The 55,704-nt window shown below is 63.9% G+C and carries 54 protein-coding genes, 1 tRNA gene and 2 pseudogenes (2 of these 57 running past the window's edge); 38 read left to right on the top strand and 19 right to left on the bottom strand.

All coding sequences use genetic code 11. The features are described 5' to 3' along the window. The 6 genes from ACFLEY_RS26290 to ACFLEY_RS26265 all read right to left on the bottom strand — a co-directional run. Positions 1–1,542: the 5' portion of an efflux RND transporter permease subunit gene (locus tag ACFLEY_RS26290; protein ID WP_060912433.1), read on the bottom strand. 1,617 nt of this gene lie to the left of the window's left edge; only the first 1,542 of its 3,159 coding nucleotides appear in the window; it begins with the start codon at positions 1,540–1,542; its stop codon lies off the left edge, out of view. Then, positions 1,539–2,975 carry an efflux RND transporter periplasmic adaptor subunit gene (locus ACFLEY_RS26285; protein WP_060912432.1) on the bottom strand — a complete coding sequence of 479 codons (1,437 nt, stop codon included), beginning with the start codon at positions 2,973–2,975 and terminating at the stop codon, positions 1,539–1,541. The genes ACFLEY_RS26290 and ACFLEY_RS26285 overlap by 4 nt, the downstream gene beginning before the upstream one ends. Further along, positions 2,972–3,370 (bottom strand): FixH family protein, encoded by a 399-nt coding sequence (locus tag ACFLEY_RS26280; protein WP_028171697.1) that lies wholly within the window; start codon positions 3,368–3,370, stop codon positions 2,972–2,974. Before ACFLEY_RS26280 ends, ACFLEY_RS26285 begins: the two co-directional genes overlap by 4 nt. Positions 3,371–3,491: 121 nt before the next feature. Continuing rightward, positions 3,492–3,851 carry a hypothetical protein gene (locus ACFLEY_RS26275; RefSeq protein WP_028171698.1) on the bottom strand — a complete coding sequence of 120 codons (360 nt, stop codon included), beginning with the start codon at positions 3,849–3,851 and terminating at the stop codon, positions 3,492–3,494. 485 nt (positions 3,852–4,336) lie between these two features. Next, on the bottom strand, positions 4,337–4,978 hold the full coding sequence (locus ACFLEY_RS26270) for an NrsF family protein (RefSeq protein ID WP_011087694.1): 642 nt from the start codon (positions 4,976–4,978) through the stop codon (positions 4,337–4,339). Next, positions 4,975–5,532, bottom strand: a complete 558-nt coding sequence (locus ACFLEY_RS26265) for a sigma-70 family RNA polymerase sigma factor (protein ID WP_171901289.1) — start codon at positions 5,530–5,532, stop codon at positions 4,975–4,977. The genes ACFLEY_RS26270 and ACFLEY_RS26265 overlap by 4 nt, the downstream gene beginning before the upstream one ends. A 233-nt stretch (positions 5,533–5,765) precedes the next feature. Between ACFLEY_RS26265 and ACFLEY_RS26260 the strand changes: the two genes are divergently transcribed. Continuing rightward, positions 5,766–6,482 carry a cation transporter gene (locus ACFLEY_RS26260; protein ID WP_039184614.1) on the top strand — a complete coding sequence of 239 codons (717 nt, stop codon included), beginning with the start codon at positions 5,766–5,768 and terminating at the stop codon, positions 6,480–6,482. Between the two features lie 181 nt (positions 6,483–6,663). Here the strand turns inward: ACFLEY_RS26260 and pepT are convergent, their stop codons facing one another. After that, positions 6,664–7,914: a peptidase T gene (gene pepT, locus ACFLEY_RS26255; protein WP_060912430.1), complete on the bottom strand. Its 1,251-nt coding sequence runs from the start codon at positions 7,912–7,914 to the stop codon at positions 6,664–6,666. A 104-nt stretch (positions 7,915–8,018) separates the two neighbouring features. Then, positions 8,019–8,318, bottom strand: coding sequence for an HU family DNA-binding protein (locus ACFLEY_RS26250; RefSeq protein WP_011087690.1), 300 nt, complete (start codon positions 8,316–8,318; stop codon positions 8,019–8,021). A gap of 233 nt (positions 8,319–8,551) precedes the next feature. Here ACFLEY_RS26250 and ACFLEY_RS26245 point away from each other — a divergent pair. Both ACFLEY_RS26245 and ACFLEY_RS26240 read left to right on the top strand, forming a co-directional pair. After that, a tRNA-Asp gene (locus ACFLEY_RS26245) sits at positions 8,552–8,628 on the top strand. Positions 8,629–8,847: 219 nt separating this feature from the next. Continuing rightward, a complete protein-coding gene (locus tag ACFLEY_RS26240; protein ID WP_249162793.1) occupies positions 8,848–9,393 on the top strand; it encodes an FkbM family methyltransferase in 546 nt (181 codons plus the stop codon). Here the strand turns inward: ACFLEY_RS26240 and ACFLEY_RS26235 are convergent. After that, a pseudogene (locus ACFLEY_RS26235) lies at positions 9,332–9,769 on the bottom strand (Rieske 2Fe-2S domain-containing protein); the annotation flags it as partial. The gene ACFLEY_RS26240 and the pseudogene ACFLEY_RS26235 overlap by 62 nt on opposite strands. Before the next feature lie 216 nt (positions 9,770–9,985). On the opposite strand from ACFLEY_RS26235, the gene ACFLEY_RS26230 reads away from it, so the two are divergent. After that, complete coding sequence (locus ACFLEY_RS26230; protein WP_060912428.1) at positions 9,986–10,495, top strand: MarR family winged helix-turn-helix transcriptional regulator; 510 nt, start codon at positions 9,986–9,988, stop codon at positions 10,493–10,495. A 177-nt stretch (positions 10,496–10,672) separates the two neighbouring features. Beyond that, positions 10,673–12,928, top strand: coding sequence for a TonB-dependent siderophore receptor (locus ACFLEY_RS26225; protein ID WP_211433449.1), 2,256 nt, complete (start codon positions 10,673–10,675; stop codon positions 12,926–12,928). Positions 12,929–13,272: 344 nt separating this feature from the next. On the opposite strand, the gene ACFLEY_RS26220 is transcribed toward ACFLEY_RS26225, so the two are convergent. After that, positions 13,273–13,467 carry a hypothetical protein gene (locus ACFLEY_RS26220; protein WP_038966298.1) on the bottom strand — a complete coding sequence of 65 codons (195 nt, stop codon included), beginning with the start codon at positions 13,465–13,467 and terminating at the stop codon, positions 13,273–13,275. Between the two features lie 164 nt (positions 13,468–13,631). On the opposite strand from ACFLEY_RS26220, the gene ACFLEY_RS26215 reads away from it, so the two are divergent. The 23 genes and pseudogenes from ACFLEY_RS26215 to ACFLEY_RS26105 form a co-directional block, all read left to right on the top strand. Continuing rightward, positions 13,632–13,997: an NADH-quinone oxidoreductase subunit A gene (locus ACFLEY_RS26215; RefSeq protein WP_008136158.1), complete on the top strand. Its 366-nt coding sequence runs from the start codon at positions 13,632–13,634 to the stop codon at positions 13,995–13,997. Continuing rightward, positions 13,994–14,575, top strand: coding sequence for an NADH-quinone oxidoreductase subunit B family protein (locus tag ACFLEY_RS26210; RefSeq protein WP_370140497.1), 582 nt, complete (start codon positions 13,994–13,996; stop codon positions 14,573–14,575). The genes ACFLEY_RS26215 and ACFLEY_RS26210 overlap by 4 nt, the downstream gene beginning before the upstream one ends. 11 nt (positions 14,576–14,586) lie before the next feature. Next, positions 14,587–15,198, top strand: a complete 612-nt coding sequence (locus tag ACFLEY_RS26205) for an NADH-quinone oxidoreductase subunit C (RefSeq protein WP_060912426.1) — start codon at positions 14,587–14,589, stop codon at positions 15,196–15,198. 2 nt (positions 15,199–15,200) lie between these two features. Then, on the top strand, positions 15,201–16,397 hold the full coding sequence (locus ACFLEY_RS26200) for an NADH-quinone oxidoreductase subunit D (RefSeq protein ID WP_011087682.1): 1,197 nt from the start codon (positions 15,201–15,203) through the stop codon (positions 16,395–16,397). Beyond that, the gene (locus ACFLEY_RS26195) at positions 16,397–17,389 is read left to right on the top strand and encodes an FkbM family methyltransferase (protein WP_060912425.1); all 993 of its coding nucleotides are present in this window, start codon (positions 16,397–16,399) and stop codon (positions 17,387–17,389) included. Before ACFLEY_RS26200 ends, ACFLEY_RS26195 begins: the two co-directional genes overlap by 1 nt. A 10-nt stretch (positions 17,390–17,399) precedes the next feature. Further along, entirely contained in the window at positions 17,400–18,011 is a 612-nt protein-coding gene (gene nuoE, locus ACFLEY_RS26190) for an NADH-quinone oxidoreductase subunit NuoE (RefSeq protein ID WP_011087680.1), read from the top strand. Beyond that, positions 18,011–18,217: a hypothetical protein gene (locus ACFLEY_RS26185; RefSeq protein WP_011087679.1), complete on the top strand. Its 207-nt coding sequence runs from the start codon at positions 18,011–18,013 to the stop codon at positions 18,215–18,217. The genes nuoE and ACFLEY_RS26185 overlap by 1 nt, the downstream gene beginning before the upstream one ends. Positions 18,218–18,232: 15 nt before the next feature. After that, complete coding sequence (gene nuoF / locus ACFLEY_RS26180) at positions 18,233–19,558, top strand: NADH-quinone oxidoreductase subunit NuoF (RefSeq protein ID WP_011087678.1); 1,326 nt, start codon at positions 18,233–18,235, stop codon at positions 19,556–19,558. Between the two features lie 5 nt (positions 19,559–19,563). Beyond that, positions 19,564–21,639 carry an NADH-quinone oxidoreductase subunit NuoG gene (nuoG, locus tag ACFLEY_RS26175; RefSeq protein ID WP_060912424.1) on the top strand — a complete coding sequence of 692 codons (2,076 nt, stop codon included), beginning with the start codon at positions 19,564–19,566 and terminating at the stop codon, positions 21,637–21,639. Positions 21,640–21,649: 10 nt separating this feature from the next. Further along, positions 21,650–22,717, top strand: a complete 1,068-nt coding sequence (nuoH, locus tag ACFLEY_RS26170) for an NADH-quinone oxidoreductase subunit NuoH (RefSeq protein WP_074076914.1) — start codon at positions 21,650–21,652, stop codon at positions 22,715–22,717. 14 nt (positions 22,718–22,731) lie between these two features. Continuing rightward, on the top strand, positions 22,732–23,220 hold the full coding sequence (gene nuoI / locus ACFLEY_RS26165; RefSeq protein ID WP_396604982.1) for an NADH-quinone oxidoreductase subunit NuoI: 489 nt from the start codon (positions 22,732–22,734) through the stop codon (positions 23,218–23,220). 137 nt (positions 23,221–23,357) lie between these two features. After that, complete coding sequence (locus tag ACFLEY_RS26160; protein WP_060912423.1) at positions 23,358–23,996, top strand: NADH-quinone oxidoreductase subunit J; 639 nt, start codon at positions 23,358–23,360, stop codon at positions 23,994–23,996. Beyond that, positions 23,993–24,301: an NADH-quinone oxidoreductase subunit NuoK gene (gene nuoK / locus ACFLEY_RS26155; protein ID WP_008547737.1), complete on the top strand. Its 309-nt coding sequence runs from the start codon at positions 23,993–23,995 to the stop codon at positions 24,299–24,301. The genes ACFLEY_RS26160 and nuoK overlap by 4 nt, the downstream gene beginning before the upstream one ends. Positions 24,302–24,309: 8 nt before the next feature. Beyond that, positions 24,310–26,382, top strand: coding sequence for an NADH-quinone oxidoreductase subunit L (gene nuoL / locus ACFLEY_RS26150; protein WP_060912422.1), 2,073 nt, complete (start codon positions 24,310–24,312; stop codon positions 26,380–26,382). Further along, positions 26,383–27,891, top strand: a complete 1,509-nt coding sequence (locus ACFLEY_RS26145) for an NADH-quinone oxidoreductase subunit M (protein WP_028171717.1) — start codon at positions 26,383–26,385, stop codon at positions 27,889–27,891. It begins immediately after the preceding gene. Between the two features lie 22 nt (positions 27,892–27,913). Next, positions 27,914–29,350, top strand: coding sequence for an NADH-quinone oxidoreductase subunit NuoN (gene nuoN / locus ACFLEY_RS26140; protein WP_060912421.1), 1,437 nt, complete (start codon positions 27,914–27,916; stop codon positions 29,348–29,350). Between the two features lies 1 nt (position 29,351). After that, positions 29,352–30,158 carry a biotin--[acetyl-CoA-carboxylase] ligase gene (locus ACFLEY_RS26135; RefSeq protein WP_011087670.1) on the top strand — a complete coding sequence of 269 codons (807 nt, stop codon included), beginning with the start codon at positions 29,352–29,354 and terminating at the stop codon, positions 30,156–30,158. After that, the gene (locus ACFLEY_RS26130; protein WP_028171719.1) at positions 30,158–31,828 is read left to right on the top strand and encodes a ribonuclease J; all 1,671 of its coding nucleotides are present in this window, start codon (positions 30,158–30,160) and stop codon (positions 31,826–31,828) included. The genes ACFLEY_RS26135 and ACFLEY_RS26130 overlap by 1 nt, the downstream gene beginning before the upstream one ends. Positions 31,829–31,894: 66 nt before the next feature. Further along, on the top strand, positions 31,895–32,299 hold the full coding sequence (gene mce / locus ACFLEY_RS26125) for a methylmalonyl-CoA epimerase (protein ID WP_011087668.1): 405 nt from the start codon (positions 31,895–31,897) through the stop codon (positions 32,297–32,299). A gap of 9 nt (positions 32,300–32,308) precedes the next feature. Continuing rightward, positions 32,309–32,584: a DUF1467 family protein gene (locus tag ACFLEY_RS26120; RefSeq protein ID WP_011087667.1), complete on the top strand. Its 276-nt coding sequence runs from the start codon at positions 32,309–32,311 to the stop codon at positions 32,582–32,584. A gap of 36 nt (positions 32,585–32,620) precedes the next feature. Beyond that, positions 32,621–32,968, top strand: a complete 348-nt coding sequence (locus tag ACFLEY_RS26115) for a hypothetical protein (protein WP_011087666.1) — start codon at positions 32,621–32,623, stop codon at positions 32,966–32,968. Positions 32,969–33,001: 33 nt separating this feature from the next. Continuing rightward, the gene (mtnK, locus tag ACFLEY_RS26110) at positions 33,002–34,294 is read left to right on the top strand and encodes an S-methyl-5-thioribose kinase (protein ID WP_060912420.1); all 1,293 of its coding nucleotides are present in this window, start codon (positions 33,002–33,004) and stop codon (positions 34,292–34,294) included. 6 nt (positions 34,295–34,300) lie between these two features. Further along, a pseudogene (locus ACFLEY_RS26105) lies at positions 34,301–35,575 on the top strand (ABC transporter substrate-binding protein); the annotation flags it as partial. Positions 35,576–35,649: 74 nt separating this feature from the next. Here the strand turns inward: ACFLEY_RS26105 and istB are convergent. Then, positions 35,650–36,417: an IS21-like element IS1631 family helper ATPase IstB gene (istB, locus tag ACFLEY_RS26100; RefSeq protein WP_038952109.1), complete on the bottom strand. Its 768-nt coding sequence runs from the start codon at positions 36,415–36,417 to the stop codon at positions 35,650–35,652. 4 nt (positions 36,418–36,421) lie between these two features. Continuing rightward, positions 36,422–38,179: an IS21-like element IS1631 family transposase gene (gene istA / locus ACFLEY_RS26095; protein WP_100214066.1), complete on the bottom strand. Its 1,758-nt coding sequence runs from the start codon at positions 38,177–38,179 to the stop codon at positions 36,422–36,424. Positions 38,180–38,393: 214 nt separating this feature from the next. Between istA and ACFLEY_RS26090 the strand changes: the two genes are divergently transcribed. Genes ACFLEY_RS26090 through ACFLEY_RS26070 form a run of 5 tightly spaced genes read left to right on the top strand, consistent with a single transcriptional unit; the run spans position 38,394 to position 42,467 of the window. Further along, a complete protein-coding gene (locus tag ACFLEY_RS26090) occupies positions 38,394–38,648 on the top strand; it encodes a hypothetical protein (RefSeq protein ID WP_060912417.1) in 255 nt (84 codons plus the stop codon). 52 nt (positions 38,649–38,700) lie between these two features. Next, on the top strand, positions 38,701–39,624 hold the full coding sequence (locus ACFLEY_RS26085) for an ABC transporter permease (RefSeq protein ID WP_060912416.1): 924 nt from the start codon (positions 38,701–38,703) through the stop codon (positions 39,622–39,624). Next, positions 39,621–40,442, top strand: a complete 822-nt coding sequence (locus ACFLEY_RS26080; protein ID WP_011087661.1) for an ABC transporter permease — start codon at positions 39,621–39,623, stop codon at positions 40,440–40,442. The genes ACFLEY_RS26085 and ACFLEY_RS26080 overlap by 4 nt, the downstream gene beginning before the upstream one ends. Continuing rightward, complete coding sequence (locus ACFLEY_RS26075) at positions 40,439–41,419, top strand: ABC transporter ATP-binding protein (protein WP_011087660.1); 981 nt, start codon at positions 40,439–40,441, stop codon at positions 41,417–41,419. Before ACFLEY_RS26080 ends, ACFLEY_RS26075 begins: the two co-directional genes overlap by 4 nt. Beyond that, positions 41,412–42,467, top strand: coding sequence for an ABC transporter ATP-binding protein (locus ACFLEY_RS26070; protein WP_060912415.1), 1,056 nt, complete (start codon positions 41,412–41,414; stop codon positions 42,465–42,467). The genes ACFLEY_RS26075 and ACFLEY_RS26070 overlap by 8 nt, the downstream gene beginning before the upstream one ends. Before the next feature lie 87 nt (positions 42,468–42,554). On the opposite strand, the gene ACFLEY_RS26065 is transcribed toward ACFLEY_RS26070, so the two are convergent. Next, positions 42,555–43,388: a hypothetical protein gene (locus ACFLEY_RS26065; RefSeq protein WP_060912414.1), complete on the bottom strand. Its 834-nt coding sequence runs from the start codon at positions 43,386–43,388 to the stop codon at positions 42,555–42,557. A gap of 258 nt (positions 43,389–43,646) precedes the next feature. Beyond that, positions 43,647–45,101: a DUF1254 domain-containing protein gene (locus ACFLEY_RS26060; RefSeq protein ID WP_060912413.1), complete on the bottom strand. Its 1,455-nt coding sequence runs from the start codon at positions 45,099–45,101 to the stop codon at positions 43,647–43,649. Between the two features lie 679 nt (positions 45,102–45,780). Between ACFLEY_RS26060 and ACFLEY_RS26055 the strand changes: the two genes are divergently transcribed. Next, positions 45,781–46,056: a hypothetical protein gene (locus ACFLEY_RS26055; RefSeq protein ID WP_028171727.1), complete on the top strand. Its 276-nt coding sequence runs from the start codon at positions 45,781–45,783 to the stop codon at positions 46,054–46,056. Positions 46,057–46,163: 107 nt separating this feature from the next. Here the strand turns inward: ACFLEY_RS26055 and ACFLEY_RS26050 are convergent, their stop codons facing one another. Further along, positions 46,164–46,790 carry a LysR family transcriptional regulator gene (locus ACFLEY_RS26050; RefSeq protein WP_011087656.1) on the bottom strand — a complete coding sequence of 209 codons (627 nt, stop codon included), beginning with the start codon at positions 46,788–46,790 and terminating at the stop codon, positions 46,164–46,166. 128 nt (positions 46,791–46,918) lie between these two features. On the opposite strand from ACFLEY_RS26050, the gene ACFLEY_RS26045 reads away from it, so the two are divergent. Both ACFLEY_RS26045 and ACFLEY_RS26040 read left to right on the top strand, forming a co-directional pair. Then, positions 46,919–47,311, top strand: coding sequence for a RidA family protein (locus tag ACFLEY_RS26045; protein ID WP_161534779.1), 393 nt, complete (start codon positions 46,919–46,921; stop codon positions 47,309–47,311). A 47-nt stretch (positions 47,312–47,358) separates the two neighbouring features. Then, a complete protein-coding gene (locus ACFLEY_RS26040) occupies positions 47,359–48,048 on the top strand; it encodes an L-2-amino-thiazoline-4-carboxylic acid hydrolase (protein ID WP_060912411.1) in 690 nt (229 codons plus the stop codon). A 357-nt stretch (positions 48,049–48,405) separates the two neighbouring features. Here ACFLEY_RS26040 and ACFLEY_RS26035 read toward each other — a convergent pair whose 3' ends face one another. The 4 genes from ACFLEY_RS26035 to ACFLEY_RS26020 form a co-directional block, all read right to left on the bottom strand. Then, entirely contained in the window at positions 48,406–49,434 is a 1,029-nt protein-coding gene (locus ACFLEY_RS26035) for an ABC transporter permease (RefSeq protein ID WP_060912410.1), read from the bottom strand. A gap of 12 nt (positions 49,435–49,446) precedes the next feature. After that, on the bottom strand, positions 49,447–50,949 hold the full coding sequence (locus tag ACFLEY_RS26030) for a sugar ABC transporter ATP-binding protein (RefSeq protein ID WP_060912409.1): 1,503 nt from the start codon (positions 50,947–50,949) through the stop codon (positions 49,447–49,449). A gap of 21 nt (positions 50,950–50,970) precedes the next feature. Then, entirely contained in the window at positions 50,971–51,993 is a 1,023-nt protein-coding gene (locus ACFLEY_RS26025) for a sugar ABC transporter substrate-binding protein (RefSeq protein ID WP_007610940.1), read from the bottom strand. Between the two features lie 144 nt (positions 51,994–52,137). Beyond that, on the bottom strand, positions 52,138–52,542 hold the full coding sequence (locus ACFLEY_RS26020; protein WP_060913119.1) for a globin: 405 nt from the start codon (positions 52,540–52,542) through the stop codon (positions 52,138–52,140). A gap of 480 nt (positions 52,543–53,022) precedes the next feature. Here ACFLEY_RS26020 and ACFLEY_RS26015 point away from each other — a divergent pair, with 480 nt between their 5' ends. Continuing rightward, positions 53,023–53,397, top strand: coding sequence for a DUF2946 domain-containing protein (locus tag ACFLEY_RS26015; RefSeq protein ID WP_028171733.1), 375 nt, complete (start codon positions 53,023–53,025; stop codon positions 53,395–53,397). A gap of 39 nt (positions 53,398–53,436) precedes the next feature. After that, on the top strand, positions 53,437–55,704 hold the 5' portion of the coding sequence (locus ACFLEY_RS26010; protein WP_396604244.1) for a TonB-dependent receptor domain-containing protein. It continues 246 nt past the right edge of the window; 2,268 of the gene's 2,514 nt are visible here — the first part of the coding sequence; its start codon is at positions 53,437–53,439; the stop codon falls past the right edge of the window.

The raw sequence follows: 55,704 nt of genomic DNA, 5'->3' as shown, positions 1-55,704 counted from the left end.
GTAGATCCAGATCAGGAAGCGGTTGATCGGGTTCTTGTGCTCCGGGATGATCCTGCCGCGGACGAAGATCACCATCAGCGCCGGCACCAGCGTGACCGACAGCAGCGCCGCCGCCGCCATCGCGAAGGTCTTGGTGAAGGCGAGCGGGCTGAACAGCCGGCCCTCCTGCGATTCCAGGGTGAAGATCGGCATGAACGAGACGGTGATGATCAGCAGGCTGAAGAACAGCGCCGGGCCGACCTCGGCGGCGGCCTCGATCAGGATCGCCACCCGCGAATGGCCGGGCGCGGCGCGCTCGAGATGCTTGTGCGCGTTCTCGATCATGACGATCGCCGCGTCGATCATGGCGCCGATCGCGATCGCGATGCCGCCGAGGCTCATGATGTTGGAGCCGATCCCGAGCAGCTTCATCGCCCCGAACGTCATCAGCACCCCGACGGGGAGCATCAGGATGGCAACCAGCGCGCTGCGGACATGCAGCAGGAACACGATGCAGACCAGCGCCACCACGATGCTCTCCTCGAGCAGCGTATGCCGGAGCGTCTCGATCGCGGCCTTGATCAGGTTGGAGCGGTCGTAGACCGGAACGATCTCGACCGATTTCGGCAGGCTGGTTGCGATCTCCCTGAATCGCTTCTTGACGCCCTCGATTACGTCGAGTGCGTTCATGCCGAAGCGCTGCAGCACGATGCCGCTCGCCACCTCGCCCTCGCCGTTGAGCTCGGCGATGCCGCGCCGCTCGTCCGGTCCGAGCTCGACGCGGGCGACGTCGCGCAGCTTGACCGGCGTTCCGTTGTCGGTCTTCAGCACGATGTTGCCGATGTCGTCGACGCTTTTCAGATAGCCCTTGCCGCGAATGACATATTCGAACTCGGAAAGCTCGACGGTGCGGCCGCCGACGTCGGCATTGCTGGCGCGGATGGCATCGCGCATCTTCTGCATGGTGATGCCGAGGTCGCGCATGCGCTGCGGATCGAGGATGACGTTGTATTGCCGCACGAAGCCGCCGATGCTCGCGATCTCCGCCACGCCTTCCGCCTTGGCGAGCGCAAACTTCAGATTCCAGTCCTGGATCGTCCGCGTCTCAGCAAGGTTCAATTCCTTGGACATCACCGCATATTGGTAGACCCAGCCGACGCCGGTGGCGTCGGGCCCGATCGTGGGCGTGACGCCGGCGGGCAGCCGCGACGCGGCGCCGTTGAGGAATTCGAGCACGCGCGAACGGGCCCAGTAGATGTCGGTACCGTCCTCGAAGATGACGTAGACGAAGGAGACGCCGAAGAAGGAGAAGCCGCGCACCACCTTCGACCTCGGCACCGTCAGCATCGCAGTGGTGAGGGGATAGGTGACCTGATCCTCGATCACTTGGGGCGCCTGGCCCTGATATTCGGTGTAGACGATGACCTGGGTGTCGGAGAGGTCTGGAATGGCGTCCAGCGGCAGATGGAGCAAGGCATAGAGGCCGGCCGCGGCGGCAAACCCGGTGCCGAACAGGACCAGCAGCAGGTTGCGTGCCGACCAGGCGATGATGCGCGCGATCATGGCTTGCCTCCCATCGCGTGGCCGCCGTGCGCATCAGTGCCTTGCGCGTTAGTACCTTGGACGTTGCCGCCTTCGGCGAGTCCTTTGAGGGCCGCCTTGAGGTTGCTCTCGGCATCGATCAGGAAGTTGGCGGAGGTGACGATGACGTCGCCCTCGGCAAGCCCGTCGCGGATCTCGACATACCCATCGCCCCGCCGCCCGAGCTTGACCTCGCGCGGCTCGAAGCGGCCCTGTCCCTTGTCGACCAGGACGGCCTGCCGGCTGCCGGTGTCGAGCACCGCGCTTTCGGCCACGCTGAGCACCGGCGCCGGATTGCCGGTATCGATCGCGGCATCGACATACATGTCGGGAAGCAGCGCGAGATCGTCGTTGGCGAGTTCGATCCGTATCCGCGCCGTGCGCGTCTCCTTGTTCAGCTGCGGATAGATGACGCTGATCCGGCCGCCAAAATCCCGACCGGGATAGCTGCGCGCCCGCACCGTCACGGGCTGGCCGACGGCAATGCCGCCGAGGTCGCGCTCGGCGACGTCGACATTGGCCCACACCAGCGAGATATCGGCGATGCGAAACAGGATGTCGCCGGGCTGGGCGCGCATGCCGTCGATGGCGTTGCGCTGGAGCACGATGCCGTCACGCGGCGACGACCATTGGATGGTGATCGGCACCGCATGGCTCTTCTCCATCTCGGCGATGACGGGGTCGGGGACATCGAGATTGACCAGCCGCTGCCGCGAGCCCCGGCCGTAGGGTTCGATGCCCGCGGTCGTCTTCGAGGTGATGGTCGCGAGGTATTCGGCCGCTGCGGACGATACGGCCGGACTGTAGATCTCCATCAGCGACTGCCCCTTGGTCACGCGGCTTCCGGTGGTGACGTCGGCAACCTTCTGCACAAAACTCTCGGCGCGCATGGCGATGACCGAGATCCGGCGTTCGTCGAGCTGGATAGTGCCGGGCGCGCGCACCAGCGTCCGCAGCCGCCGTAGTTCGGCAGGCTCCGATTTGACGCCGCTGCGCTGGATTTTGCCGGGCGACAGCCTGACCGAACCGTCGTCGCTGTCGTCGCCGTCATAGACGGCGATGTAATCCATCCCCATCGAATCCTTCTTCGGCACTGGTGAGGTGTCGGGCAGGCCCATCGGGTTGCGGTAATATTTGATCTTGCGATCGGCCTTGTGCTCGCCTTTAGGCTCGTCGGCATCGGACGGCGCCGGTACGGCGACGTAGTCGCGGCCGTCCTCGGTCTTCTTCGGCGTCGGCGAATAGAGCGGCTTGCCGTCCGGATCCTGATAATAGAGCGGGGCGGCCGTATCCGCCGCATTCGCTGCGGACAAAATCGGATCGCCATTCGCCGGCAAAAAGCTGCCGGCAAACAGCGCGGCGCCTACCGCTGCGACAAGCGCAGCGGTAGTGCCGATGAGGCGGCTCTTGCTCATTGCTCGGCCGTGACGACGAGCTTGTTTTCGACCGTGCCGCTTTCGCCCTGCACCTTGGCGCCAAGCGAGAGCTGCCAGCGCCCGGCCATGCCGAAGGTGGCCTTGAAACGGTAGGTGCCGGGCTCGGTGCCCGGCATCGGCGTGACCTTGGTGGCCATCTCCTGCATGCCGTCGGGCGCCATGTCGAGCCGGCTGGCGAAGACCACGGCATCCGGCACGGTCTTGCCGGAGGTCTTGTTGACCAGCCGTACCGTCACGATGCGATCGGCGCCGGCCTTGACGGTCGGCTGCATGAGCTGGAATTCATAGTTCTTGATTTCGGCGCGTGCGGAGGTCGCAAACGCGGTTGCGATCAGCGCGGCCATGGCGGCGCGCGCGACGTGGGACGTTGTCATGATTTCAATTTCCTCGATGGGTCTGATGGAGTCGCACGCAACGACGTGACGCGTCGCAAGACGGTATGCAGCCATGCGCGCCGATTGCGGCACGCATGTTCACCAGGCGGCGGAGCGCCTGTCAGACGATCGATCGAGGGGGATGATCCGGAGGTGGGCGGGTGAGGCCGTCGCCGATGGCATCATCGAGCGGCCGAAGCAGCGCGAGAGGACGCGCATAGCGGATGGCGGTCGCGACGACAGGTCCTGCCTGCAACGCCTTCAGCATGCAGATCGCGAGGAGCGGGCAGTCCTGGCATTGCTTGCTATTCTGCTCGTCGGGGCAGCACGGCATGTCCGCCGACATGTCCTGTGCGCCGGTCATCTGCATGTCGCTCGCCATCAGGGGCTCCGCCGCTGCTGGTGTCACCAGCGGCGCAACCATCAGCCCCGCGGTCACGAGGACCGCGAGCACGAGCCTGAGGATGCGACAAGCCATCATTGCGCGACACTCTCACACGGTGGCAACACTGGAAAGTCCCCCGGTTCACAAGTGTGAGAGCAGGGAGCGCTGGTGGTTAACCGTTTCGAGCGATCGCGGAGTACCATGTTATTGCGCAATCCTAATGGGATTTGGGGCCTCCCTGATAACGCCATCCGGATGCGCCGCCCGCCGGTGCGGTGGCGGGCAGCGTAAGAGCTTGTCGATCATAGGCCAACGCGGAATACGGGCCTTGAGGTAGGACAAACGTTGTGGATTGCGAGGTTTGCCTGGCCTCATTCGGCCAATAGCTCCTGTCGGAAATGGTCGAGCCCGCATGGGCGCTGGCCGAGACGGCCAAGAGAAGCGTGAGTGCGAGAAGGCTCTTCGTCAACATAGTTCCGGCTCCATGATTTTCGCGGAAGCGCCTCTGTTGCGCTTCTTCTGAGGAGTTCGGAGCCATCCGCGAGTCGGTTACAGGCTCACGCCGACGTGAGTGCAGCCTCTCACCAGCGCAACAGCCGGGGTCCCAACAATGCGCCTGCGAGGGTGCACAGCACGATCGTACCGCCATACCAGAGCGCGACGAAGGGCAGCGAGTCGTCGGTGCAGTGAAGCGCATAGGCCATCGCGCTCATGCCACCTGCGACGAGCCCGCTGAAGGCGCCGGTACGGACCAGATTGGTCGGAGCCGCCTGTCGCACAGCCCAGATGACGACGGCAAACGGGACAATCGCGATGATCGGAATCGAGATGAGGCATTCGAGCCATTGATCGCCCATCACCATCCTGTCCCAGTGCGAGCTCGGCGCCTGCCCAAGGCTGATGCCGGCAAGCAGGAGGATCGCCACAAAGGGCAGTGCGGCGAGGCCCGGGGATACCCTTCGTTCCCCGCCAGGCCGCGCCAGCCGTGCCAGATAGACCGCCGCCGCGCCTGTGGTGCCGAACGCGAATGCGATCTTCAGGAACAGAAAAATCAGGGTGCGTGGCGTGGTCAGGTCGGTGCGGACACCGAGTGCCAAGAACGTGACTCCGATTGCAACGGCCATTCCAACCACAAGCGCAGTGCCGACGCTGCGGTTGACCTGTCGCCGGTTGACCGGTTCGACACCCGCGCTGAGCGCGCTGATCAGCTCGTCCGTCTTCATGTTTGCGTCCTCTGTGCGATCAACGCCGCCAGGGTCTTCAGCCCGCGGTGAATATTGACCTTCACGCCCGATTCCGAGATGTGGCAGCGCTGTGCCGCTTCAGCGACGCTCAGCCCGTCGAGTTTCACGGCCTCGATCGCGCATTGCATCTTTTCCGGCAGGTGTTTGAGCAACCGCCTGAGATCGAAGCTGCTCTCGGTGCTGAGGTAATCGTCATTGGCAATGACGTCGCCCGCCTCGTCGATCGGCACGTCGGTAACCGAGGCCCGGTTTCGGCGGAGAAAATCGATCAGCTTGTAGCGCGCGATCGCGTGCACCCAGGGCGTTAACAGCTCCTGCGGATCGTAGGTGTGTCGCTGGAGGTGGATCGCCAGCACGGCCTCCTGAACCAGATCCTCGGCTTCCGTGGCACTCCGGCCCATCCTGGCGAGCTTGCCCTTGTAATAGGCGCGCAAATGGCGGCTCAGCCGCTCAAGCAGCATGCGATGCGCCGCAGCATCGCCATCCTGGCTGGCAAGCATGAGTGCCTTGAGCTCGGTTTCCGTGGTCGTCATACCCACATGGCTATAGTTCGGTCGTATTGCCGACTTGGTTACAGTCAGTTCGCAAGATTCTCATTTTCCTCCTCCAAGGCAAACGGTGCGAGGGGTCGATCGAGTGGTCCGCAACGCGGATTGGGATGACTTCGTACGTAGGGACTAGAGGTCGAGGCAATTGTGGAACCGCGCCTGGAAGATCGCCATCGTTACAGGCGCATGGTAAAATGGGACGCCGGAGGGAGCCTGGAATGCCTGAAGAGTCCTGCTGCTCACACGACGCGTGCTGCGAGAAGGCCGCCAAACCCCGGATGGAGGAGGTCGCCACGTCGGGCTGCGCCGACTGCTGCTCGGCAGGCGTTCCGGTCTTCGACGGGCTTGATCCACGATACAAGCGCATATTGTGGACCGTCATCGCCATCAACGCGGCGATGTTCGTGAGCGAAATGGTGGCGGGCCACTTGGCCGGCTCGCAGGCTCTCAAGGCCGATGCTCTCGACTTCCTGGCCGATACAGTCACCTACGGCTTGAGCCTTTCGGTCATCGGCGCGAGCCTCAAGACACGGGCCACCGCCGCACTGTTCAAGGGGTTGTCGCTCAGTGCGATGGCAGCCTGGGTGTTCGGATCAACGGTCTATCAGACCCTGATCCTGGGGCTTCCTCGCGCGGAGCTGATGGGAGCGATGAGCCTGGCCGCGCTGGCGGCGAATCTGACCTCGGTTCTCCTGCTCGCGCGCTACAAGGACGGCGACGCCAACGTGCGGTCGGTATGGCTCTGCTCGCGCAATGACGCGGTCGGCAACGTCATTGTGATGATTGCTGCCGTTGGCGTATTCGGTACCGGAACGGCATGGCCTGATCTCGCTGTTGCCGCCGTGATGGCGGGAATTTTCCTCACCTCATCTTTGCAGATCCTGCGGCAAGCGTGGGCGGAGTATCGCGGCGGCCAAGCTGCTGCGACCGCCTGAGGGGCAGGCTGGTCCCGGGCGCAATCGAGACGCGAAAAGGCCCCAGCCCGGGGCTGACCGGCTGAGGCCTTTGTGCTCACAATCTTCGTCCTTGGGACTTGGATCGCCAGCGCGCCCCGCGCCGGCTCGTTCCCTAGGGCTTGGAATTATTTTGCGCCCGTTGCCGAGATTAGCCGCGCGCCTACGCCTTCTCCTCCCAGATCATGGCGAGGTGCACGATCGTCTGCACCGCCTTTTCCATGTCCTGCCGGCTGACCCATTCCAGGCGCGAGTGGAACGCGTGCTCGCCCGCGAAGATGTTGGGGCAGGGCAGGCCCATGAAGGACAGGCGCGAGCCGTCGGTGCCGCCGCGGATCGCGGTGCGCATCGGGCGCAGGCCGGCGCGGCGGATCGCCTCGATGGCGTATTCGAGGATGTGCGGGTGACGGTCGATCACCTGCTTCATGTTGCGGTACTGCTCCTTGACCTCGAACTTGTAGGTCGAGCGCGGATAGTCCTTCATCACGTCCTTGACGATGTTCTCGAGCAGGACCTCCTTCTCCTTCAGCCCTTCCTCGGTGAAGTCGCGCACGATGAAGGAGAGCGTCGCCTGCTCCAGCGCACCGTCGATGCCGATCGGATGCAGGAAGCCCTGCTTGCCTGACGTCGTCTCGGGCGAGCAGCCTTCCTTCGGGAGTCGCTCGACGATGGCGGCTGCGATCTTGATCGCGTGCTCCATCTTGCCCTTGGCATAGCCCGGATGGGCGCTGACGCCGTTGATGGTGATGGTGGCGCCGTCGGCCGAGAAGGTCTCGTCCTCGACGGAGCCCGCGGTCTCGCCATCCATGGTGTAGCCGAAATCGGCGCCGAGCTTCTTGATGTCGACATTGTCGACGCCGCGGCCGATTTCCTCGTCCGGCGTGAACAGGATCTTGAGGGTGCCGTGCTTCGCATCGGGGTTGTTGATGAAGAAATGCGCGGCATCCATGATCTCGGCGACGCCGGCCTTGTTGTCGGCGCCCAGCAGCGTGGTGCCGTCGGTGGTGATGATGTCGTTGCCGATCTGGTTCTTCAGCGCGGGATGCTCGGCGAAGCGGATCACCTGGCTGGTATCGCCCGGCAGGGTGATGTCGCCGCCGCGATAGTTCTTCACGACCTGCGGTTTCACGTCCTTGCCGGTGACGTCGGGCGAGGTGTCCATGTGCGAGCAGAAGCAGATCACCGGCACCTTCTTGTCGGTGTTGGCCGGGATCGTTGCGTAAACGTAGCCGTATTCGTCGAGATGGGCGTCGGCGACGCCCATGGCCTTCAGCTCGGTGACGAGGACGCGGCCGAGGTCTTTCTGCTTCTCGGTCGAGGGCGAGCTGGGGGATTCCGGATCGGACTGGGTGTCGATGGTGACGTAGCGCAGGAAGCGCTCGGTCACGGTATGCGTGAAGATGAGTGAGGACATTTCTGGTCAAACCGCCGGGGGTCAGGGGGAGCAGGCGGTATATCAGAAAAGCGGGCCACGTTGCGGCCGGAACGAGCTTCGATCAGGCTTAACGAACAGTCACCTCAGATCGCCTCTTTCAGTTCCTTGACCGGGCGGAAGGCGACCTTCTTGCTGGCCTTGATGTGGATGGGCTCGCCGGTGGCGGGATTGCGGCCGGTGCGGGCCGCGCGCTTGCGGACCTGGAGGATGCCCAGCCCCACGATCCGGACGCGGTCGCCCTTCTTCAGGTGCTTGGCGATCAGCTCGACCATGTCGGTGAGGACGGCCTCGGCGTGCTTCTTCGACAGGTCCTGGCTTTCCGCGATGTCGGCGGCGAGGTGCTTGAGGGTGATGGTGGCGGGAGCGGCTGCCTTCTTCGCCATGTCTGGCCTCCTCGGTTCTTGCCGGTGGCTGGGAGACCGCCCCCGGACCCCGCAGGTTCCCGGAGGCGTAGACGATTCGGGACCGGACTGACTACGCCGCCCGGCGCGGCCGGGTCACGTTCCTGCGCGCCACCGGCGGATATCCGCTCCTTCAGGCTGTGGATGCAACGTCCTTGACTTCACCAAGCCCGGCCTTTAAGTCCCCCCTCGTTCCGCGGACATCTGTGCGCCACGCGGGAGTAGCTCAGTTGGTTAGAGCGCCGGCCTGTCACGCCGGAGGTCGCGGGTTCGAGCCCCGTCTCTCGCGCCATTTTATGGCGGAAATCAATAACTTAATCGCTGAATAGAAACCCTCCCTGGCAAACCGCCAGCGGAGCAAAGCGCGTATGCGACGATCGGCGAGCGGGTGGTCGTTATTTTCGATTTTTTCGTGTTTCCGATCTTGCCCGCAACAAGCGGTGTGCAACACATTGTGCAACCCGCCAGACCGCCGACGACCGGTCAAACCGCTCTCATTCGGATCAATCCAATGCAGGCAGCCGATTTCAGCGCAACGCTGCAAAATTTGTTCGCCAAGGGCGTGCGGTACGGGGCCGTGATCGACCTTGGCTGTGCCGATGGGCATTTCGTTCTTAACCACCTGTCACGGCTCGGTGGTGCGGTGCCGCTCAACATTGATGCCAACCGGATCTATGAGAACTCCCTGAAGGCCATCAAGGAGGTGCTTGGCGGGCACTATCGGATCTGCGCCATCACCGACCATGAGGGTGAGATTGAGATCACCGAGTCGGTGCATCCCTACTGGTCGTCCGTGCGCCCGGCGGGCGATCTCTACTGGGCGCGGCTCAACGACCTGATCAAGAGCAAGGTCAAGGTGCCGGCGACGACACTCGATGCGCTGGTCAAGGAACTGTCGCTCGAGCCGCCGTTCCTGCTCAAGCTCGACGTGCAGGGCGCCGAAAAGGCCGCGCTGAAGGGCGCGCGTTACGTGCTCGAAGATTGCAGCGTCGTCGTGCGAAGATCAGTCCGTAGCGCTCTTCGACCGGGTACCAGGGCTGGCGCACCTTGTCCTTGAACTGGCCGCCGTCGGGCTCGCAGGGCTGCTCCAGGCAGTGGCCCTCGGTGTCGAACTTCCAGCCGTGATAGCAGCAGCGGATTCCGTCCTCCTCGACCTTGCCATAATAGAGCGTGGTGCCGCGATGGCAGCATCGCGCGTGCAAGAGGCCGGCGCGGCCATGCTTGTCGCGGAATAGCACCAGATCCTCGCCCAGCGCCCGCACCTTCTTCGGGGTGTCGGTGGCATCACCGATCAGCCCGACCGGGTGCCAGTAGCGGCGGAGCAGTTCGCCCATTGGCGTGCCGCGCACGACCGAGGTTAGCTCGGTGCGCGTCTGCGCCGGTTTCATCGCATAGGCCGTGCCGAGATCGCGATCCCGCTGGGTGATCGTCATGCTGGTCCTCCCGCTGTGGGCCGTGCTGGCCAGGCCTTTTTTGTGCCTTTGTCGCAGCGAAAAATAATTCGATGACAATGTCAACGATCTTCCAAGTGCCGCTTGGTCGCATTCGGATGAGGTAGGAGGCGGCCTGCCTCAAGCTTGGGACTTGAGCCCGGCACTTGCTTCGGACTTGGACTTGGCAGGTCACCGCTTTCTTGGCACAGGTGAACGATGAACCAGACACCGAGGGATGGGTGGACGACGCCCGAGGCGGGCGAGAGCGAGGCGGCGCCGATCACCGTGATGCTGTCGTCGCGGCTGATGGTGCTGGCCAATCTGCTCAAGCGCGGCGCCATCCTGCGCTACAAGCGCCTCGCTGGATTGTCCTCGGTCGAGTTCGGTCTGGTCGCCTCGCTCGGCCGGCGGCCGCCGATGAGCGTCGCGCGGCTCGCCGAAGCGGTCGGCCAGGACAAGGGACAGATCAGCCGCGCGCTTGCGGAACTCGTCGCGCGCAAGCTGATCGCGAAATCGGCCAACCCGAAGGACAGTCGCGAGGTGCTGGTCTCGCTCACCGCGGCGGGTCTCGCCGCGCATGACGTGATCGTCGAAGGCGCGCAGGACCGCAATCGGCGCCTGCTTGAATCGCTGAGCGAAGCCGAGTTCGACACGCTGCTGCGCCAGGTCGATCAGCTCACGGCGATTGCCGCCGAGATGCTCGAGGCCGAAAAAAATTCGCGCTGATGTCTCGGCAATCCCTGGAAATGTTGGATCGCTTCTAAGAGTCTCTCTAAGAAGTTTTCAATTAGGGAAATCGCGCACCCTCACATAAGCGTCACTGCAAACGCATGCCGTGTCGGGACACGACGGCATGACGCATCGAACATGCAGCTTTGGGGTGGCGCGTTGAACAGTCTTGGAATGCTGCGGTCGGCCGTGTTGGCGACCGCATCCGCTTGGGTCTTGGTGCCGCAGGCATCGCTTGCACAATCGTCTATGCAGAGTGGCGCTCAGAACCTGCCGTCGGTGACCGTCACGGCGCCGGAGGCGCGCCGCCGCGCACCCGCGTCGGCCGTGCGTAGCGCACCGCGGCGGTCAGTGCAGGCAGCGAATAGAAGCAAACCGCAGCCGCAGCGCAACGCCGGCTTCGTCGAGACGCCGCGCGGCCCCGTGCGCGGCTACGTCGCCGGCCGCAGTGCGTCAGGCACCAAAACCGACACGCCGATCATGGAGACGCCGCAGTCGGTGTCCGTCATCAGTGCGGAGCAGATCCGCGACCAGAAGGCGAACAAGCTCGACGAGGTGCTGCGCTACACCGCCGGCGTGCGGGCAGGGACCTTCGGCGCGGATACGCGCAACGATTGGTGGCTGATCCGCGGCTTCAAGTCCGACGACGTCGGGCTGTTCCTCGACGGCATGCAGCTGTTCTACACGTCCTATGCGAGCTGGAAGCTCCAGACGCCGAACATGGAGCGCGTCGAGGTGCTGCGCGGCCCGTCAGCGGTGCTCTACGGCGGATCGAGCCCGAGCGGCATCGTCAACGTCATCAGCAAGCTGCCGCCGGCCGAGCCGATCCGCTATGTCGAGACCGGCGTCAACAATTTCGGCAACGCCTATGTCGGCTTCGATGTCGGCGGGCCGGTCGCGACGCAAGCGCAGAACGGCAAGCTGTTCTACCGCGTCGTCGGCCAGGTCCAGAACGGCCCGACGCAGGTCAATTTCATGCCCGACAACAACTACTTCATCGCACCGTCCGTGACCTGGAAGCCGGATGCCGACACGACGTTTACGGTGCTGGCATCCGCTTCCCGGCAGGAAACCCGCGGCATCAACTTCCTGCCCTATGTCGGGACGGTCACCAATGCCTCGTTCGGCAAGATCCCGACCAGCTTCTTTGCCGGCGATCCCAGCGTCGACAAGTTCACGCGCGAGCAGGAGATGCTCGGCTACCAGTTCGAGCGCAATCTCACCGACGATCTGACATTCCGGCAGAATGCGCGGTTTGCCCATGTCGACGTGACCTATCGTGGCTATGTCGGCAACGACTACGGCAATCAGGCAACCGCCACGCTCAACCGCTACAATTGGTATGCGAAGAACACCGCCAACCAGGGCGATCTCGACAACCAGCTCGAATATCGCTTCGACACCGGTCCGGTGAAGCACACGATGCTGTTCGGGGTCGACCTGAAGGGTTATCAGATCGATGACTATCAGGCCTTCGGGTTCGGCGTGTCCTCGATCAACATCTTCAATCCGGTCTACGGTCAGGCGGAAACCCCGTTGCCGACCACGCCGTTCCGCAACTTCCAGATCACGCAGAAGCAGGCCGGCACCTACATCCAGGACCAGATGAAGCTCGGCAATTTTACGCTGGTCTTGAGCGGCCGCAATGATTGGGTCGCGACGACGCAAGACGCCCGCGACACGGGGGCTACGGTCAGCAGCCGCGATGACAGCAGGTTCAGCGGGCGCGCCGGCCTGATCTACAATTTCGACAACGGCATCGCGCCCTACGTCTCCTATTCGACGAGCTACAATCCGATCATCGGCCTCAACGCACAGAACCAGCTGTTCCTGCCGGAGACCGGCAAGCAGGCCGAAATCGGTGTGAAGATCGCGCCGAAGGGCTTTGACGGCTATTTCACCGTATCTGCCTTCGATCTGGTCCGTCAAAATGTGGCGACGACACTGCCGGGCAGTGTTCCGGTCTTGCAGAACCAGACCGGCGAGGTGACCTCGCGTGGCATCGAGCTCGAAGCGGTAGCGAACGCCACCAAGGAGCTGAAGCTGATCGGCGCCTTCACGGCTTATCACCTGTTCAACAGCAAGGATCTCGATCCGTCGTTGGTCGGCAAGACGCCGACCAACACGCCGGAGCTGCTGGTGTCGGGCTGGGCGGACTACACCTTTAGGGACGGACCGCTCGAGGGCTTCGGCTTCGGCGGCGGCGTGCGCTACATCGGCTCCTCCTGGGCCGACACCGCCAACACGCTTGAAGTTCCCGCGGTCGTGCTCGGCGACCTCGCGCTCCACTACGAATGGCAGAACTGGCGCACGGCACTCAACGTGATCAACCTGACCGACAAGATCTATGTCGCGAGCTGTGCCTCGGCCACGTCGTGCTTCTACGGCGATCGCCGGCGCGTGACCGCCAGCGTCTCCTACAAGTGGTGAGGGCGGGCGAGCGCACGGCATGTTGACGCTGCACATATCGAGGTTCCGACCGGCCTGAGCTCGACCATGCCCTTGTTCTGCTGACCGGACGACCGCTGATCTTCCAGCGGGAGATCGATGAGCTCCCGGGCTATGCCCCCCGGCCCGGAGCTCATGCGAGCGCGGCGCGTGCGACGGTCCTGCAAGTCGCCGACGCCGCGCTCGCGGTCGATCCGAGGCGGGGTCTGCGCCGACGCATTCGCCAGACGAGCCCCGGTCCCGTCGCGATGCATGGCTCGTCCGACCATCCGCGCCTGATACGTGTCCTTGCTGCACCTGTCCTCTTGCCGCCGCGGCCGCCAACACTATGTCGCCTGGGTGACGGTAAGGGCCTCCGCGACGGTCATTGCCTGGGTCCGGGTGCGCTGCCGCACGGAAAACCCGGGCATTTTGACCGGATGCCATGCGGCCCGCGCTGCCTTGGTCTGTGCACCGCAATCTCGGTACGGCCGCTGCACAAAACTGCGGTCGCCCTTGCTGGGCTTGGCGATCTGCTCCATACCAGCCGCGGGGTGATTCCGGGATTTTCTCCGTTCTGGGGGCGGCAAAGGGCCTAAAAAGAGCGTGTCTTGCGCCCATTGGTGCACTGCGCTAAGGCTCAGAATAATTCCAAATCGGGACGAATCCGCGGCTCCCCCGACGTCGCGGGAAAAAGGGCTCGCCAATGAGCGGCATTCTACAGAACTATCTTCCACTCGTCGTCTTCATAGGGGTAGCGGGCCTCATCGGCCTCGTGCTGCTGATCGCGCCTTTCATCGTGGCGTTCCAGCAGCCGGACCCCGAAAAGCTGTCGGCGTATGAGTGCGGTTTCAACGCCTTCGACGACGCCCGCATGAAATTCGACGTCCGCTTCTACCTGGTCGCCATCCTCTTCATCATCTTCGATCTCGAGGTGGCGTTCCTGTTTCCTTGGGCGGTGGCGTTCGGCAAGCTTGGCGCGACCGGCTTCTGGTCCATGGTGGTGTTCCTCGCCGTGCTGACGGTCGGGTTCGCCTATGAATGGAAGAAAGGGGCACTGGAATGGGATTGAACCCAGCACCGTCCACAGGTCCGGTTCTCGCGCCGGCCCCCAAGGGCATTCTGGATCCGTCGACCGGCAAGCCGGTCGGGGCCAACGATCCGTTCTTCCTTGAGGTCAATTCGGAGCTGTCCGACAAGGGTTTCTTCGTCGCCGCGACCGACGACCTCATCACCTGGGCGCGCACCGGCTCGCTGATGTGGATGACCTTCGGTCTCGCCTGCTGCGCGGTCGAGATGATGCAGGTGTCGATGCCGCGCTACGACGTCGAGCGTTTCGGCTTCGCGCCGCGTGCCTCGCCGCGGCAGTCCGACGTGATGATCGTCGCGGGCACGCTCACCAACAAGATGGCGCCGGCGCTGCGCAAGGTCTACGACCAGATGCCCGAGCCGCGCTACGTCATCTCGATGGGGTCGTGCGCCAATGGCGGCGGCTACTATCACTATTCCTATTCGGTCGTGCGCGGCTGTGACCGCATCGTGCCGATCGACATCTATGTGCCGGGCTGCCCGCCCACGGCGGAAGCGCTGCTCTACGGCGTGCTGCTGCTTCAGAAGAAGATCCGGCGCACCGGCACCATCGAACGCTAAGGTTTTACGTCATGGACGATGGCAAGCTCGACGCCCTTGGGCAAACGATCGTTAGCGCGCTTCCGGGCGCGGCTACTGGTCATTCGGTGGCCTTCAACCAGCTCACGGTGGATGTCGAGGCCGCCAGGATCGTCGAGGTGGTCAAGTACCTCCGCGACGACCCGAACTGCCGCTTCGTCAACTTCACCGACATCACGGCGGTGGACTACCCGTCGCGCGAGAAGCGTTTCGACGTCGTCTACCATCTGATGTCGCCGACCCTGAACGCGCGGATCCGGCTCAAGGCCCAGGCCGACGAGACCACGCAGGTGCCGTCGCTGATCGACGTGTTCCCCGGCGCCGACTGGTTCGAGCGCGAGGCCTACGACCTCTATGGCGTGTTCTTCGTCGGCCATCCCGACATGCGCCGCATCCTCACCGACTACGGTTTCGAGGGCCATCCGCTGCGCAAGGACTTTCCGACCACCGGCTTCGTTGAGGTCCGCTACGACGACCAGGAGAAGCGGGTGGTGTACGAGCCTGTCAGGCTCAACCAGGAATTCCGCAAGTTCGATTTCCTCTCGCCGTGGGAAGGGGCGGACTATCCGCTTCCCGGTGACGAGAAGGCGGGACCGAAGGCCTGATCATGAACGAGCAACCTGAAAATCTCCGCAACTTCACCATCAACTTTGGGCCGCAGCATCCGGCGGCCCACGGTGTGTTGCGACTCGTGCTCGAATTGGACGGCGAAATCGTCGCCCGCGTCGACCCGCATATCGGCCTGCTTCACCGCGGCACCGAGAAGCTGATCGAGCAGAAGACCTATCTCCAGGCGATCCCTTATTTCGACCGCCTCGATTACGTCGCGCCGATGAACCAGGAGCACGCCTTCTGCCTCGCCGCGGAAAAGCTGCTCGGCATCGAGGTGCCGCGCCGCGGCCAGCTGATCCGCGTGCTCTATTGCGAGATCGGCCGCATCCTGTCGCATCTGCTCAATGTCACCACGCAGGCGATGGACGTCGGCGCGCTGACCCCGCCGCTGTGGGGGTTCGAAGAGCGCGAGAAGCTGATGGTGTTCTACGAGCGCGCCTCGGGCAGCCGCATGCATGCGGCCTTCTTCCGCGTCGGCGGCGTGCATCAGGACCTGCCGCAGAAGCTGGTCGACGACATCGAGGCCTGGTGCGATCCGTTCCTCAAGGTAGTGGACGACCTCGACCGCCTGCTCACCGCCAACCGCATCTTCAAGCAGCGCAATGTCGATATCGGCGTGGTGCCGCTCAAGGAAGCCTGGGAGTGGGGTTTCTCGGGCGTGATGGTGCGCGGCTCCGGCGCGGCCTGGGACCTGCGCAAGTCGCAGCCCTATGAGTGCTACGCCGAGATGGATTTCGACATTCCGATCGGCAAGAACGGCGACTGCTACGACCGCTACCTGATCCGCATGGAAGAGATGCGCCAGTCCGTGCGCATCATGAGGCAGTGCATCCAGAAGCTGAACGCGCCTGAGGGCAAGGGCCCCGTCGTCGTCGAGGACAACAAGGTCGCGCCGCCGCGCCGTGGCGAGATGAAGCGCTCGATGGAAGCGCTGATCCATCACTTCAAGCTCTACACCGAAGGCGTTCACGTGCCGGCCGGCGAGGTCTATGCCGCGGTCGAGGCGCCCAAGGGCGAGTTCGGCGTCTATCTCGTCGCCGACGGCACCAACAAGCCCTACAAGTGCAAGATCCGCGCGCCGGGCTTCGCCCATCTCCAGGCGATGGATCACATCTGCCGCGGCCATCTGCTCGCCGACGTCTCGGCGATCCTGGGTTCGCTCGACATCGTGTTCGGAGAGGTCGATCGGTGATGGCGCAGGCGCCAATCCAGTTTGACCGCGCCTCGGGGGCCCTTGAAGGGGCCAACCTGTGGGAGCGGGCGGCTGCCTTGGCGCTGGTGACGGGCTCGAAGATCTCGTCGCACTTCTCGCATAAGGGCTATATCGCCTGCGCGAACCTGCTGCGGAAAACGCTGCCCGAGCGCAATATCGCGATCAAGCTCAATCCCGACGCCGTGTTCGAGTTCCCGTATGGCGACGGCTATTGGAGCAAGCTGCTCAACCGTTCCTATATCTATGAGGACGAGCTGGAGCTCCTGTTCGGCGACTCCATCGACGTCGACTACACGCTGCTCGATTGCGGCGCCAATTACGGCTACTGGTCGGTGCTGGTCTCGAGCAGGCCGTTCGGCTCGCACAAGGCGATCGCGATCGAGCCGTCGGGCCAGAACTATCCGAAGCTTGCCAACAACGCCCGCATCAACGGTGGCCGCTTCGAAACCATGAAATGCGCGATCGGCGCTGCCCGCGGTACCGCGCGGCTGTCCGGCACGAAGCACGAAGCCTTCAGCATCGCCGGCGATCCGTCGGCGGGTGGCGAGGACGTGCCCGTGATTGCGCTCGACAATCTGATCGACGACGGCAAGGTCGAGGCCAGCGGCAAGTACCTGATCAAGCTCGACGTCGAGGGTGTCGAGATCGAGGCGATCAAGGGCGGCGCCCGGCTGCTTGAGACCGACAGCGTCATCATGTGCGAGGAGCACGGCAGCGACCGCAGCCACGCGGTGTCGCGCTTTATCCTCGAACAGACCCCGCTGACGCTGATCGTGTTCGATCCGCGCAGCAACCGGATGGAGACCGTGAAGGAGCTGTCGATCCTCGACCGCATCAAGGTCTCGACCCACGTCGGCTACAACGTTTTCGGCACCGCAAGCGCATTCTGGCAGGACAGGATCGATGCCCTGAATGCCAAGCCCCTGAATGCCAAGACCCTGAGTGCCAACACCGCGCGCCGCATGCAGTGAGAGATAAGAGATGTCCGTCCGCCGATTAGCACCGAAGGAAGTCCAGCCCGCGAGCTTTGCGTTCACGGAGGAGAACCTTGCTTTCGCCAAGCAGCAGATCGCGAAATATCCGGCCGGGCGCCAGGCCTCCGCGGTCATCGCGATCCTCTGGCGCGCGCAGGAGCAGCACGACGGCTGGGTGTCGGAAGCCGCCATCCGCGTCATCGCCGACATGCTCGACATGCCCTATATTCGCGTGCTCGAGGTCGCGACCTTCTACACGATGTTCCAGCTCGCCCCCGTCGGCAAGAAGGCCCACGTCCAGGTCTGCGGCACCACGCCATGCCGCCTGCGCGGCGCCGAGGACCTGATCCACGTCTGTGAGCACCGCATCCATCACGAGCCCTTCCATCTCTCCAAGGACGGCAATTTCAGCTGGGAAGAGGTCGAGTGTCTCGGCGCCTGCGTGAATGCACCGATGGTGCTGATCGGCAAGGACACCTATGAGGACCTGACCAAGGAGAGCTTTGGCAAGGTGCTCGACGGCTTTGCCTCCGGCAATCCGCCGAAGCCCGGTCCGCAGAACGGCCGCCAGTTCTCGGCGCCGATCACCGGGCCGACCACGCTGAAGGAGATCACCTGATGCGTGATCTCTCGTCGCCGGCAGTGGAGGGGAGCGGTGCCATGAAGAAGTGGGGCTTCATCGCGATGCATGCCGCCGTCGCGGCCATTTTCATCTTCCTGCTGCAGCGTTTCAGCCTGAACGCGTCGCTGGAATCCAGCCTGCTCTGGGCGCTGACCTTCGCCGTCTGCGCCGCCGGACTTGCCTACAAGCAGTCCAATCGTTGATCGGAAAGCACTGATATGCTCGAGGACAAGGACCGCATCTTCAAGAACCTCTACGGCCTCCATGACTGGGGGCTCGAGGGTGCGCGGCGCCGCGGCGCCTGGGATGGTACGAAGAACATCATCGACAAGGGCCGCGACTGGATCATCAACGAGATGAAGGCCTCGGGCCTGCGCGGCCGCGGCGGCGCCGGCTTCCCGACCGGCCTGAAATGGTCCTTCATGCCGAAGGAATCGACCGACGGCCGGCCGAGCTATCTCGTCGTCAACGCCGACGAATCCGAGCCCGGCACCTGCAAGGATCGCGAGATCATGCGGCACGACCCGCATCTCCTGATCGAGGGCTGCCTGATCGCCAGCTGCGCAATGAACGCGCATGCCTGCTACATCTATGTCCGCGGCGAGTTCATCCGCGAACGCGAGCACCTCCAGGCCGCGATCGACCAGGCCTATGAGGCCAAGCTGGTCGGCAAGGACAACGTCAACGGCTGGCCGTTCGACATCTACGTCGCGCACGGCGCCGGCGCCTATATCTGCGGCGAGGAGACCGCGCTGCTCGAAAGCCTCGAGGGCAAGAAGGGCCAGCCGCGGCTGAAGCCGCCGTTCCCGGCGAATGTCGGCCTGTTCGGCTGCCCGACCACCGTCAACAACGTCGAGTCGATCGCGGTGGCGCCGGATATCCTGCGCCGTGGCGCGGCGTGGTTCGCCGGCATCGGCCGTCCGAACAATGTCGGCACCAAGCTGTTCTGCATCTCCGGCCATGTCGAGCGGCCCTGCAACGTCGAAGAAGCCATGGGCATTCCGTTCCGCGAGCTGATCGAGAAGCATTGCGGCGGTATCCGCGGCGGCTGGGACAATCTCAAGGCCGTGATCCCCGGCGGCTCGTCGGTGCGCATGGTGCCGGCCGAGCAGATCATCGACACGCCGATGGATTTCGACAGCCTGAGCAAGCTGCGCTCGGGTCTCGGCACCGCGGCCGTGATCGTTATGGACAAGTCCACCGATTTGATCCGCGCCATCGCCCGCATCTCGTACTTTTACAAGCACGAGAGCTGCGGCCAGTGCACGCCGTGCCGCGAGGGCACGGGGTGGATGTGGCGCGTCCTGACCCGCATGGCCGAAGGCCGCGCCCACAAGCGCGAGATCGACATGCTGCTGGAGGTCACCAAGCAGGTGGAAGGCCACACCATCTGCGCGCTCGGCGACGCAGCCGCCTGGCCGATCCAGGGCCTGATCGCGCATTTCCGTCATGAGATCGAAGCGCGCATCGATCAGTATTCGCATAAGTCCGACATCGACGATATCGGCGTCCGCGATCCCGTGAACATGGTCGCGGCGGAGTAAGAGACATGACCAAGCTCATCATCGACGGCAAAGAGATCGATGTTCCGGCCGAGTACACGCTGCTTCAGGCGTGCGAGGCGGCTGGCGCCGAGATTCCGCGCTTCTGCTATCACGAGCGGCTGTCGATCGCCGGCAATTGCCGGATGTGCTTCGTCGAAGTGAAGGGCGGCCCGAAGCCGGTCGCGAGCTGCGCCTGGGGCGTGCGCGATTGCCGTCCGGGCCCCAAGGGCGAGCCGCCGGAAATCTCCACCCGTTCGCCGATGGTGAAGAAGGCGCGCGAAGGCGTGATGGAATTCCTTCTCATCAACCATCCGCTGGACTGCCCGATCTGCGACCAGGGCGGCGAGTGCGACCTGCAGGACCAGGCGATGGGCTATGGTGTCGACACCAGCCGCTTCGCCGAGAACAAGCGCGCCGTCGAGGACAAATATCTCGGCGCGCTGGTCAAGACCTCGATGAACCGCTGCATCCAGTGCACGCGCTGCGTCCGCTTCTCGGCGGAAGTCGCCGGCGCGCCTGAGATGGGCGCCACCGGCCGCGGCGAGGACATGGAGATCACGACTTATCTCCAGCACGCGCTGACGTCCGAATTGCAGGGTAACCTCGTCGACATCTGCCCGGTCGGCGCGCTGACCTCGAAGCCCTATGCCTTTGCGGCCCGTCCGTGGGAGCTCGGCAAGACGCAGTCGATCGACGTCATGGACGGTGTCGGATCGGCGATCCGCGTCGACACCCGCGGCCGCGAGGTGATGCGCGTGCTGCCGCGCATCAACGAGGCCGTGAACGAGGAGTGGATCTCCGACAAGACCCGGCACGTCGTCGACGGCCTGCGCACCCAGCGCCTCGACCGGCCCTATATCCGCGAAGCCGGCAAGCTGCGCGCGGCGAGCTGGCCCGAGGCCTTTGCCGCGATCGCTGCGAAAGCGGCGCGCAGCGACGGCAAGCGCATCGGCGCGATCGCCGGCGACCTCGCCGGCGTCGAGGAGATGTTCGCGCTGAAGGACCTGCTCGCCAAATACGGCTCGCGCAACCTCGCGGTGCAGGGCGGCGACGCCTTCGATCCCGCGCTCGGCCGCGGCTCCTACATTTTCAATCCGACGCTTGTCGGTGTCGAGCAGGCGGATGCGCTGCTCATCATCGGCGCCAATCCGCGCAAGGAGGCGGCCGTGTTCAACGCCCGCATCCGCAAGCGCTGGCGCTCCGGCGGCTTCAAGGTCGGCGTGATCGGCGCCAAGGCCGACCTGACCTATGACTACGACCATCTCGGCGCAGGCACCGAGACGCTCGGCGAGCTCGCGGCCGGCAAGCACTCCTTCATGGATGTGCTGAAGAACGCCAAGAACCCGATCATCCTGGTCGGCGCGGGCGCAGCCTCGCGTCACGACGGTGCCGCCATTCTGTCCGCCGCCGCCAAGCTCGCGATGGATGTCGGCGCGGTCAAGGACGGCTGGAACGGTTTCGGCGTCCTGCACGAGACCGCCTCGCGCGTCGGCGCGCTCGACATCGGCTTCTCCGCCACCGCCGGTGGCCTGAACGCCGCGCAGATGACGACCTTCGGCACGCTCGACCTGCTGTTCCTGCTCGGCGCCGACGAGATCAAGGCGCCGGACGGCACCTTCGTCGTCTATATCGGCACCCATGGCGACCGCGGCGCGCACCGCGCCGACGTGATCCTGCCGGCAGCCGCCTACACCGAGAAGTCCGCGATCTACGTCAACACCGAAGGCCGTGTGCAGATGACCGGCCGCGCCGCGTTCCCGCCGGGCGAAGCCCGCGAGGACTGGGCGATCGTCCGCGCGCTGTCGGAAGCGCTCGGCAAGAAGCTGGGCTACGACTCGCTTGCCGCGCTGCGCCAGGCGATCTTCAAGGCGGTGCCGCATCTGATCCGGCTCGACCAGATCGAGGCGGGCAGCGCCGACCAGATCAAGAAGCTGGCGGGCAAGGGCGGTTCGCCCGAGAAGGCGCCGTTCAAGCCCCTGGTCGACGACTTCTATTTGACCAACCCAATCGCGCGTGCGTCCGCCGTGATGGCGGAGTGCTCGCGGCTTGCCTCCGGGCAGATGCTGACCGCAGCGGAGTGAGCGTGATCTGATGGAATTCTTCGAAAGCGCATTCTGGACCGGTTTCCTCTGGCCGCTGATCATCATGGTCGCGGAGAGCGTCTTGGTGCTCGTCGTCCTGCTGGTCGCGATCGCCTATATCCTGCTTGCCGACCGCAAGATCTGGGCGGCGGTGCAGATCCGCCGCGGCCCGAACGTGGTCGGCCCCTGGGGCCTGCTGCAGTCCTTCGCCGACCTTCTGAAGTTCGTGCTGAAGGAGCCGATCATCCCGGCAGGCGCCAACAAGGGCGTGTTTCTCCTTGCTCCCTTGGTCTCATGCGTGCTCGCGCTTGCCGCCTGGGCGGTGATCCCGACCAATCTCGGCTGGGTGATCTCCGACATCAATGTCGGCATCCTCTTCATCTTCGCGATCTCGTCGCTGTCGATCTACGGCATCATCATGGCCGGCTGGTCGTCGAACTCGAAGTATCCGTTTCTGGCCGCGCTGCGCTCGGCCGCGCAGATGGTGTCCTACGAGGTCTCGATCGGCTTCGTCATCATCACGGTGCTGCTCTGCGCCGGCACGCTGAACCTGTCGGCCGTGGTCGAGGCCCAGCATGTCCGCGGCCTCGCCAGCCTGATCGGGCTGCCGCAGCTCACCATCCTGAACTGGTACGTCTGGCCGCTGTTCCCGATGTTCGTGGTGTTCTACGTCTCGGCGCTGGCGGAAACCAACCGTCCGCCGTTCGACCTCGTCGAAGCCGAATCCGAGCTCGTCGCCGGCTTCATGGTCGAGTACGGCTCGACGCCGTATTTGCTGTTCATGCTCGGCGAGTACGTCGCGATCGTCACGATGTGCGCGATGGCGACGATCCTGTTCCTCGGAGGCTGGCTGCCGCCGGTGGACCTGCCGCCCTTCAACTGGGTGCCGGGGATCATCTGGTTCTCGCTCAAAGTCTTCTTCATGTTCTTCCTGTTCGCGATGGCGAAGGCGATCGTGCCCCGCTACCGCTACGATCAACTGATGCGCCTCGGCTGGAAGGTGTTCCTGCCGCTGTCGCTGGCGATGGTGATCGTGGTGGCCGGTGTGCTGCACTTCGCCGGCATCGCGCCGAAGTGAGGGCCGTCATGGGTATCAACATCAACGCCACTGCACGCTCGCTTCTGCTGTCGGAATTCGTCTCGGCGTTCTTCCTCGCCATGCGTTATTTCTTCCAGCCGAAGCCGACGCTGAACTATCCGTTCGAGAAGGGCCCGATCTCGCCGCGCTTCCGCGGCGAGCACGCGCTGCGCCGCTATCCCAACGGCGAGGAACGCTGCATCGCCTGCAAGCTGTGCGAGGCCGTGTGCCCGGCCCAGGCCATCACCATCGAGGCCGGTCCGCGCCGCAACGACGGCACCCGCCGCACCGTGCGCTACGACATCGACATGGTGAAGTGCATCTATTGCGGCCTCTGCCAGGAGGCCTGTCCGGTCGACGCCATCGTCGAATGTCCGAACTTCGAGTTCGCGACCGAGACCCGCGAGGAACTGTTCTATGACAAGGCCAAGCTGCTCGCCAACGGCGACCGCTGGGAACGCGAGATCGCGAAAGCGATCGAGCTCGATGCGCCGTATCGGTGAGATGAGAGCATGATCCTTCCCGCCACCTCCTCGTCATTCCGGGGCGCGCAAAGCGCGAACCCGGAATCTCGCGCCACAACCTCTAGATTCCGGGTTCGCGGGCTTTGCCCGCGCCCCGGAATGACGGGGAATGTCCAATGATCCTTCCCGCGCTGTTCTTCTATCTCTTCGCCGGCGTCTGCGTCGCCTCGGCGGTGATGGTGATTGTCTCGCGCAATCCCGTGCACTCCGTGCTGTACCTGATCCTGGCCTTCGTCAACGCCTCCGGCCTGTTCGTGCTGATGGGCGCCGAGTTCCTCGGCATGATGCTGATCGTCGTCTATGTCGGCGCGGTCGCGGTGCTGTTCCTGTTCGTGATCATGATGCTCGACGTCGACTTCCTCGAGCTGCGCGAGGGCTTCATCGAGTACCTGCCGGTCGGCCTCGTCATCGGCGGCATCTTCCTGTTCGAGCTGCTGCTCACCGTCGGCTTCTGGGTCATCAACCCCGGCGTCTCCAAGACGATCACGGCGGCGATCCCGACCAACGTGTCCAACACCGAGGCGCTCGGCCTCGTGCTCTATACGAAGTACGTCTACTACTTCCAGCTCGCGGGCATGGTGCTGTTGGTCGCCATGATCGGTGCCATCGTGCTGACGCTGCGCCACAAGGCGAGCGTGAAGCGGCAGGACATCAACGTTCAGAACGCGCGCACGCCCGACATGGCGATGGCGATGCGCAAGGTGGCGCCGGGGCAGGGGCTCTCGGATGCCGATGCGGCGGAGTGGGTGAAATGACGATCGGGCTCGGACACTACCTGGCGGTCGGCGCGATCCTGTTCACGCTCGGGATCCTCGGCATCTTCCTGAACCGCAAGAACATCATCGTCATCCTGATGTCGATCGAGCTGATCCTGCTCTCGGTCAACATCAATCTCGTCGCGTTCTCGACCTTCCTCGGCGATATCGTCGGCCAGGTCTTCGCGCTTCTGGTGCTGACGGTCGCTGCTGCTGAAGCTGCGATCGGTCTCGCCATCCTGGTGGTCTATTTCCGCAACCGCGGCTCAATCGCGGTTGAGGACGTCAATCTGATGAAGGGCTGAGCTCAGTCATGGTTCAGGCAATCGTATTCCTGCCGCTCCTGGGCGCCATCTTGGCCGGCCTGATTGCGCTGTTCGGCGCTCATGCCCGCAACCCCTCAGGCGACGAGGTCGAGCATCACGGCGACCACGGTCACGGCGATGCGCATGCGTCCGCGGCCCATGACGACCATGGCCACGACGATCACGCTCACGATGACCACGGACCGGTCGAGCCTGCAGCGGCGGGCTCGCGCGCGGCGGAGCTGATCACGACGGGACTGCTGTTCGTGTCGGCGGCGCTGTCCTGGATGACGCTGGTCGATGTCGGCTTCATGCACCACGACATGCGGATCCCGCTGTTGCCGTGGATCCTCTCCGGCGACCTCCAGGTCTACTGGACGCTGCGGGTCGACACGCTCACCGCCGTGATGCTGGTGGTGGTGACGACCGTGTCCTCGCTCGTGCACCTCTATTCCATCGGCTATATGGACGAGGATCCGTACCGGCCGCGCTTCTTCGGCTATCTCTCGCTGTTCACCTTCGCCATGCTGATGCTGGTGACGGCGGACAACCTCGTGCAGCTGTTCTTCGGCTGGGAGGGCGTGGGTCTCGCCAGCTACCTGCTGATCGGGTTCTGGTACCAGAAGCCGTCGGCGAACGCCGCCGCCATCAAGGCCTTCGTGGTCAACCGCGTCGGCGACTTCGGCTTCGCACTCGGCATCTTCGCGATCTTCATGCTGGTCGGCTCGACCGATTTCGAGACGATCTTCCACGCCGCGCCCGGCCTCACCGGCAAGACCATCAACTTCCTCGGCTGGCACGCCGATGCGCTGACCCTGACGTGCCTCCTGCTGTTCATGGGCGCGATGGGCAAGTCGGCGCAGTTCCTGCTGCACACCTGGTTGCCGGACGCGATGGAAGGCCCGACCCCGGTCTCCGCGCTGATCCACGCCGCGACTATGGTCACCGCCGGCGTGTTCATGGTGGCACGCCTGTCGCCGCTGTTCGAGCTCGCCCCGAACGCGCAGGCCGTCGTGATGTTCTTCGGCGCCACCACGGCGTTCTTCGCCGCGACCATCGGCCTCGTCCAGAACGACATCAAGCGCATCGTTGCCTACTCGACCTGTTCGCAGCTCGGCTACATGTTCGTGGCGATGGGAGCAGGGGCCTATTCGGTCGGCATGTTCCACCTGTTCACGCACGCCTTCTTCAAGGCACTGCTGTTCTTGGGCTCCGGCTCGGTGATCTACGCGATGCACCACGAGCAGGACATCCGCAATATGGGCGGCCTCTGGAAGAAGATCCCCTACACCTACGCGGTGATGGTGGTCGGCACGCTGGCCCTGACCGGCTTCCCGCTCACTGCCGGCTACTTCTCCAAGGATGCGATCATCGAATCGGCCTACGCCTCGCACAATCCGTTCGCGATCTACGGCTTCCTGATGACGGTCGTCGCCGCCGGCCTGACCTCGTTCTACTCCTGGCGCCTGATCTTCAAGACCTTCCATGGCGAGCCGCATGACGAGCATCACTATGAAGCCGCGCATGAGGCCCCGCTCTGGATCCTGATCCCGATCGGCGTGCTCGCGGTCGGCTCGATCGTCGCGGGCTTCCCGTTCAAGGAGCTGTTCGCCGGTCACGGCGTCGAGGAGTTCTTCCGCGAGTCCGTGAAGATGAACCCGCACATCATCGAGGAGATGCACCACATCCCCGAGACCATCGCCTTGCTGCCGACGGTGATGATGGTGCTGGGCTTCCTGGTCTCGTACCTGTTCTACATCCGCCGGCCGTATCTGCCGGTCGAGCTCGCGAACACGCAGCCGATGCTGTACCAGTTTCTGCTCAACAAATGGTACTTCGACGAGCTGTACGAGGTCATCTTCGTCCGTCCGGCGAAGTGGATCGGCTACCAGCTCTGGAAGAAGGGCGACGGCTTCATCATCGACGGCCTCGGTCCCGACGGCGTCTCGGCCCGCGTGCTGGACGTCACCCGCAACGTCGTGAAGATCCAGACCGGCTATCTCTATCACTATGCATTTGCCATGCTGATCGGCGTCGCCGGCCTGATCACTTGGTTCATGTTCGGCTTTGGAGGCCAGTAAATGACGACCTGGCCCATTCTATCGGTCACCACGTTCCTGCCGCTGGTCGGCGCGCTGATCGTCTATCTCACCCGCGGCGACGACGAGGCGGCGCGGCGCAACTCGCGCTGGATCGCCCTGTGGACCACGCTGATCACCTTCGCTGTGTCGGTGATCCTGGTCATGCGCTTCGATCCTTCGAATGCGGACTTCCAGTTCGTCGAGAAGGCGAACTGGCTCGCCACCGGCATCACCTACCACATGGGCGTGGACGGCATTTCGCTGCCCTTCGTGATCCTGACCACCGCGTTGATGCCGATCTGCATCATCGCGAGCTGGAAATCGGTCACGAGCCGCGTGCGTGAATACATGATGGCGTTCCTGATCCTGGAAACGTTTTTGGTCGGCACCTTCGCCGCGCTCGATCTCGTGCTGTTCTACCTGTTCTTCGAAGGCGGCCTGATCCCGATGTTCCTGATCATCGGCATCTGGGGCGGCCCGCGCCGGGTCTACGCGTCGTTCAAGTTCTTCCTCTACACGCTGCTCGGCTCGGTCCTGATGCTGCTCGCCATCATGGCGCTGTACTGGAACGGCGCCACCACCGACATCCCGACCCTGATGCACACAGCCGTGCCGCGGTCGCTGCAGACCTGGGCGTGGCTCGCCTTCTTCGCATCCTTCGCGGTGAAGATGCCGATGTGGCCGGTGCACACGTGGTTGCCCGATGCGCATGTCGAGGCGCCGACCGCCGGCTCGGTGGTCCTGGCCGCGATCCTCTTGAAGTTGGGCGGCTACGGCTTCCTGCGATTCTCGCTGCCGATGTTCCCCCTCGCGTCGCACGACTTCGCGCCGCTGATCTTCACGCTCTCGGTCATCGCCATCATATACACCTCGCTGGTGGCGCTGATGCAGGAGGACATGAAGAAGCTGATCGCGTACTCTTCAGTGGCGCATATGGGCTTCGTCACCATGGGCATCTTCGCCGGCACCTTGCAGGGCGTCGCCGGTGGCGTGTTCCAGATGATCTCGCACGGCATCGTCTCCGGCGCGCTGTTCCTCTGCGTCGGCATCGTCTACGACCGCATGCACACCCGCGAGATCGCGGCCTATGGCGGCCTCGTCAACCGGATGCCGCTCTACGCGCTGACCTTCATGGTCTTCACCATGGCCAATGTCGGTCTGCCCGGCACGTCCGGCTTCGTCGGCGAGTTCATGACGCTGCTCGGCACCTTCAAGACCTCAATCCCGACCGCGTTCTTCGCTTCGACCGGCGTGATCCTGTCGGCGTGCTACGCGCTCTGGCTCTACCGCAAGGTCGTGTTCGGGACGCTGGTCAAGCCGTCGCTGATGACGATCAAGGATCTCACCTTCCGGGAGTGCCTGACGCTGTTCCCGCTGATCGCGCTGACGATCCTGTTCGGCGTCTATCCGAAGCCGGTGCTCGACATGTCGGAGGCCTCGGTCCAGCAACTCGTCAACAATTACAACACCGCTGTGACGGCCGTGAAGGCCGCCGCACTGCTCCATTGATCGGGCAGGTCAGGATATCGCCATGAGCTTTGAGACTGCAGGTTATCAACTGGCGCCGGTGCTGCCCGAGCTCGTGCTCGCGGTCGGCGCCATGGCGCTTCTGATGCTCGGCGCGTATCGCGGGCAGGAGACCACCAAGACGGTCACGACGTTGGCGATCCTGCTCCTGATCGTGGTCGGCGTGCTCGAATACATGCTGCCCTCGGGCAAGCAGGTGACCTTCGGCGGCAGCTTCATCGTCGACGACTTCGCCCGCTTCATGAAGATCCTGGCCCTGATCGGCTCGGCGGTGACGCTGGTGCTGTCGACCGAGTTCCTGTCCGACCCGTCGCGCCGCATCTTCGAATACGCCATCCTGGTGCTGCTCTCGACCCTCGGCATGATGGTGCTGATCTCGGCCGGCGATCTGATCTCGCTCTATCTCGGCCTCGAATTGATGTCGCTGGCGCTCTACGTCGTGGCGAGCTCGAACCGCGACAACGCCAAGTCGACCGAAGCCGGCCTGAAGTACTTCGTGCTCGGCGCGCTGTCCTCGGGCATGCTGCTCTACGGCTCCTCGCTGGTCTATGGCTTCACCGGCACGGTCAGCTTCACCGGCATCGCGGCAACCGCGACGACCGCGAATGTCGGCCTCGTCTTCGGTCTCGTCTTCCTGCTCGCCGGGCTCTGCTTCAAGGTCTCGGCCGTGCCGTTCCACATGTGGACGCCCGACGTCTACGAGGGCGCCCCGACGCCGGTCACCGCCTTCTTCGCCTCGGCGCCGAAGGTGGCCGCGCTCGCCGTCTTCACCCGTGTCACGCTCACCGCTTTCCCGGGCATCGTCTCGCAGTGGCAGCAGATCCTGGTGTTCGTGGCGATCGCCTCGATGGCGCTCGGCTCCTTCGCCGCGATCGGTCAGAGCAACATCAAGCGCCTGATGGCCTATTCCTCGATCGGCCACATGGGCTTTGCGCTGGTCGGCCTTGCCTCCGGCACCGTCGAGGGTGCGCAGGGCGTCCTGATGTACATCGTGATCTATGTCGCGATGACGCTCGGCTCGTTCTCGATCATCCTCGCCATGAAGCGCAACGGCCAGGCCGTGGAGCAGATCAGCGATTTCGCCGGTCTCTCGCGTACCAATCCGCTGCTCGCCTTCATGTTCGCGATGCTGCTGTTCTCGCTCGCCGGCATTCCGCCGCTCGCCGGCTTCTTCGCCAAATGGTACGTCTTCGTCGCGGCCATCAAGGCGAACCTGTTCACGCTCGCCGTGATCGGCGTGCTCTCCAGCGTGGTGGGCGCCTACTACTATCTCGCCATCGTCAAGACGATGTATTTCGACGAGCCGGCCGGCCAGGTCGACCCGGTGCGCGTCGAGGTGAAGACGGTGCTGGCGGTCGCGGGCCTGTTCAACATCCTGTTCGCGCTGTTCGCGGGCCCGGTGGTGAGCGTCGCCTCCGCCGCCGCAAAGTCGCTGTTCTAGGATGGGGTTCGCGCTCGGTCCTCGCGCACTCTCGGCGGGCTACAAGCTCGCGGCTTTCGAGCGGACCGGCTCGACCAATACCGAAGCGATCGAGCACGCCAGGGGCGGCGAACCCGGCCCGATGTGGTTCGTCACATCGGAGCAGACCGCCGGCCGCGGCCGGCGCCAGCGCGCCTGGATCGCGCCGCGCGGCAATCTTGCCGCCAGCATCCTCGAAGTCATGACTGTTCCGCCAGCCGTCGCGGCCACGCTCGGCTTTGCGGCTGGGCTCGCGGAGGAGGCGGCCCTCGAGAAGGTGAGCCTGGAGGCCGCGCTGCGCCTCGGCGAGGGCCGTCCCCGCTACGCCCTAAAATGGCCGAACGACGTGCTTGCCGACGGCAAGAAGCTCGTCGGGATCGGGCTCGAGGCCGAAGTCATCGGAGACCGCCTCGCCGTCGTCGTCGGCATCGGCACCAACGTCGTCGCCGCGCCGGAGGGCACGCCGACGCCCGCGGTGTCGCTGGCCGCGCTTGGCGTCCAGATCAGCGCGGAGGAGCTGTTTTCCGCTCTGTCTGATGCCTGGGTCGAGTTCCGCGGCATCTGGGACAATGGCCGCGGCTTTGCCGAGATCCGCAGGCTCTGGTTGGAGCGGGCCGCAGGTCTCGGCGAAAGGGTTGCGATCAACACGGGAACGACGACGCTCGAAGGCATTTTCGACACGATCGACGACGCCGGTTGCCTGATCGTCCGCACTGCTGACGGCCGACGCCTGCCGGTGGCGGCCGGCGAGGTGTTCTTCGGCTCGGCCGCCTCAGTGGGAGCTGCGTGATGGCGAAGCCTGACGAACTGGTCTTTGCGCCGCTCGGCGGCGTCGGCGAGATCGGCATGAACCTGTCGATCTACGGCCTCGGCAACCGCCAGCAGCGCGCCTGGCTCGCGGTCGATCTCGGTGTCTCCTTCGGCGACGAGGAGCATCTGCCGGGCATCGACCTGATCATGCCCGACATCAGCTTCCTGGAGAAGGAACGCAAAAACCTGATGGGCCTGGTGCTGACCCACGCCCATGAGGACCATTTCGGCGCCATCATCGACCTCTGGCCGAAGCTGAAATGCCCGATCTATGCGACCCAGTTCAGCGCCGCGCTGTTCGAGGCCAAATGTGCCGCCGAGCGCAACGCGCCGAAGATCCCGGTGACGGTGGTGCCGTCGGGAGGGCGCGTCGATATCGGCCCGTTCAACGTCGAGTTCATCCCGGTCGCGCATTCGATACCGGAGTCGCACGCGCTGGCCATCCATACCGAAGCCGGCATCGTGCTGCACACCGGCGACTGGAAGATCGACCCGACCCCGATCATCGGCCGCCCGACCGACGAAAAGCGGCTGCGCGAACTGGGCGACGAGGGCGTGCTCGCCCTGATCGGCGATTCCACCAACGCGGTGCGCGACGGCCGCTCGCCTTCCGAAGCCGAGGTTGCCAGGACCATCGCCGGGCTGGTCAAGGCCGCCAAGGGCAGGGTTGCCGTGACGACCTTCGCCTCCAACGTCGCGCGCATCAAGGCGGTGGCGGATGCGGCGCGGGCCGCCGATCGCGAGGTCGTCGTGGTCGGACGCGCCATGGACCGCGTGTCGCAGGTCGCGCGCGAGACCGGCTATCTCGACGGGGTCCAGAACTTCCGCTCGATCGACGTCTACGGCCATCTGCCGCAGGACAAGGTGCTGGCGCTCTGCACCGGTAGCCAGGGCGAGGCCCGCGCGGCGCTGGCGCGCATCGCCAATGACGACCATCCGGAGATCACGCTCAACCGCGGCGACTGCGTGATCTTCTCCTCGCGCACCATTCCCGGCAACGAGAAGGCGGTCGGGTCGATCATCAACAACCTGGTGCTCCAGGGCGTCGAGGTCATCACCGATCGCGACGCCCTGGTCCACGTCTCCGGCCATCCCCGCCGCGACGAGCTACGCGATATGATCGCCTGGGTGCGCCCGCAACTCCTGATCCCCGTCCATGGCGAGGCCCTGCACCTGCACGAGCACGCCAAGCTCGCGCGCGCCGCCGGCGTGCCGCGCGTCCTGGTCTGCCGCAACGGCGACCTCGTCAAGCTCGGCCCCGGCGATCCCGGCATCGTCGGCGAGGTGCCCTCGGGCCGTCTCTACAAGGACGGCACGATCCTGGAGGATTCCAAGTCCCGCGCGGTGGTCGAGCGCCGCCGCATGGCCTTTTCCGGCTGCGCTTTCGTCGCCATCGCTATGACCGCGCAGGGCGAGCTTGTCGACGAACCCGAGGTCGATCTCGTCGGCGTTCCCGAGAAGAACAGGGCGGGCGAGGCCTTTGACGACCTGGTCTTCGAGGCCGTGATGTCCACGATCGAGGGGCTGCCGAAAGCGCGCCGCCGCGATCCGGACGCGCTCGCCGAGTCGGTGCGACGCGCGGTCCGGGCCGTGATCAACGAACATTGGGGCAAAAAGCCCGCCTGTCTGGTACATGTGCTGACAGTCTGATTGAGGCATGGTCTTTTCGGAAAGGCGCTTCACGCTTTTCCGGATCGTGCTCTGAGGGAGAGAAACATGCTGGGTCGGCTCAACCATGTCGCGATCGCGACCAAGGATGCCGTCAAGGCTGCAAAAATCTACGGCGCCGCGTTCGGGGCGCAGATCTCGGAGGCGGTCGCGCTGCCCGAGCATGGCGTCACCACCGTGTTCGCGACGCTGCCCAACACCAAGATCGAGTTCATCGAGCCGCTCGGCGAAGCTTCTCCGATCGCAAAGTTCCTGGAGCGCAACGCGGACGGCGGCATCCACCATGTCTGCTACGAGGTCGTGGACATCATCGCCTCGCGCGACACCTTGGTGAAGGAGGGCGCCCGGGTGCTCGGCGACGGCGTGCCGAAGATCGGCGCCCACGGCAAGCCGGTGCTGTTCCTGCACCCGAAGGACTTTTCCGGCGCGCTGGTCGAAATCGAGCAGGCGTAAGGCCGTCCCATGGCCATCCAGATATCGACCGCGATCGCGATCTACTTCGTCATCTGGTGGGTCGCGCTGTTCCTGACGCTGCCGTTCGGCGTGCGCAGCCAGCACGAGGACGGCGTGGGCGCGCCCGGCACCGATCCCGGCGCGCCGATCCTGACGCGGATGGGACGCAAGCTGATCTGGACCACGATCATCTCGGCGATCATCTACGGCGCGGGCCTTGCCGCCTATCACGCCGGCTATCTCTCGATCGAACGCCTGTCGAAATTGATGGGCATGCCGTTCTAGACGTTCTTTGCTGACGATATTGTTTTGGGGGAACGAATGACTTTTCAGAGGATCGTCGTCGCGCTTCTGGTGCTGATCGTCGCCGGTCTTGGTGCCATCGGCTATTTCGAGTGGAAGATGGCCGTCCAGGTGCGAACGCTGAAGGCGTTCGTCGAGGGCTATGTCTTCAACGAGGCCGTGATGGCCTGCGAGCAGGCCAAGAGCTCGACGCCGTTCAAGTGGAACGGCGGCAAGAGCACCTCGGTAATCGGGCTGAACTCGGTCAAGCTGGACAAATACAACGTCAGCGCCAGCTACACGCTGGTGGCGGACGGCGTCTATTGCGATTACGATCCGATCAAGAGAAAGGCCGGGATCGGCTCGAGCTTCCTGGAGCGGGAGTAACGATCCGGCCCATATTTATGGGGTAGGATCGTCATGACCGGGGACCGGGCAGGGGACTATCGGATTCTGCATGAGGCGGCGCTGCGGGACTATCTCGCGGGCCTTCCGGACCTCAAGGCGCTGCTCGGCGGCGATCCCGCATCCTGGGAGATCACCGAGGTCGGTGACGGCAATCTCAATCTCGTCTTCATCGTCAAGGGCGACCGCGGCGGCGTCGCCGTGAAGCAGGCGCTGCCCTATGTCCGTCTCGTCGGCGAGAGCTGGCCGCTGCCGCTGTCGCGGGCCCATTACGAATATCTCGCTTTGTCGCGGCAGGCCGAGCTCGCGCCCGGCCTCGTGCCGGCGCTGCTGCATCACAACGAGAAGCTGGCGCTGACGGTGATGGAGCTGCTCGAGCCCCACATCATCATGCGCAAGGGGCTGGTCGCGGCGACGCAATACCCGCGCTTCGCGGGCGACATCACCACCTTCATGGCGCGCACGCTGTTCTTCACCTCAGACCTCGCGCTGTCCGCGGCCGAGAAGAAAGAGGGCATCGCCGCGTTCGCCGGCAACCATGCGCTGTGCAAGATCACCGAGGACCTGATCTTCACCGATCCCTACCGCATCGCCGAGCAGAACCGCTGGACCGCGCCTTACCTCGACGGCCTGGCCGCCTCGTTGCGCGACGACATGGACCTGCATGTCGCGATCTCCCGGCTGAAGCTGAAGTTCATGGCAAGCCCGGAGGCGCTGCTCCACGGTGATCTCCACACCGGCTCGATCATGGTCACGGGCAGCCAGACGCGGGTGATCGACCCGGAATTCGCATTCTACGGCCCGATGGGGTTCGACGTCGGCGCCGTGCTCGCCAATCTGCTGATGGCCTATTTCGCCTCCGCCGGTCACGAGCGCGCGCCGGGCGAGCGGGCCGCGTTCGAGGGCTGGGTGCTGGAGACGGTCGAGCGGGTCTGGACCGAATTCGCCGGCAAATTCCTCGACCTCTGGCGCGCCAGTGCTTCGGGCGATGCCTATCCGGTCTCGCTCTTCGCCGGCGAGAAGGGCGCCGCGCGCCTGGAGGCGGAGCGGCAGGCCTACATGCAGCGGCTGTTCGCAGACACGATTGGCTTCGCCGCGGCCAAGACCATTCGCCGCATCTTCGGCCTCGCCCACAACATCGATTTCGAGCTGATCGAAGACCCGAAGAAGCGGGCGATCAGCGAGGCCCGCGCGGTGCGGCTGGCGAGGGCGATGATTGTGGAGACGGGGGCGTTTCGGACGATCGCTGACGTGACAGGCGCCGCGCGAAAGCTGCGCGACTGGATGCCGGAGTTTGCGAACGGCTAGAGGCCGATGCGCTTCAATAAAGCCGCATCGGCAGCAGGACGCCGTCTGTGCCGGCCAGCAGTGGCGATCGTCGCTGGGTTGGGACTGGCGCTCGCCGGATCGGTGGAGGCTCAGACTCCGCGCAAGGGCGGAACCATCCGGATGACGGCGCCCTACGGTTCCAGCTTCACCAGCCTGGACATTCACACCACGCAGCGCGCCCAGGACGAGATCTACGCCAAGGCGCTGCATCGGTCGCTCTACATCTGGAATTCCGCGGAAGGAAAACCCGTCCTGGAACTTGCCAAGGAGGACGTGGTCTCGGGCGGAGGCCTCGTTCACACCTTCAAGCTGCGTGACGACGCCTATTTCCACAATGGCCGCAAGATGACGGCCGACGACGTCATCTGGTCCTACAACCGCATCATGGACGGCGCCAAGGCCTATCCCGGCGCGCGCTTTGTCCGCGTGATCGAGGGCGCCGCCGCGGTCGAGAAGGGCCAGGCCAAGGAAATCTCCGGCCTGAAGAAGATCGACGACTTCACCCTCGAGATGAAGCTGACCGAGAAGGTCGATCCGGGCTTCTACTTCTTCACCGCGCTGACCTCGATCTATCCCGCCGACGAGGCCGCGAAGGATAGCTTCATCCAGAAGCCGATCGGTCTTGGACCGTTCAAGTTCGTCGAGCACGTGCCGGGATCGCGCATCGTGCTGGAGCGGTGGGACCGCTTCTACAAATCCGGCAAGCCCTACGCCGACAAGGTCATCGTTTCGGTCATGGGCGAGGCCGCGGCGCGCGATGTCGCCTTCCGCAACAAGGAGATCGACACCTCGGTGCTGGGACCTGCGCAGTATGTCGCCTACCAGTCCGACGCCGACCTCAAGGGCACCATCGTCGAGGTCGCCGAGGTCTTCACGCGCTACATGGGGATGAACACCGCGTTCAAGCCGTTCGCCGACAAGCGCGTCAGGCAGGCGATCAACTATGCGATCGACACCGACCTGATCATCAACAAGCTGGTCAAGAACAAGGCCTATCGCGCCACCAGCTGGCTGCCGCTGACCTCGCCGCTCTACGACAAGACCATGAAGCCCTACGCCTTCGATCCGGCCAAGGCCAAGCAGCTGCTGACTGAGGCCGGCTATCCCTCTGGCTTCGAGTTCGAATGGACCACCAGCCAGAACGAGAGCTGGGGTTTGCCGATCGTCACGGCCGTCATCCCGATGCTGGACAAGGTGGGCATCAAGGCGAAGGTCAAGCAGGTCGAGACGGCGGTGCTGGCGGAGGTGGTTCGCAGCGGCCCCGCGGGTCACTTCAAATTCCTCCGGGTGTGGTCAGTCAAATTCCTCCACCCGCGAGGCAGGACAAGGGACTGTTAGTTTGAGTTTGTTTCCCGGGCAAGAGCTTCAGCGGCTTCTTTGAGCCGATAGCTGCGTCCGTCGAACTCAAGCAGATGGCAATGATGCATAAGGCGATCGAGGATCGTCGTGCTCATAGTGTTGTCCCCAAGGTATGCCCCCCAATCCTGCACGACGCGATTGGAGGTGACGATGACGCTGCGGCGCAGTTTGTAACGCTGATGGATCAGGGTCTGCAGCAAAGTGCCGGCGTCGTCGGGGATGGCGCGTGCGAGGAATAGATCGTCCAGCACGAGGAGATCGCAGTCGATGATGGTTCGCAGCCGGACCTCGCGTTGTGCCGGAGAGTTCAGGGCGTAGCGGTGAAAGAAGTCGTCGGTCTCAAGATACTGGACCTTGTGGCTTTGCAGGATCGCCTGATAGGCAATCGCCTTGGCGATGTGCGACTTCCCGGTGCCAGGTTTGCCAACAAGCAGAGCGTTCTCGCCAGCGGCAATGAACGCCAGGGTGTGGAGCTGGAAGCAGGTCTGACGTGGCAGTTTGGGATTGAAGGACCAGTCGAACTCGGCGAGCGTCAGCTTTTCGTCGAGCCCGGATTGCTGGTATCGCCGCTCGATAAGACGGGACTGACGACGGTCCAGTTCATCCTGCAGGATAAGGGAGAAGGTCTCGAGGAAGGGCTGGTTGGCGCCCTGCGCCTGGAGCACGCGCGTCTGCAGCGTGTCGCGGACACCCGACAGGCGCAGCTGTCGTAGGCAACGCTCAATTTCCGGCATGGTCATCATGTGGCTAGGTCTCCAGTTTAAGGTGAGAAGGTGCAGCGGGAGCGCTCGTGGCGCCGGAGTTGGCCGGGGTTGCGCAGGCGACACGAGCGCGGATTGCCGTGGCGTGATCGTCGTGAGCCTCGGCCTGCCGACCATTGTCGTCGGCGTCGCGCCGCACAGCGCGGCTGAAGAGGTCGCCGTATTCCGCGGGGGTACGGATCAGCGGATGATCCTGGGTGAGCGGCGATGCCGGCTGTGGCGTCACTCCAACCTGCTCGATCGCCTGTTCGAACAACCGCTCGACGGTCGCACGCACGTGCTTGTAGCGGTAGATGCGGTTGTCGATGGCGTGCGCGCAGGCCTGCTCGACCAGCCGCGCCGGATACTTCCGGCCCAGCCCGACAATGCCCCACATCGCGCGCTGTCCGGGGCGCCCTTCGGTGTCGAACACCTGCTGGCACAAGGCCCTGGTCTGCGGTCCGATGCGCTCGGCGCTCGCCAGCAGCACGGCGGTTTGCCGCGACGGGTTGAACGGCCGTTCGCTGGTCGGCAGGACGACAGAACCGGGGTGCGCCATCCGGGAATGAACACGCAGCAGCGCACGGGTGTGGCGATCACGGATCTCGATCGTGGTGGTGTAGATGCGCACGACGACCTGGCTGCCGATCGGCGCGGGCCGCGCGGCGTAATAGCTGTTGTCGACGCGTACGGTGGTGTCGTCGCAGACAGTCCGGACGACTTCGGTGAAGATGCGGAAGGGAGCGACAGGCAGCGGCCGCAGGTGCGGCTTCTCTTCCTGGAACATCGCCTCGACCTGACGGCGCGTGCTGCCGTGGATGCGTTTGGAAGCCCAGTTCTCCTCCCAGTGCCTCAAGAACTCGTTTTGCGCCTCCAGCGTCTCGAAGCGCCGTCCGGCCAGCGCAGTGCCCTGGGTATGTTGAATCGCATTCTCGACGCATCCTTTCCGATTTGGATCGGCCACGCGCGCGGGATCGGCGACCACGGCGTAATGAGCCAGCATCGCGCTGTAAATCGGGTTGAGCTGGGGCTCGTACAAATCCGGCTTGAGGACGCCTTCCTTCAGGTTGTCGAGCACGACATAGCTGGGGACCCCGCCAAAATACCGGAACGCCTCTTCGTGGAGCTGCGCCCAGACTTGTTGGCTGGACTTCCAGACTACCCGCCGGAAGCTGCGCCGCGAGTAGCGTAGCGTCATCACGAACAGGCGGGGACGACGGTACCGCCCGCTCTTCGGATCAACCGTCGGCGCGCCCTCGCCATAGTCGACCTGAGCTTCCTCGCCGGGGAGGAACTCAAGACGATCAAACTGCTCAGGATCAGCGTGCCGCAACCGGCGCACAAACCGCTTGACACTCTGGTAGCTGGACGGAAAGCCAAATTGATCAACCAGGTCCTGGTAAATCGCCTGCGCGTTCCGCTTCAGCCGGACCTGTTCTTCGATCCACGTCCGATGCGCTTCGCAAGCCGAACGGGCCAGGCTGCTGGTGACCGTCGCTTCCGATGTCCCAAAAGCCGGTGGTCGGGGTGGAGGAATTTGGCCGTCCGCGCTCACCGAGCCGGTGGTCACTTCCCCGGGGGAATTTGCCTCCGCACCGGCCCGCAGCGCCTGATAACGCCGGATCGTCTTGCGATCGACACCCGTCAGCCGGTGAATCTCGCGCTGGCTGGTGTTGCGATCAAGTAATGTAAGTACGGTGCTTTGCAGATGTCGCTTCAAGACGTTCAACTCCCCGGCCCCTTGCTGGCTAAAGGGGTCGAACATAAACGTCCTGCCTGACCGGCTACTGCTGTTCAGCGGCGCTGACGGCGATCATCAGGTGGGGGAGTTTCAAGTGACCATACCCGGGGGATTTTGACCGACCCACGGGGTCAGCGGCGACTACCAGGCCTTCATCTATTCCCAGCAGACCGGCCCGGATCCCCAGGCCGCGCTGAAATGCTTCCACTCGTCGACGCCGCAATCGGCGTGCAACTACATGAACTTCAAGAACGCCGATTTCGACAAGTTGATCGACGAGGCCGGGCAGACCGACGACGCCGCAAAGCGCGGCCAGCTGCTGCAAAAGGCCAATGCGCTGCTCTACGAAGAGGCGCCGGTCTGGTTCTTCAACTACAACAAGGCGGTCATGGCGGTGCAGCCGTGGCTCAAGGGGGTTCAGCTGAATGCGACGGAGCTGACCCATCAGAACGTCGAAGACCTCTGGGTCGACGAGACCTCGCCCGCGAAGTGACACGCGCTCCCTCCATCGCGACGTCAGATGGAGGGAGCGAGGAAAAGTGCCGATGCTCTCCTTCCTGATCCGTCGCCTCCTGCAAACCATTCCGACCGTGCTTGCCGTGGTGATGCTGGTCTTCGTGCTGTTCAGCGTCGTTCCCGGCAGCATCGTCTCGACCATGAGCGACGACAGCGATCCGCAGGTCGAGGCGCGCATGAAGAAGCAGCTCGGCCTCGACGAGCCCGTATACCTGCGCTTCGGCTCCTATATCGCGAAGCTCGCGACCGGTGACTTCGGGACCTCGTTCCGGACGCGCGAGCCGGTCACGACCATGATTGCCAAGCGGATGGGGCCGACCCTGCAATTGATCTTCGCGTCCATGGCATTTGCGGTCGCGATCGGCGTGCCGCTCGGCTTCGTCGCGGCGTTGCGGCCTGGTGGTGTCGTCGACAGCGCGGCGATGGTCGTGGCGGTGTCGGGTCTTTCAATGGCCAAGTTCTGGCTCGGACTGCTGCTGATGTACCTGTTCGCGGTGAAGCTCGGCTGGCTGCCGAGTTTTGGCTATGGCGATGGCGGCCTCAAAAGTCTGATCCTGCCGGCCGTGACACTCGGCGTTTCGCCGATGGCGCTGCTGGCCCGGACGACGCGAGCGGCGGTCCTCGAGATCATGCACGCCGACTTTGTCCGCACGGCGCGATCGAAGGGCATGAGCGAGACGCGCGTCGTGAAGTGGCACGTGATGCGCAACGCGCTCGTCCTGATTCTCACGACAATGGGCCTGCAATTCGGCGCGCTGATGGGGCAGGCGGTCGTCGTCGAGAAACTGTTCTCCTGGCCGGGCATCGGCTCGCTGCTCGTCGACAGCGTCCTGCAACGCGACATTCCCGCCGTCCAGGGCTCCATCCTCGTGGTGGTGCTGTTCTTTCTCGCGATCAATCTGCTGATCGACCTGCTGTACGGCGTGATCGATCCCAGGATCAGATACGCATGAAGCTCCGCGCCAATCTCGTCATCGGTGGTGCCTTGTTCGCGCTTGCGATCCTGGTCGGCCTGCTCGCACCCTGGCTGGCGCACACCGATCCCGTCCTGGACGCCAATTTGATGAATGCGGAAGAGCCCCCGAGCTGGACCTGGTGGTTCGGGACCGACGGGCAGGGCCGTGACATCTATTCCCGCGTCGTCTACGGCGCGCGCATCTCGCTGACGGTCGGCATCGTCTCGCAGCTCATCAACAGCGTCATCGGCGTGGCACTGGGCCTGAGCGCCGGCTATTGGGGCGGCTGGTGGGACGATGTCGTCAACGGACTGACCAATCTGATGCTCGCGATCCCCTCGCTGATCTTCGCGCTGGCCATCATGGCGGTGCTTGGACCAGGCCTGACCAGCCTGCTCATCGCACTCGGGCTGACCAACTGGTCCTTCACCTGCCGGATCGCGCGGGCCTCGGCGCTGTCGCTGAGGAGCCAGGGCTACGTGCAGGCGGCAACCGTGCTCGGTTACGGCGATCTGCGCATCATGATCACGCAGCTCTTGCCGAACATGCTCGGCCCCATCATCGTCATCGGCACGCTTGGCATGGGCAGCGCGGTCTTGTCCGAAGCAGCCCTTTCGTTCCTCGGCCTCGGCGTCCGTCCGCCTTTTCCGAGCTGGGGCAGCATGCTGTCGGAAGCCCGCGACCAGATCACGACGGCGCCGTGGCTCTCGGTCTTTCCGGGCCTTGCCATCTTCCTGACGGTGCTCGGCCTCAACCTGCTCGGCGACGGCCTGCGCGACATTCTCGATCCGCAATCGCGGAGCCGGCGCACATGACGGGCACGCCGCTGATCGAAGTCGAGGATTTGCGCATCGATCTCGACGACGGATCGCGGCGCGTTGCGGCGGCCGAGGGCATTTCGTTCCGCATCGATCGTGGCGAGACGTTCGGCCTGGTCGGCGAATCCGGCTGCGGCAAGAGCATCACGGCGCTCGCCTTGATCGGCCTGTTGCGGCCGCCGCTGTCGATCGGCGGCGGCGCCATCCGGTTTGAGGGGCGGGAGATCCAGCACCTTTCCGCGGCCAGGCAGCGGGAGCTGCGCGGCAATCGCATCGCCATGATCTTCCAGGAGCCGATGACGGCGCTCAATCCGGTCTCGCCTGTGGGGCGGCAGATCGCCGAGATGTTCGTGCTGCACCAGGGCAAGAGCTGGCGGGAAGCAGACCGGCTGGCGGTCGAGGCGCTGGCGAGCGTCCGCGTCCCCGCGCCCGAGCGACGCGTCAAGGATTACCCGCACCAGCTGTCGGGGGGCATGCGACAGCGCGTGATGATCGCCATCGCGCTCGCATGCGGTCCGGACCTTCTGATCGCCGACGAGCCGACCACCGCGCTCGACGTGACCGTGCAGGCCGAAATCATCGAGCTGATGCGGAATCTGTGCGCCGAGCGAGGAACGGCCATCCTGATGATCAGCCACGATCTCGGCCTGGTCGCCAATGTCTGTCGCCGCGTTGCCGTCATGTATGCCGGCCGCATTGTCGAGGAGCGCGGCTCGGCCGATATCTTCCGGGCGCCCTCGCACCCCTATACGCAAGGCCTGGTCGACTCGCTGCCGCGGCTGGGCAGCCGCGCGGCGCTTGGCCGTACCAGGCTCCAGGAGATCGCGGGCGTCGTGCCGGCGATCACGGCTTTCCCTGATGGCTGCAGGTTCAATCCGCGTTGCGCGCGGGCGACCGATATTTGCCGGACCGCGGCGCCGGAGACGACACGGCTGGACGCGGGCGGTCTGGTGAGGTGTCACCACCATGCATGAACCGCAAGAAAGGCCTGGTGAGGCGAGGCCGGATGACGATGTCATTCTCAGCGTCGAGGATCTCGCGGTCAATTTTCCGCTGGGAGGCGGCTTGCTGGGCCGCGGCCGGCGGCTGCTCCGTGCCGTCGACGGTGTCGATCTCAGGCTGAAGCGCGGCGAATGTCTCGGCCTCGTCGGCGAGTCCGGCTCCGGCAAATCGACGGTCGCATTGTCGATCCTTGGTCTGTTGGGGCCGACGCGCGGCCGCATCGTGCTGGACGGACAGGTCGTAACGAACAGGCAATCCGGCGATCGCAAGGCGCTGGCCCGCATCGTGCAGATGGTCTTCCAGGATCCGTACGCCTCGCTCAACCCGCGCCAGACCGTTCGTCGCACGCTTGAAGATCCGCTGCGGGTGCATGGCGTCACCGCCGCAAGCGAGATCGCAGACCGCGTCGCGACGATGCTCAAGCATGTGGGATTGCGCCCCGAACAGGCGGGCCGCTACCCGCATGAATTCTCCGGCGGCCAGCGCCAGCGCATCGGCATTGCGCGCGCCCTGATCCTCAGTCCCAAGATCGTCATCTGCGACGAACCGGTGTCGGCGCTCGATGTCTCGATCCGCGCCCAGATCATCAACCTGCTGCTGGAATTGAAGGAGACGCTCGGCCTGTCCTACATCATCATGATCAGCCACGACCTCGGCGTCGTCGAGCACATGAGCGACCGCGTCGCCGTGATGTATCTCGGCCGCATCGTGGAGAATGGCGACTGGCGCGAGATCTTCGAACGGCCGGCGCACCCCTATACGCAAGCCCTGATCGCCGCCATCCCCGATCCGCTGCGCCATGCACCGCTGGCGACGACAGGGGGCGATCTTCCCAATCCGCTCAATCCGCCGCACGGATGCGCGTTCAGCCCGCGCTGTCGTCACGCCGAAGCCGTGTGCCGCCAGGAGCCCGGTCCGTCGCTGGAGACGCGTCCCGACGGGCACGCGGTGCGGTGCTGGCGGGCTGACGAGATTGCGGGGCAGGCGGCATTGGCCTCGACCGAAAGCGGACATCCCTAGAATAGAGGGCGCGTCCGTTGCCGGATCCCAAGTTCGCCGGCTGCCAGCGCTCGCAGCGTCAATTTCTGTGGAACGTCGATGCCCGCTTTAGTGCGCTGACCATGGCCATGAGATTGACGGTCGCGGCTTCTTGGCCTCGGGCCGCTCCGGGGTTCGCGCCGGCCGTTGCGTTTGGACGACATTGGCCGATTGCCGAGGACGTGGCAGCGGTATGTCAGGCACCGCTTTGGGCTCTTCAGAGCTCAGCGTTGGTGGCGCTTCGGGCATCGTCTTTGGTTCTTCGGGGCTCGTCGTTGGTGACGTTTCGGGGATTGCCTTTGGCTGTGAAGCGTTGGCGATGACGCGGGCGAGTTGGTCCTGACTTGCGTTGAGCCGCTCGGTGAGCGTCTGGCTTTCGCGCGCCATTTGCATCTGATCGGCCTTGATCTGGAAGATGATGCCGTTGTTGCGCTCCGATTCCTCTCGACTCACTTTGAGTTGGCTTGCCAGATTTTCATTGTCGCGGATCAATTGTTCCTGCCTCGCCTTAAGCTGTTCGACTGTTTGGCTCAAGACAGCGAGATCACGCGCCATCGGTTGAAACTGCTGCGACAACTCGGAGCGCAGGACAACGGCGCTCGGCTCGACCGCCTCCGGCGTGGCGCGAGCCAGAGGTGCTGGGTCTGAGGGAGGCATCTTTGCTGTATCAGCGGAGAATGACCACCACCAGGCAACCACACCAAGGGATGCCGCCAACAGCGAACCGACGAAAGCCACATATCGCCAATCCGTCTGAAGCGTTGCGAGGGTGATGGGGGACTGCTTGATGCTGATCGGCGCGGCCGAAGAACTGACTCCTGCTTCGCGTGCCAGGTTCGACAGTTGCTCCTCCAAGCTTGCGATCTGCCCTTCCACGAGCCTGTCGTCTAGCATGGAGTTCATTTGATGCTCCGTAAAAAATGCATGGCAATCGCGCGAGAGCGATCCGCGCTACGGCGAGCGAACACTCAACGCATCGGTTCTTGGGCCTGCGAGGATTGTTTTCTTGCCAGCCGCTCGGTGTTGATTTTTAACGCAGCCGAGGAGGGCGGAACTATGTTCGTACTTGAAGAACTATGGAAGGAGTGCTGACCCTTCACCGTCTGCTTCGCGTTCGCGCGGTCGGACGCCGGCGCCGAAGCGCCGGCGTGCCGCCAACTTTTATTGGGCCGAAATGCCCACCGTTGTTTGCGACTTCACAACCGGCGGCGGATTCCATTTGCCGGTCAGCGCTTCCGACTTCGGCGCGTACAGGCGCATGGTCAGATTGAACGGCGCCTTCGGTGCAGGAAGCCAGTTGGCTTCGAGCTCCTTGCCGGGGCTCGCGTTCTGGAAATAGAGGTCGAGCGATCCATCCGCATTGTACTTGAACGGCATCCAGCTGGAGACCGCAAAACGGTTCAGCGTGTTGCCTACCTGGAAGCCGTCCTGATCGTAGAGCGTGATCGACCAGAACGCGTTGACAGGCGGCGTGGCGCCCTTCTCGAAGGTGACGGTGTATTTGTTCGCGCCATCGAGCGGCTTACCGGTGTCGTCGGCGAGATTGAGCGGATAGATGGCATCCTCGACCACGTTGGCGCCAAGCCCCTGCTGCGCGACAATGGCCCGCTTCAGGTAGTAGTTGCCGTAAACACCCATCGTGTCGGTGTTCATCCCCCAGCCGTTGGCAACCCGCGCCAGCGTCGGCACCTTCCAGGCCATCAGCTTCTGCGCGTCCTGCGGTGCGGTCTCCAGCGCCCTTTGCACGGCCGGGTCGAGCTTGCCGATGTCAAAGCTCTTGCCGGGCTGGATGCCGATTTTCTTCATCTGCGCGAGGATCGGTTCGTCGGTGACGTGGGGCGGATGCAGCTTCAGCAATTCCGCGGCATAGGCGAAATACACCCCCGCCGTCATGGTATCGACCTGCGTTTTTGGCGGCGTCTTCATGTCGACGCTTGGGTCCGGCTTGAATTCGACCGGCCTGGGCGTTTTGCCATACTCGGAAAGCAGGGTGACCTTGTAGCCGGCCTGGATCTTGTGGACCGCATCATAATCCGGCGGCCCGTCGGTCTTAGTCCGGCCGATCAGCCAGACGTAGGGCGTTGGCGCGTCGATGCGCTGGGTGTCTTTTGGAAGCTTGAACTCCTCGGCGAATCTGTCCCGCAGATCCGGCCGCCAGTTCGCCGGCGCCACCAGGAACGTCCCGGCCTTGGTGCCCGTCGTGCGCCAGCCCGGCGATGCGAAGACGTCCGTCCACATGTCGAGCATCGGCAGCAGATAGTAGCGCCCATCGGTATCCGGTGCTGAGATGACAACCGGCTCCTTGGTCATGTCGAGCCAGGAGGCCGAATACAGCGTATCGAAGTTGGACCGCACCACGCCTTTGAAATCCGCCGGCGGGTATTCGGGCACGTTGACGAACGTGTTCATCGGTCCCCTGAAATCGGTCGTGCCGTTGGTGAATTGCTTGCGGGATACATCCATCGACATGATGGAGTAGAAGTAAACATAGGCGTCGACCGCGATGGCGTGCGCCTCCTGTTCGGTGATCGGCGGCGCCGATTGAGCCAGCGCTGCGGGTGCCGTCGCCGCACCAAGGCAGAGAGACAATGTCAGTGGCAGGAATCCTCGAAACATCTCGAACCTCCTCTGCTGATGATTGATTTGGATTTACGCCTTCGTTCAATTCTCCTTGTCCAACGTCGGAATCGTCTCGCCTCTCGTGACGGTCGAGCCCGGCGAATTTTCGATCATTTGATCCACATCATATCGCCGGGACCTCGACCCACGCGTCGCGCGCGTTCCCCGCGTCTTCGTTCGTCTCAATGACAGGGTGGAGGCGGGGCTGCCGCGTTCTGGGCGAACGCTGTTTCGGTCCCGCGCAACGGCGCGGTTACGGTGAGCATTCCGAAAATCTGATTCAGTATTGTGTTACGCATGACATCATTCCTTGTACAAAAAACTACGGAACGACTTGAAACACTCGTGCTTGGGCGCGCCATTGCGAGGCAATGTGCAATGCATCAAACGCCTGACGGCGTATTCGGAAATCGAAACGAGGCGTGGTGGAAACGTTGCAACGAGGCGATATAGATAGTTCTGGAAAGCTCCTTGCGAATGGAACGCTAGCACAACCGCCCAGTGAGGACCAGCCTTGGTCGTTATTTTGTGCCTCTACTTCGTCGCGCTATGGGCCGGCGTGGAGGCGAACCGGAGCACGCCGCGCTAAGGTGGGGGTCGGGCGCGGACAACGCCGGTGTTTCTGCTATAGTGCGACATTCGAACTCGCGGGGCGGCCGCTTCAAGGGTTGAAATCATGCACAGAGCATCTGGATCATTACTGTTTGCCATCGCCTTTATTCTTCTTGGTCCGCAAGCGCGCGCGCAGCAACTTCCGGCCGAAACGATTCAGGGAATGCTGGCGGCCCAGATCCGCACACAAGGCTTCACTTGCGAAAAGCCACTCGGCGCAAGGAAGGATGCGAAGTTGTCTCGACCTGATCGCGACGTTTGGGTTCTGAAATGCAGCAACGCCATGTACAGGATCTCGCGCGTTCCCGACATGGCGGCAAAGGTCGAACCGCTCCGCTGAGCTCGACGCTCTCTACGGATTGGCGCCGTGATGGAATTGCGCCGGTGTTTTGCCCGACGTGTCGAACGTCCTGGCGGCGAGGGCTCAAGCCATGCCTCACGGTCGTCTCAGCTCCCGCTGATGCCGACCAGGCGAGGGCGGCGGTTTGCGAGCGGGTTCTCGGCCGGCAGGGCGCGCAGCCATTCGCGAAAACTGACGATCTCGGGACAATCCGCGGTGCCTTCAGGCGCGATCAGCCAATCGCCGAGGCCCGACCCCTCGTTGAGCCGGTCGCAGCGATAGCCCGGATGGCGGCTGAGGCCGCGGGCAATCAGCAGGTCCACCTTGCCCTCGACCAATTCGTGCAGGCCGGCGGGCTGCAGCACCCGCAAACCGATGTCCGCATGCGCGCTGCGAAACTCCGCCAGATCGAGGCGGCGCAGGTCGAAGCTGCCATGGACTCCCAGTTGCAGCAGCACAGTACCTGACGGTTTCAATTGCGAAGTCGCCTCCGCAATGTGGCGAAAGCCTTCGGAGACCCCGGGCAGATAGGCCTGACCGGCCGCAGTGAGGATGAGCTGCTTATGCAGCCGCTCGAACAGCTGCACGCCAAGGCGTGCCTCCAGCGCCTTCACCTGCTGCCCCACGGCGGCGGGCGTCACGTGTAGCTCGTGGGCGGCGAGCTTGAAGCTGAGATGCCGTGCGGCGGCCTCGAAGGCGCGGAGCGCGTTGAGCGGGGGAAGGGCGTAGGTCATTGCGCTGCAGTTTGACACCGATGGGCCGTGGCCTTGCAATAGAGTTTCTTGCGCTGAACCGCAGGAATGATGCTTTGCGCCGAGGCGATGTCGCCGGATACGGTCAGCCCGCAATCCGGAGAAACCCCATGCCCTCAGCTCAAATCGTCAGCCACAATCCCGCAACCGTCCATGCTCCCGCCGGTGGTTATTGCATGGGACTTGAACTGAAGCAGCATCGCCGCCTGTTGTTCATCAGTGGCCAGGTGCCTGAGAAAACCGACGGCACCGTGCCCGAAGGTTTCGAGGCGCAATGCGCGCAGGCGTGGCGCAACGTGATCGAGGTGCTCGCCGCCGCGGGCCTTGGCGTCGAGCATCTAGTCAAGGTCACCACGTTCCTGACTGACCGGGATCAAGTCGTGACCAACCGCACCATTCGTCGCGCGGTGCTCGGGGAACACCAGCCCGCGTTGACGGTCGTGATCGTCGAGACCGTTGACAGCAAATGGCTGCTGGAGATCGAGGCGATTGCCGCGGAATGAAGCCGGCTTCGCCGACCTTGCAAACAGCCAAGTATGTCAGGTGCCAAATGGCCGAGAACATCCATCCCTTCTACGAGACGCATCGGGGCGCAATGGAGGCCGCCATGCGCGATCGACTCGACCTTGCCGAGCCGATGCTCTGCGAGCGCGCGCATCTCACCGACATCGGCGGGATCAGACGGGAGGTGATGGACGAATTCGAGATCGTGCTCAGTCAAATGCCCTATGTCGGCGGCGCGGCAAGTCGCATGAGCGATTTCTTCATGCGTCTCATGGGCTTCATGGCCATCAGCCGGGTGCTGCGGCGACACGGCGTGCCGCCGGCCGTGATCGGCGAGATCGAGCGGGAAACCTACAAGGCGCAATTGCTCACCGTCCCCGAAACGGAACGTCTCGCCTTGGGCCGTCAGTTCATGTCGCCGGAGAACCAGGCTTTGCTGCGGGCGCAGGCTGCAGGAAGTGTTACTGAAAGCCATCGGGAAAAGTTTCCGGAGGATTTCGTTTACGATTTCGTCGAGCCGGGGCCGGATGACAATTTCGAGTTCGGCATCAACTACAAGGCTTGCGGCTTCTGCAAATTCGCGGCTCGCCATGGCGACAAGGACATCCTGCCGAACATCTGTGGACTTGATTTCGACGCCTATGCAACGCGAGGCATCCGCCTGGAGAGGACACAAACCTTGGCCGGCGGAGCGAGCCACTGCAATTTCCGATTCTCGCGGCTGCCGTCGGAGTAGAACCGTCACACTGAGGTGGCCGCTTCTTCAGCGGCCCTCGAAGGGCGACGGCCCGGCTGCATCTCGGCCGTTCATCCTTCGAGGCTCCGCATGCGATGCTTTCGCATCGCCTACCTCGCACCTCCAGCGACAACGGCTTCGCCGTTGCGCGGGGATGACGGATCATTGTTCCTGCGGTCTTGGAAAGCTGCACGGACGTACCAGTTGCAATGATGACATCCTGCACCTGTTTTGCCCGACGGGTCAAATGTCGGTGCGGTCGCACTCGCGCAGTCGCGAGTTTGGTAAGCGACTGAACTTCCTCACAGTGTCTACTGTGCATGGGGTTGTTTTTGCAGTTTTTGTTTTGAGGGCTGTCTACTCCGCCGCTTTCTCCCTCAGTCGCTGGGCGTAGACATTGATGATCAAGGCCGCCAGCAGAATCAGGCCACGGATCAGGATCTTCAGGAAGCTGTCGATGTTGACGTGGTCGAGGCCGTTATTCAGGACCCCCAGGACGAAGAGCCCGACGATGGTGTTGCCGATGCCGCCGCGGCCGCCGAACAGGCTGGTGCCGCCGACCACGACGGCGGCGATGGAGTCGAGCAAATAGGTGTCGAACTCGTTCTGCTGCGCGCTGCCGAAATGGGCGACGCCCAGCATGCCGCCGATGCCGGAGCACACCGCCGAGATCACCATCACTGCGCCGAGGATGAGCTTGACGTTGAGGCCGGAATATTCGGCGGCCTCGCGATTGCCGCCGACCATGTAGACGTAGCGGCCGAAGCGCGTGTAGGTCAGCACCAGATGGCCGCCGAGCAGCATGATGGCCGCGACGATGACGATCCAGGGGATGCCGCCGATCGAACCGGAGCCGAGCGTCGTGATCAGGCCGGGCACCTTGTAGGCGATCTGGCCGCGCACCAGCAGCGCCGAGATGCCGGCCGCGATCTGCATCATCGCCAAGGTCATGATGAAGGAGGGGATGCCGATCACGGTCAGGCCCAGCGCATTGACGAGGCCGAGCAGGGCGCAGAGCAGGATCGACAGGATGATCGCAACCGCGCCGGGCAGGGGGATGTTGGCGATGTTGACGTAGGACTCCTGCAGCGTGAAGTAGGCGACGGCGATGCCGGTGACATTGGCGATGCTGGCGATCGACAGGTCGATCTCGGCGCAGAGGATCACGAAGGTGAGGCCGACGGCGATGATGCCTGTCACCGACACCTGCGTCAGGATGTTGCCGAGATTGTCGAGCGTGGCGAAGGAGGGGCTGGCGAAGGCGAAGAAGGCGGACAGGAAGATCAGCGTCAGGAACGGCGCGATGTTGCGCATCTGCGAGCGCAGGAAGGGCGCCAGACCGCGCGCCCGATGAGCTTCAGCAAAGGCCGTCTCACTGCTCGCCATGGTGCTTCTCCGTCACGCCGCTTCCAGCAGGCGGTCCTTGCTGACCGGCTCGTTCGAAAATTCCCGCACCAGTGCGCCGCGCTTGAGCACGAGGATGCGGTCGGCCAGCGACAGCACCGTCTCCGGCTCGGTCGACAGCACGATGATCGCGAGCCCCCTGGCGCGAAGGTCGCGGACGATGTTGATGACGTCGTTCTTGGCGCCGACGTCCATGCCGCGGGTCGGCTCGCACAGCACCAGCAGCTTCGGCGGATAGGTCAGCCATTTCGCCAGCGCGACCTTCTGCTGGTTGCCGCCGGAGAGCATGCCGAGATCGAGGCCGACCACCGGCGGCCTGATCTGCAATTGCTCGACCTGGCGCCTGGCGATGTCGCGCTCCTGTGCCGGCTTGAGCAGCAGCGACGAGATGCGATCCAGAATGCTGATCGAGATGTTCTTGTAGACCGGCTCCTGGTGAAACAGCATGTCGCGCCGGCTTTCCGGCACCAGCGCGACGCCCGCGCGGCGCGCAGCCGCCGTGCTGGCGAAGGTCTTGGGTTTGCCCTCGACGGCGAGCGTGCCGCCGTCCGGCTTCAGCTTGCCGAACAGGATGCGCGACAGCTCCTGCTGCCCGCAACCCATGAAGCCGTAGATGCCGAGCACCTCGCCGGCGCGCGCCTCGAAGGAGATGTCCTTGAGGCTGCGCGCGAGCGAGAGCTGGTCGACCTTCAGCACCACCGAGCTACCGCTCGGCTGGGGCAGCATCAGATCGTCGGTGTAGCTATGCTCTAGCGCTTCGCCGCCGCGGCCGATCATGGCCTCGATCAGCGCGCCCTTGCTGGTCGCCGCGCTCGCTGTCTCCGCGATCTTCCGTCCGTTGCGGAACACGGTCACCGTGTCCGACACGAGCAAGATGTCCTCGATGAAATGCGAGATGAAGACGATTGCGGTGCCTTCCTCGCGCAGGCGCCGGAGCGTCGCGAACAGCCGCTCGACCTCGGGCGGGGAGAGGGCGGAGGTCGGCTCGTCCAGGATGACGATGCGGGCGCCGGAGAACAGCACGCGGGCGATCTCGATCAGCTGCTGGAGCCCGATCGGGAGGTCGCCGAGCCGGCTCATCGGATCGACGTCGATGCCGAAGCGGGCAAGCTGCTCGCCGGCCTCGCGCGCCATGCGCCGCCACTGCACCAGACCGAGGGCGTTGGTCGGTTGGTTGCCGAGGAAGACGTTCTCCGCGACCGTGAGGTCGGGCGCGACAGAGAGCTCCTGGTGCACCATGGCGATGCCGGCCGCATGCGCGTCGCGCGTCGAGCGGAAATGGGTCTCCTTCCCGTCGAGCAGGAAACGGCCGGAGAATTCGGTGTGCACGCCGGCGATGATCTTCATCAGCGTGCTTTTCCCGGCGCCGTTCTCGCCGACGAGACCGTGAATCTCGCCGGGATGAAGCGCGAAGTCGACACCACGAAGCGCCTGGACGCCGCCGAAGCTCTTCGTGATGCCTTGCAGTTCCAGGATGGGCGAACGATCCTCTCGCATTGCAGATCAGATCTTGGAGGCTCAGATCAGGAAGTGATCCTGCATCCACTGCATCCCGGCGGCGTTGGCCTTGGTCACGACCGGGCCGTCGGTGACGACGTTCTTCGGGATGCCCTGTCCGCTCTTCTCGCCGCCGACGACGGCGGAAACGCCCGCGATGATCGCACCGCCATGGATGCGGCAGGACGGATTGCGCACGGTCGCGAACATGCGGCCCTCGCTCACCGCCTGGATTGCCGGCGGCATCGCGTCGACGCCGCCGATCAGGATGTTGGTGCGGCCCCGCGCCTTCATGATGTTGGCAGCGGCCAGCGCCATGTCGTCATTGTGGAAGAACGCCGCGTCGATCTGCGGATATTTCGTCAGATAGGTTTCCCAGAGGCGCGCGGTCTTCGAGACGTCCCAATCGGCCGGCTGGGTGTCGAGCACCTCGATGCCGGGAAATTGCTTGACGACGTTGTTGAAGCCCTTGGCGCGGCCCTGCGCGCCGGTATGGCCGAGCGCGCCCTGCGTCATGATGATCTTGCCCTTGCCGCCCATGGCGTTGCAGAGCGCCTGCGTCACCGAGGCGCCCATGAACTCGTTGTCGGGAGCGAGGAAGGAGTGGACGTTGATCTGGTCGAGCGGAGCAATCAGCGTGTCCATGTCGATCACGGGCGTGCCGGCGTCGATCATCTTCTGCACGGGCTGGGTGAGGGTGCCGATGCCGAAGGCCTGGATCGCGACGAAATCCCATTTCTGCGAGGCCATGTTGTCGATCGCGGCGCGCTGCTTCACCGCATCGAGCTGGCCGTCGAACCAGGTGACTTCGACGTTGAACAGCTTGCCCCAGAATTCCGCGGCCTGCTTGCCCTGCGCACACCAGGTAGCCTGGAGGCCGGCGTTGGAGAACGCCGCCTTCAGCGGCTTCTCCGATCGTCCGACTTCAGCCGCCAATGCGGGGTTTATGCCCATGCTGCCGAGGATGGCAGTTGCGGCGCCGGCGGTCGCTGCCGCCTGAAGAAGATCGCGCCTCGTCGTCGAGAAATCTTTCGTCCCGGACATCGCTCGCTCCCATAGATTTTGGCGTCGGCGCGTCATTGATTGCGCGACCGAGGCGGAAAGTGTCTCACAATCGAAGAGTTCACGCCACCCAATCTGCGATTGCGCGCAACGTCGCGGCGAGCCGTGGTGGTGCAGCGCAAAGCGTCAGGCCGGAACGGTGACGTATGCCTCGATGTCCGTCAGCAACGTATCCCAGGCCTGCGCGATCTCGGCCGACCATGCATCGCCGAGCAGGTCGCGCAGGGTATCCCTGATGACCGCGAAGAACGCGATGAACAGCTCGCGCGGCGTGCCATAGGCATCGTGCGAGACGACTTCGCAGGCGATCAGCCGGAAATGTCCGCTGCGCGTCCCGGCGAAATCGAGGATCGCCTCGATCGTCAGCGCAAGCATCGATCCCTTCACGAGCTCGCTGCCCTGCGAGCGGAACATCGTCCGCGTTTCCGGGTGTTCGTCGAAAAGACGCCGGTAGACCAGCGGCGTGAGATCCGCGCAGCGCGAGGCCGCGCGTTCAAAGCTCTGTTCGATCGGATTGGGGGAGATAGTCATCGGCGTAGGCGCCATGCAGACAAAAAAAGAGCGGGGCCCTAGCCCCGCTCAAAAATTGTGTCGACCCTATTATCCCCGATTCTAAGATTTGCTCTTGATTGACGGGGCGACGCTGCGTTTTGCGCGCCAGGGGCTCCTCCCGAGACTTGGACCACCAGACTTCGACCTCTCGGCCAGCCTGAGCAAGAGGGATGCTAGATCAACTTTTCTCACTTGTCATCATTTTCGGCAACGATTGTTCAAAATAAGAGCAGTTAACGAAACGATCGGGCTTTTAGCCATGTAAGCATATGACAAATATAAGAAATCTGTGGATGGGCGGGGCGGATCGGCTGCCTCAAATGCCGGACCCGCCCCCGGATGGGGCGCCCGGACCACGGTTTTCGGCAAATTTGCGCTGGATCAAGAAGGCGGCGGAACTGACCTCGACTCAGGTCCCGGCGCGGTGTTTAGTTAGCGCACGAACGAATGGTTCGGCGGATGCGCGCACGGCTGCAAAAATTCCTACCCCTGGTCCTGCTCGCCCTGGCGATGCAGGTGCTGGCGCCGATCGCCGCCTGCTGGGCGGCCGGCCAGGCCGTGGCCGATCCGCTGTCGGCCGCCGTCATCTGCCACAGTGCGAATGAACAGGGCGGCCTGAACGATCAGACCGGCACGCCAACCGCGCATGGCGCTGCGTGCGCGCTCTGCTGCCTGGCCCAGGCCAATGCGTCGCTCGATTCGCCGCCAGAGGTTGCGCTCGCCATTCCCTTCCGCCATGCCGAATGTGTGGCGTGGCACGTGGCGGACGCATCCGCTGTTTCCGTCCATAAGGACGGAAGTGCTCAGGCGCGCGCGCCTCCTCGATTTTCCTGACGACCCTCGGTGTCGCCGCGGTCCGTCCGCTGGCGACTGATGCTGTCGAACAGCCGGGAAGAAAGCCGGCGTCAGGAATGCCTCATGTTACGTTGTCATGCCCGCCGTGGCGTGAGCGTCGTTGCCGTTCAGGCCGCGCTGCTTGCGTCGTCGAGCGGAGCCTTCGCCCAAAGCAGCAGCGCAGTGCTGCCGCCGGTGACCGTCGACGCGCCCGCTGCAGTGAAGCCCAAGTCACGCAAGCCGGCCGCTAATACGGCTGCCGCCAGGAACCGGTCGGCAAAGCCCGCCGGCGAGCGCGCGGCTCCTGCTGTTGCCAGCGAGCAGGGAGCGGCCAGCGCCCGAGCGTCGCTGGATCCGCCGGCCGCCGTGGCGCGCTATCAATTGCCGCAGCGCTCCTTCAGCGTCACGGCGAAGGAAGTCGATGAGACGATCAACCTCAAGGACCCCGAGGACGCCGTCAAATACATGCCAAACCTGTTCGTGCGAAAGCGGAACGACGGCGACAATCAGGCGGTGCTCGCGACGCGAAGCTGGGGGCTGAACTCCAGTGCGCGCACGCTGGTCTACTACGATGACCTCCTCATCTCGGCGCTGATCGGCAACAACAACACGAACTCCTCGCCAAGATGGAACCTGATCTCGCCGGAAGCGATCGGGCGGGTCGATTACCTCAACGGTCCGTTCGCGGCCGCCTATCCCGGCAATTCGATTGGCGGCGTGCTGCTGATCACGTCAAAAATGCCGGACAAGCCGTTTGCGGTCGCCAAGGAAACGGTCTCGGTGATGCCGTGGAATCAGTACGGCACCAAGGACACCTACGTGACCAGTCAGACCAGTGCGGCCGCGGGTAATCGCGACGGCGCGCTGTCCTGGCTTGTCAGCGCCAATTACCTCGACAGTTTTCAGCAACCGTTGAGCTACACAACCTTCGGCACCACGCTTGGGGTGGGACCTGCCGGCACGACGGGAACGATCGCCGCCCAGAACAAGGCAGGTGGTGTCGCCAATGTCGTCGGCACCGGCGCGCTGGCGCATTCGCAGCAGACCTCGGGCAATCTGCGGCTCGCCTACGACATCACGCCGCTGGTGCAGGCGACGTACTCGTTCGGCATCTGGAACAATCACCAGACCTCCGATCCGCAGACCTATCTGAGGTCGACTGTGACGGGTCTGCCGACTTTCGGGGGCGTCAGCAGCTTTGCCAACAGCAAATACACCTGGGATCAGATCCATGTGAGCAATGCCGTCTCGCTCAAAAGCGATACCAAGGGTGTCTTCGACTTCGACCTCGCGGCCTCAAGCTACAACTATCTCCAGGACATCCAGGTCAGTCCCTATACGGTCTCGCCGTCGCCGGGCCTTGGCTATTCCCTGAACGGCAAGGTGACGCGGATGGATGGCACCAACTGGCAGAACGCCGACGCCAAGGGCATCTGGCGTCCGCTGGGCTATGACGGCGCGCACGAGGTCAGCTTTGGCATCCACGGCGACCGGTACCGGCTCGAAAACCCGGTCTATGCTTCGAGCGTCTGGTATAACACGCCATCGACGGGCAACGGCCAGCTCTATTCGACCGGCGTCGGCGAGACGCGCACTGGGGCTTTGTGGGTGCAGGACGCCTGGAAGATCATCCCGACTGTCAAGCTGACACTCGGCGGACGGCTGGAGAGCTGGCAGGCAGTTGAAGGCTTCAATCTCAACACCATGGCCACCAGCGCCGGCGTCATCACGTCCGTTGTGCCGACATGGCAACCGGGGCTGTCCTCGACCAACTTCTCGCCGAAGGCGTCGCTGTCGTTCGATCCGAACAAGGACTGGAATATCACGGCGAATTTCGGTGAGGCGTACCGCTATCCGACGGTCACCGAACTCTATCAAAACATCACCGTCAACGGCGTCACCTATCTTGCCAATCCGCTGCTGTCGCCGGAGCAGGATTTCACCGGCGAGCTCAATCTTGAGCGGCGCTGGGTGGATGGTCGGGTGCGGCTCACGGTATTCGGCGAGCGGACCAACAATGCACTGATCTCACAGTCGACCACGGTGACCGACGCAAGTGGGGCGCAGTCTGTGCAGACAGCGATCAGCAACGTCGCCGCTATCCGGATGCAGGGCGTAGAGTTGTCTGCCGACAAGGATAACGTTCTCATCGCGGGCTTGCAGGTGTTTGGTAGCGTGACCTACGTCGACTCGCGGATCATCTCCGACCCGAGCTGGAAGGGCGCGACCACCGTCGTCGGCAAGCGCGTGCCTTACGTGCCCGACTGGCGCGCCAAGTTCGGTGTCACCTACAGGCCGAATGAGAAT

The organism is Bradyrhizobium sp. YCK136 (assembly GCF_044570075.1).
Taxonomy (GTDB): Bacteria; Pseudomonadota; Alphaproteobacteria; order Rhizobiales; family Xanthobacteraceae; genus Bradyrhizobium; species Bradyrhizobium diazoefficiens.
This window is presented reverse-complemented; position numbering and strand designations above follow the sequence as displayed.

Bases quoted from the DNA above. Each gene is read 5' to 3' on its own strand.
- ACFLEY_RS26200 (WP_011087682.1), top strand. From the start codon at position 15,201: ATGAACGAGCAACCTGAAAATCTCCGCAACTTCACCATCAACTTTGGG.
- mtnK (WP_060912420.1), top strand. From the start codon at position 33,002: ATGACCGGGGACCGGGCAGGGGACTATCGGATTCTGCATGAGGCGGCG.
- ACFLEY_RS26135 (WP_011087670.1), top strand. From the start codon at position 29,352: ATGGGGTTCGCGCTCGGTCCTCGCGCACTCTCGGCGGGCTACAAGCTC.
- ACFLEY_RS26230 (WP_060912428.1), top strand. From the start codon at position 9,986: ATGAACCAGACACCGAGGGATGGGTGGACGACGCCCGAGGCGGGCGAG.
- ACFLEY_RS26090 (WP_060912417.1), top strand. From the start codon at position 38,394: ATGAACTTCAAGAACGCCGATTTCGACAAGTTGATCGACGAGGCCGGG.
- ACFLEY_RS26240 (WP_249162793.1), top strand. From the start codon at position 8,848: ATGCAGGCAGCCGATTTCAGCGCAACGCTGCAAAATTTGTTCGCCAAG.
- ACFLEY_RS26215 (WP_008136158.1), top strand. From the start codon at position 13,632: ATGAGCGGCATTCTACAGAACTATCTTCCACTCGTCGTCTTCATAGGG.
- ACFLEY_RS26075 (WP_011087660.1), top strand. From the start codon at position 40,439: ATGACGGGCACGCCGCTGATCGAAGTCGAGGATTTGCGCATCGATCTC.
- ACFLEY_RS26145 (WP_028171717.1), top strand. From the start codon at position 26,383: ATGACGACCTGGCCCATTCTATCGGTCACCACGTTCCTGCCGCTGGTC.
- ACFLEY_RS26025 (WP_007610940.1), bottom strand. From the start codon at position 51,993: ATGTCCGGGACGAAAGATTTCTCGACGACGAGGCGCGATCTTCTTCAG.
- ACFLEY_RS26225 (WP_211433449.1), top strand. From the start codon at position 10,673: ATGCTGCGGTCGGCCGTGTTGGCGACCGCATCCGCTTGGGTCTTGGTG.
- ACFLEY_RS26280 (WP_028171697.1), bottom strand. From the start codon at position 3,370: ATGACAACGTCCCACGTCGCGCGCGCCGCCATGGCCGCGCTGATCGCA.
- nuoL (WP_060912422.1), top strand. From the start codon at position 24,310: ATGGTTCAGGCAATCGTATTCCTGCCGCTCCTGGGCGCCATCTTGGCC.
- ACFLEY_RS26085 (WP_060912416.1), top strand. From the start codon at position 38,701: ATGCTCTCCTTCCTGATCCGTCGCCTCCTGCAAACCATTCCGACCGTG.
- nuoK (WP_008547737.1), top strand. From the start codon at position 23,993: ATGACGATCGGGCTCGGACACTACCTGGCGGTCGGCGCGATCCTGTTC.
- ACFLEY_RS26185 (WP_011087679.1), top strand. From the start codon at position 18,011: ATGCGTGATCTCTCGTCGCCGGCAGTGGAGGGGAGCGGTGCCATGAAG.
- ACFLEY_RS26035 (WP_060912410.1), bottom strand. From the start codon at position 49,434: ATGGCGAGCAGTGAGACGGCCTTTGCTGAAGCTCATCGGGCGCGCGGT.
- istA (WP_100214066.1), bottom strand. From the start codon at position 38,179: ATGTTCGACCCCTTTAGCCAGCAAGGGGCCGGGGAGTTGAACGTCTTG.
- ACFLEY_RS26050 (WP_011087656.1), bottom strand. From the start codon at position 46,790: ATGACCTACGCCCTTCCCCCGCTCAACGCGCTCCGCGCCTTCGAGGCC.
- ACFLEY_RS26080 (WP_011087661.1), top strand. From the start codon at position 39,621: ATGAAGCTCCGCGCCAATCTCGTCATCGGTGGTGCCTTGTTCGCGCTT.
- ACFLEY_RS26195 (WP_060912425.1), top strand. From the start codon at position 16,397: ATGGCGCAGGCGCCAATCCAGTTTGACCGCGCCTCGGGGGCCCTTGAA.
- ACFLEY_RS26160 (WP_060912423.1), top strand. From the start codon at position 23,358: ATGATCCTTCCCGCGCTGTTCTTCTATCTCTTCGCCGGCGTCTGCGTC.
- ACFLEY_RS26285 (WP_060912432.1), bottom strand. From the start codon at position 2,975: ATGAGCAAGAGCCGCCTCATCGGCACTACCGCTGCGCTTGTCGCAGCG.
- ACFLEY_RS26205 (WP_060912426.1), top strand. From the start codon at position 14,587: ATGGACGATGGCAAGCTCGACGCCCTTGGGCAAACGATCGTTAGCGCG.
- ACFLEY_RS26260 (WP_039184614.1), top strand. From the start codon at position 5,766: ATGCCTGAAGAGTCCTGCTGCTCACACGACGCGTGCTGCGAGAAGGCC.
- ACFLEY_RS26030 (WP_060912409.1), bottom strand. From the start codon at position 50,949: ATGCGAGAGGATCGTTCGCCCATCCTGGAACTGCAAGGCATCACGAAG.
- nuoH (WP_074076914.1), top strand. From the start codon at position 21,650: ATGGAATTCTTCGAAAGCGCATTCTGGACCGGTTTCCTCTGGCCGCTG.
- ACFLEY_RS26270 (WP_011087694.1), bottom strand. From the start codon at position 4,978: ATGAAGACGGACGAGCTGATCAGCGCGCTCAGCGCGGGTGTCGAACCG.
- ACFLEY_RS26065 (WP_060912414.1), bottom strand. From the start codon at position 43,388: ATGAACTCCATGCTAGACGACAGGCTCGTGGAAGGGCAGATCGCAAGC.
- ACFLEY_RS26130 (WP_028171719.1), top strand. From the start codon at position 30,158: ATGGCGAAGCCTGACGAACTGGTCTTTGCGCCGCTCGGCGGCGTCGGC.
- ACFLEY_RS26055 (WP_028171727.1), top strand. From the start codon at position 45,781: ATGCACAGAGCATCTGGATCATTACTGTTTGCCATCGCCTTTATTCTT.
- nuoG (WP_060912424.1), top strand. From the start codon at position 19,564: ATGACCAAGCTCATCATCGACGGCAAAGAGATCGATGTTCCGGCCGAG.
- pepT (WP_060912430.1), bottom strand. From the start codon at position 7,914: ATGTCCTCACTCATCTTCACGCATACCGTGACCGAGCGCTTCCTGCGC.
- istB (WP_038952109.1), bottom strand. From the start codon at position 36,417: ATGATGACCATGCCGGAAATTGAGCGTTGCCTACGACAGCTGCGCCTG.
- ACFLEY_RS26020 (WP_060913119.1), bottom strand. From the start codon at position 52,542: ATGACTATCTCCCCCAATCCGATCGAACAGAGCTTTGAACGCGCGGCC.
- ACFLEY_RS26115 (WP_011087666.1), top strand. From the start codon at position 32,621: ATGACTTTTCAGAGGATCGTCGTCGCGCTTCTGGTGCTGATCGTCGCC.
- ACFLEY_RS26060 (WP_060912413.1), bottom strand. From the start codon at position 45,101: ATGTTTCGAGGATTCCTGCCACTGACATTGTCTCTCTGCCTTGGTGCG.
- ACFLEY_RS26045 (WP_161534779.1), top strand. From the start codon at position 46,919: ATGCCCTCAGCTCAAATCGTCAGCCACAATCCCGCAACCGTCCATGCT.
- nuoN (WP_060912421.1), top strand. From the start codon at position 27,914: ATGAGCTTTGAGACTGCAGGTTATCAACTGGCGCCGGTGCTGCCCGAG.
- ACFLEY_RS26070 (WP_060912415.1), top strand. From the start codon at position 41,412: ATGCATGAACCGCAAGAAAGGCCTGGTGAGGCGAGGCCGGATGACGAT.
- ACFLEY_RS26275 (WP_028171698.1), bottom strand. From the start codon at position 3,851: ATGATGGCTTGTCGCATCCTCAGGCTCGTGCTCGCGGTCCTCGTGACC.
- mce (WP_011087668.1), top strand. From the start codon at position 31,895: ATGCTGGGTCGGCTCAACCATGTCGCGATCGCGACCAAGGATGCCGTC.
- ACFLEY_RS26250 (WP_011087690.1), bottom strand. From the start codon at position 8,318: ATGGCGAAGAAGGCAGCCGCTCCCGCCACCATCACCCTCAAGCACCTC.
- ACFLEY_RS26040 (WP_060912411.1), top strand. From the start codon at position 47,359: ATGGCCGAGAACATCCATCCCTTCTACGAGACGCATCGGGGCGCAATG.
- nuoE (WP_011087680.1), top strand. From the start codon at position 17,400: ATGTCCGTCCGCCGATTAGCACCGAAGGAAGTCCAGCCCGCGAGCTTT.
- nuoF (WP_011087678.1), top strand. From the start codon at position 18,233: ATGCTCGAGGACAAGGACCGCATCTTCAAGAACCTCTACGGCCTCCAT.
- ACFLEY_RS26015 (WP_028171733.1), top strand. From the start codon at position 53,023: ATGCGCGCACGGCTGCAAAAATTCCTACCCCTGGTCCTGCTCGCCCTG.
- ACFLEY_RS26120 (WP_011087667.1), top strand. From the start codon at position 32,309: ATGGCCATCCAGATATCGACCGCGATCGCGATCTACTTCGTCATCTGG.
- ACFLEY_RS26220 (WP_038966298.1), bottom strand. From the start codon at position 13,467: ATGGAGCAGATCGCCAAGCCCAGCAAGGGCGACCGCAGTTTTGTGCAG.
- ACFLEY_RS26265 (WP_171901289.1), bottom strand. From the start codon at position 5,532: ATGACGACCACGGAAACCGAGCTCAAGGCACTCATGCTTGCCAGCCAG.